The organism is Nitrosomonas sp. Nm166 (genome assembly GCF_900112825.1).
Taxonomy (GTDB): domain Bacteria; phylum Pseudomonadota; class Gammaproteobacteria; order Burkholderiales; family Nitrosomonadaceae; genus Nitrosomonas.
Genome location: NZ_FONE01000025.1, coordinates 1 through 47,499, shown reverse-complemented (window position 1 = coordinate 47,499; position 47,499 = coordinate 1). Strand labels below are relative to the sequence as shown.

Sequence of the window (47,499 nt, the reverse complement as noted above, 5' to 3'; positions counted from 1 at the left end):
CGACGTTTATGTAAAGATCATGAAATCTTGCCTGCATCTTCGGAAGTGTGGATTCAAATTGCCTTCGTTCAATTGCTTCTGCGACGACGTTATTAATTTTGCAAACAGGTTCTTAAAAAAATAATTGATAGATGCTTTTTCAGGGCCGACTAGTTAATATCAGAAACCTCAGGAATACTCAATTCAACCCTTCTTCACGGTTTAGTAAGGGGTTTTACGGATCTTGAACAGAAATAAAATCCATGAAAGGACAAGTTCCATCACGAAGAATACCAATACGACAAAGACAACCTGCTCCATACTGATCCCCAGCAGTGCTTTGCATCCCAGGAGCGGAAACAGGGATTCCGGAATCTGATCCAGACCCAATGCCATGGAACTGGGTGGCAAACCCAAACGTCTTTTGATAAAACTCGAAGTAAGATCACCCGCCATCGATAGGATGCCAAACAATAAGCTGATCAACAAAGGTACTGTAAAAATATTGCCAATGAGAATCGACATTAATAACGCTGAAAATAGGCCTCGGAACGTTTTTGACGAGCCCAGAATAGGTTTTCCATCAAAAAATAATTTATTGAAATCAATAGGATAATTAAACCGTTTGCCAGCAAGTTTTGCCAGCAGAATAGGCGCTCCATTCACCCCCATCAACCAAACCAGCAGAATCATTTCCTGTTGCAGTTGCTCCATTGGATGAACTCAAGGTAGAAATAACTATTAAAGAGTAAGAACAACCTTTGGTTTATTAAATTGAATCCAAATTCATTGTCTTATTCCCACTCAATGGTTGCTGGCGGTTTACCGGAAATATCGTAGACAACGCGGTTGATGCCGCGAATTTCGTTGATGATGCGGTTAGAAACCTTACTTAACAGAGAGTATGGCAGTTCCGCCCAGTTTGCGGTCATAAAATCCTGGGTCTGCACCGCTCTTAGGGCAATCACGTATTCATAGGTGCGCCCATCACCCATCACTCCAACGGATTTGACCGGCAAGAAAACCGCAAAAGCTTGTGATGTTTTTTCATACCAGCCCGAATGTTGCAATTCTTCAATAAAAATTTGATCCGCTTGCCTTAATAACTCGGCATATTCATATTTGACCTCGCCTAGAATACGCACGCCCAATCCGGGTCCGGGGAATGGATGACGGAATACCATTTCGCGCGGCAAATCAAGCACCAGACCTAATTCCCTTACTTCATCTTTAAATAGTTCGCGCAACGGCTCGAGTAATTTAAGGTGGAGTGTTTCAGGCAGCCCTCCTACATTATGATGCGACTTGATGGTATGGGCTTTTTTGGTTTTACCGTGGGCAGATTCAATCACATCAGGGTAAATTGTGCCTTGCGCAAGCCATTTGGCGTCGCTGATTTTTGCTGCCTCGCGCTGAAATACTTCGATAAATTCACGCCCAATAATTCGCCGTTTGGTTTCAGGATCTGTGATGCCTTTAAGATTTCTATAAAAATCACGGCTGGCATCGATATGAATCACTTTCACGGCCAGGTAGTTGGCAAAAATTTCCATGACCTGCTTGGCTTCATTAGCACGTAGCAGACCATTGTCCACAAATACGCAAGTAAGTTGATCTCCAATGGCGCGATGGATCAATGCGGCCGCCACTGAGGAATCAACACCACCGGACAACCCCAGGATGACCTGATCATTTCCCACAGTTGCACGGATCTTGCCAATCGCCTCATCGACATAATCCGGCATATTCCAGTCATATCCAATGCCGCAGATATCGTGCACAAAACGGTCGATAATCGCTTTGCCTTGAAGTGTATGAGTAACTTCAGGATGAAACTGAATACCATAAAACTGACGCTTATCATCTGCCATTGCAGCAATCGGCGTTGCTGCGTTATATGCCATCACCTGGAACCCGGCAGGCAAAGCAACTACTTTATCCCCGTGGCTCATCCAGACATCCAGTACATGGTTTCCGGCTGCATTGGTACGGTCTTTAATTTCCTCAAATAACACGCCATGTTGTGTCGTTAGTATTTCTGCATAGCCAAACTCGCGTACCAGCGCATTTTCAACAACACCCTCCAACTGCGCCGCCATTGTTTGCATACCATAGCAGATACCCAGTACCGGAATATTGAGTTCAAACACGATTTGCGGCGCACGAGGTGTTTCATCTTCAGTAACCGAAGCAGGACCGCCAGATAGTATGATGCCCTTGGGAGAAAATTCTTTGATAAACTCCGCACTGACATCATGCGGATGCAATTCGCAATAAACGTTCGTTTCACGGATACGCCGGGCAATCAACTGCGTATACTGGGATCCAAAGTCCAGGATAAGGATTTTCTGATGCATTGAAATTAATTCTTACTTGACATGATAGTTGGGAGCTTCTTTGGTAATCTGAACATCGTGCACATGCGATTCACGAATACCAGCTGACGTAATTTCAACAAATTCAGCTCTCTCGTGCATATCAGCAATCGTTTCACAGCCCAGATAACCCATACTTGAACGTACACCCCCCATTAACTGATGAATGACGCCTGAAATACTACCTTTGAAGGGAACACGGCCTTCAACACCTTCGGGAACCAGCTTGTCATTACTTTTCTGCTCTTTTTCCTGGAAATAACGGTCGCTGGATCCTTGCTGCATGGCTGAAAGCGAACCCATACCCCGATAACTTTTATAGGACCGGCCTTGATATAATTCAATTTCCCCCGGTGCTTCTGTAGTGCCAGCGAATAATCCGCCCAACATAACCACATCTGCGCCTGCTGCTAAAGCTTTAGCGATATCGCCTGAATAGCGGATACCGCCATCGGCAATGATGGGCACACCACTGCCTTTTAACGCTTCGGATACATTATGAATGGCGGTAATCTGCGGGATACCGACACCAGCCACAACCCGAGTGGTGCAGATGGAGCCCGGGCCAATGCCTATTTTGACTGCGTCTACACCTTGATCCACCATGGCTCTGGCAGCCACAGCCGTTGCAACATTTCCGCCAATCACCTGCACGGATGGCAGATTCTTCTTCACCCATGCGATACGATCCAGAACACTCTGTGAATGACCATGCGCGGTATCGACCACAATCACATCGACGCCCGCTTCAACCAGCGCAATCGCACGTTCTTCACTGCCTTCCCCAACCCCAATGGCTGCGCCAACGCGCAATCGTTCTTGTTCATCCTTGCTGGCCAACGGATATTCAGAGGTTTTGATAATATCCTTAACCGTAATAAGACCGCATAATTCAAACTGATCATTGACGACCAGCACGCGTTCCAGCCGGTGCTTATGTAACAGCGCCAATACTTCCTCGCGTGAAGTGTCTTCTTTGACCGTCACCAGCCTATTCTTGGGGGTCATAATGTGCTTGATGGCCTGATCGAGATTGGTCTCAAAACGCAGATCCCGGTTAGTTACAATGCCGACCACTTTTTTACTATCTACCACCGGCAATCCGGAGATTTTATGCCGGCGTATCAGTTCAAGCACCTCACGCACGGTCATATCCTGATGGATGGTAATAGGATCTTTAACTACCCCACTTTCGAAGCGCTTGACTTGTGCCACATGCGCTGCCTGGGCCTCAATCGACATGTTTTTATGAATAATTCCGATACCGCCTTCCTGCGCCAAGGCAATGGCCAATGGCGCCTCGGTAACTGTATCCATCGCAGCCGACACCAATGGAATATTGAGGGCAATTGTGCGGGTTAATTGTGTCGTCAGGCTGACATCACGTGGCAAAACTGTCGAATGAGCCGGAATTAAAAGAACATCATCAAAAGTGAGTGCTTTTTGAATCAACTGCATAATAACAATCCTTTGCAAAGTGACATTATAGCCAAACCAACCACAAATTTCGCCCCCATTCACTAGAATACAGCAATTTCCGCTCATGCAAGGTAATACAATAAGCCTTCAAGTTACCTAAAGGCGTGTCCGATGTTTATTAAGTTATTCACCTCGAGGAACATTCGATGAAATTTTTTGTATGGACTGGACTTATATGGCTACTCAGTGTAACAGCTAATGCCCAAGTTTATAAATGGGTTGATGAAAATGGCAAAACACAGTATACAGATCAACCGCCTCCACCCGGCGTTTCAAGGGAAAAACAACGCCTAAATCTCAAATCGGTATCTGCACCGACAAATAATGCAATAAATCAATCTAAAACTTTGAGTGAGGAAAGGCTTGAGTTTGACAAGCGCCAGCAGCAGAAAAAGGAGGAAGAAGCCAAGCAGTTAGCCAAAGCGGAAGAAAATAAAAAGAAATGCATTGATGCCCAAAGCCGGCTTAGAATGTATAGTGATTCACCCCGTTTAACCATTCCAGATGGCAGTGGTGGAATTGCTTATGTCGATGATGACATGCGTCAGAAACGAATTAATGAAGCCAACCAAGCAATTGCAACATTCTGTAATAAACAAGCATCTGAAAATTAAACGGCTGGATTCATTAGATTCATACTTGAAATTATATTTTCACGTACAGATACTTCAGACTTAGCTGGAGTATCTGCTTCTATTGAAAGCAGGCTAACAGCGCGAACAAAATTGATATTTCAGGATAGTTGTTGTTATTCGAGCTTCTGTACTCGCTAGATAACAAACCGGGTTTCAAGAAAAATGCCCGTCATTTCAGAAGATTGAGAGAGTTTCCTGATCTCTGGGTACAAATTCCGAATTTGGGACACCGGCTCGAACCCAATGAGCCACTTTATTTTGATGAGAAAAAGCGCCAGGAAAAATTTTCCAGGCTCAATGAGTTCTGATTAATCTGAGGATCCCTCATCCATAACTAGATCACCACGATATCCGCATTGGTCATGCTCAGCCCTGCACCAAGCGTAGCAATTTGTACCGCAGCTCCCGCGCCATTGCCATCGGCATCATATAGCAAAGCACCCGTTGTACTGTTATAGATAATAAAATCATTGGCATCTAATGCTTGTGCGCCGACTCTGAATCGGCTGGCGGCTAAGACACCTGTCCCCATTAATGCGGTAAACACAGCATTCTCAAGCTGGATAGTATCTGCAGCCACATTATAGTCAGTGATTGTGTCAATGTGACCGGCCGTAGTAATCCGGAAAATATCTGCACCGGCACCACCTGTGAATGTATTGGTACCCGTGCTACCATCAAGAATATCGTTACCCCCTCCGCCGTTTAACTGATTATTGGCTGAATTTCCAGTAATGCTATTGGCTAGATTATTGCCCGTGCCATTAATGGCTGTTGCACCTGTCAGCAGGAGATTCTCTACATTCGCGGGCAATGTATACGTTACACTGCTGCTGACCTTGTCAGTGCCCTCACTAGGGTTTTCGGTAATGGTATCATCCACATTATCAACCACATAATTATCAAAACCCAATCCGCCGAGCATAGTATCCGCACCAGCTCTGCCATCAAGCGTATCGTTACCGCCGCCGCCATTTAATCGATTAGCGGCTGCATTACCCACCAAAACATTATTTAAGCCATTACCGGTACCGTTAACAGCCAACGTACCAGTCAAAGTGAGATTCTCCACGTCTACTGGCAGTGTATAAGTCACCGCGCTGTTGGCCTTGTCAATGCCCTCATTGCGGTATTCAATCACGACATCTCCAGTACTGCTCACTACAAAAGTATCGTTACCCAAACCACCGATCATCACATCTGCTCCAGCATTACCATTGAGCGTGTCATCACCATTCATGCCATTCAAGACATTATTCTTGCCATCGCCCGTCAGATTATCGTTAAAGTTGCTACCGGTCAGATTTTCGATATTGGTCAAGGTATCTGATCCGGCACCACCCGTATTTTGCTGCGTAGTAACAATCAGGGAAACGGTGACTGAGCCGGCAGCAGAAGCATAGCTGACAGTATCATGCACAGATGCTGCTGTACCTGTCAGAATATCGTTTCCTGCCGTGCTAGCCAGAAACACAGCCGAGGAATCATTCAAGAAGAACAATGTATTGCCATCTCTATTACCGACAAAAGCATCCAAATCACCATCATTGTCGATATCTACAAAAACAGGACTTGCATTGGAATCCACATCACTTAAACCAAGCGGATTGGTGCTGGCCGCAGCAAACACTGGAGCAGTGGCAGTTCCCGTGTTCCTAAAAAACAACGTATTGCCATCAAGGTTACCAATAAAGGCATCTAAATCACCATCACCATCATTATCGGCAAAGGTGGGATTGGCCAGGAAGCCTACGTCACTTAAACCGAACGGATTCTGAATTCCCGCAGCAAATGTCGGATTGCCGGCTGTACCCGTGTTCCTGAAAAACAATATATTGCCATCAGAATTACCGATAAAGGCATCCAAATCCCCATCATTGTCAATATCCGCAAAGGTTGGACTCACTTGTGTGCCTGCATCGCTCAAACCAAACGGATTAGTAACGGCTGCCGCAAACGCTGGACTGCTGACCGTCCCCGTATTTCTATAAAACAACGTGTTACCATCAGCATTACCTATGAAGGCATCCAAATCCCCATCGTTATCGATATCCGCTAAAGTGGGGTTAGCGTAGAAACTGACATTACTCAAACCAAACGGATTAGCGACAGCTGCCGCAAACGTTGGACTGCTGACTGTTCCTGTATTTCTGAAAAACAAGGTACCGTTAAATACCTCACCCACGAAGGCATCCAAATCCCCATCATTATCGATATCCGCTAAGGCAGGGGCGGCCAAAGTTCCTACGTCCGTCAAACCAAACGGATTGATAGCAGTTAAGCTAAATACTGGCATACTCTCACTCCAAATATATACTTTGAACAACGCAGCGCATCACGAAATTTATTGCTTCTGGTATAGAGATCACTTCTTCTAAAGGCTATGAGATGGGTAGGCAAATATGCATAAGATTGGTTATTTAACCTCTATTGCCCACTTGCTGCGCTATTGCAAAACTAGTCACCTTCAATCAATTCAATCAATACTGATATACCCCTGCATAGGATATATCAGCCTAACATTAATCAATAATCGTAATTTTATAGCTTGTTCAAGAAGTTATTAAAATTAAGAACTTATTTACCATACCTGAAAATTATCTCATCTGCAATTCTCGGTCAACTTCTCTACCTATATCACCACGACATCCTCATGAGTCATATTCAAACCAGCGCTAACGATCGCAATTTGCACCGCAGCTTCCGTTCCATTGCCATCCACATCGTATAGCAAGATCCCTGTTTCACTGTTATATATAATAAAATCATCAGCATCCAATGCTTGTGCACCGATTCGGAAATTTTCAGATGCTAAAATTCCTGTCTCCGTTAATGCGGTAAACACGGCATTTTCAAGATGGATAGTATCACCAATTACGGTAAAGTCAGTGATCGTGTCCAAGCAATCTGCTGAAGTAAATCTAAAGAAATCGTTACCTGATCCACCCGTTAATGTATTAGTACCTATGCCGCCGTCGAGAATATCGCTGCCAGCACCACCATTAAGAATATCGTTACCGGCCTCACCCTTTAATTGATTGGCGGCGTTATTTCCAGTAATAACATTATTCTGACTGTTGCCGGTTCCATTGACCGCCGCTGTGCCGGTTAAGGTAAGCTCTTCTATGTTAGCCGGCAGTGAGTAAGTGACCCTACTGCTAACCTGATCAATATCCTCGCTGAAATTTTCAATCACGACATCACCGGCATTCTCAACAAAATAACTATCATTTCCTGATCCACCGCTCAGAGTATCTGCCCCAGACCATCCTCGCAGGATGTCATTACCCGCACCTCCGTTCAAAATGTTATTGGCCGCATTACCTGTCAAGTCGTCATCAAAGTCGCTACCAATTAAATTCTCAATGTCAGTCAAGGTGTCTAACCCCGCACCGCCCGTATCTTGCTGCGTGGTAATGTTCAGAGAAACCGTTACTGATGCGGTGGCGAAAGCATAAGTTACTGTATCATTGCTGGATGACGTGCCCGTCAAGATATCATTTCCGGAAGTACTCACCAACGCTGGATTAAAACTTTTACTGCCGAGAAGTGGTTCTGCCACGCCATCCGAAATACTGGTATTAATGGTAAAAGCGTCATTAAAACCAGCTGCTGGAATAAAGGCTAAATCCGCAAGCAGCGTATTTACGTCTGCTAATGCACCATTGGCTGTCCATACCCCTGTACCCGGATCATAGGTGGAAGTCACTGTACCGGATGTGGCAGTACTTAAACTACCAGCTGCACTATCAGATAACGTTAAAGTTGCGGTGACAATGGCACTATCGGGATCGCTGATAATAATATCAGTTAGATTTAACGACGTGCCTTTGGTATATGTTTCATCGGTGGTTAAATTTGCAACGTTGGGTGCATTATTGTTAATGAAAAAATTCTCGAACGGATAGCTGCCAGCGTACTCATAAGATCCAGTCACGTAAGCATCTAAATCCCCATCCCCATCGATATCGATAAAAGTCCGGCTGCTAATGAAAGAACGGAAGAAATTTTCCGGCAAGCCAAATGAACTGCTTTCTAGAGTAAACGCCGGACTAGTGGCTGTTCCGGTATTCCTAAAAAGAGCATCCTCCACGAAGGCATCCAAATCGCCGTCTCCATCCACATCGATAAAGGCTGGGTTACCTTTCAAGCCAAATGGATTGGTTTCAGGAGCAGCAAATGCTGGACTGCTGGCTGTTCCCGTATTTTGAAAGAAAAATGCGTCGCCAGCAGCATTTCCCACGAAAGCATCTAAATCACCATCATTGTCGATATCTACAAAGACAGGAGTAGCATACTCACCTGTATCACTCAAGCCAAACGGATTAGTTTCAGGAGCAGCAAATGCTGGGCTGTTGACTGTGCCTGTGTTCTCAAAAAACAGGGCGTTGCCCGCATCATTTCCTATAAAAACATCTAAATCGCCGTCGCTGTCAATGTCCACCAGAGCAGGGCTAGCAAAGCTGCCCACATCACTCAAGCCAAACGGATTAGTTTCAGGAGCAGCAAATGCTGGGCTGTTGACTGTGCCTGTGTTCTCAAAAAACAGCGTATTACCGCCCTCTTCATCATAATAACTGTCGCTTTTTCCGATAAAAGCATCTAGATCACCATCGCCGTCGATATCCGCGAAAGCAGGTTCAGGGTTGAGCCCTACCTCACCGACCCCAAGCGAACTTGCAGAAAAAAAAGGAACGTTACCTTCTCCAATGTTCTGGAAAAAAGATATATCACCTGCGCCACTGCCGATAAAAGCATCTAAATCGCTATCTCCGTCAATATCAGCAAAGACAGGTGGATTGATATATCCTCCTACCCTGCTCAAGCCAAATGGGTTCTCGCTGTCGCGGTAAAATACCGGATTATTAACTGTTCCAATATTTCTAAAAAACCACGTGCCATCAGGGTTGCTATAATTACCTCCCGAACCTATGAAAGCATCTAAGTCGCCATCGCCATCGATATCAATAAAAGTGGGGCTGGCCATATATCGACCAACACCGCTCAAGCCAAACGGATTAGTCTCGGGAACACCAAAGATAGGGTCTTCGGTTGTTCCAGTGTTTCTAAAAAACAGCGTATCGCCGTCATAATTACCGATAAAAGCATCTAAATCGCTATCACCATCAATATCGATAAAAGTGGGATTGGCAAAGGCATTCACGCTACTTAAGCCAAACGGATTGGAAATGGGTTCAGCAAAAATTGGATTGCTTGCTGTCCCGGTATTTTTAAAAAACAGAGCATTGCCTTCGCTGGTGCCGACGAAGGCATCCAGATCGCTATCGTTATCGATATCCACAAAAGAAGAGCTGGCAAGATAGCCCACGTTACTCAAGCCAAACGGATTAGTGATGGCAGCAGCAAAGATGGGGTTGTTGGCTGTTCCTGTGTTCCTGAAAAACAATGTGTTGCCATACAATTCGCCGACGAAGGCATCCAAATCACCATCGCCGTCGATATCCACCAAGGCGGGACTGGCGTCCCGTCCCACGTTACTCAAGCCAAACGGATTAAGGGTGATATTATTAAAGATAGGATCAGCCATATGATTACTCCATAAGTGTTAGGATTTAACACGCTGTGTCACATCATTCAGCGCTTGAGTATTGATGTAATTACTTTTCAATCGGCTGATGACGATCAATGAAAAAATATGCAATGAACAATCATTCAACTTGTGTTGTTCGCCTTTCCTATTCATGCTGCACTATGACAAGTCAATCGTCTGGTCTTTTATCGATACAGTCATACGATTAATTCGTAATAATTGACTTTCACCTGCAACATTCGAGGGAATCGCAAACAATCCGTCTGTTGCAGAGGCTCAACTACTTAACTTCTTGTTTAATAGAATTACATGTTTGATAAGTAAATTGAACAAAATGCTTACTTCTATCTACGGGTTTCCCGGGAATATTATAAAAGCGCTAATCAACATTAAGTATCTGCTTTTATTCATCATAAAACTATAAAACCCATCAACAAAGTAAAATTATGATGATCCAAATCAGCTTGGTCAGCCGGATACCGCACATAGTGATAAATATTTTTGAGACTAGAGAAACAGCCGATAAGCAGTTAATTGTTAAGGAATAATCATTTGAAGAATCAGAATTTATTTTGAAAACTGGGCAAGCCTTTTGTTTCCATATTTAAAATCAATCAAACGAATTAATTGAAAGATGAGACAAAACTAGACGAGCCTGCTGACTGCGTTAATCACTGTGCCTGAGGTGATGAGTGATTCACTAATTGCTGCAAGTGTTGATATAACCGTTTTTCGATCGATTGATGGCGATAAGCGGGTAACACATACGATGATAATAATTCAATATGAGATTGATCGCCTTCCTGCCAGCATTCTGCGACAATCAAGCCAATCATTTCACCTTCAACCGATGCAGAAATGCCGAATAATTCACCACGTTGTGACCGGGCCTGCCAGCGTTCCTGCAAACTGGGTTCTGTCATTGCTTCATAAGGCAAAAGATTCTCTGGCGTCAAATGGCACATCCGCTGATATTTAACAATAGAATCCTGGGAATTCGCCAGCTGCAAAACGCGCGGTACGCCCGATACTTGAACGGGTTGACTCAAACCAGGACGTTTTACGGTGGGTTTAGTAATCATCATCCCTCCAGAATGAGGAAAAGAAATCAGACGATCAATGTCATCATCCTGAAAACCTAAAGCTCTTGGCGTACGAACCTCAGGCAGCACCACGACATCATAAAGTTCCTCGACCACTCCGCCAATATGCAGCACGTGTAGAACATTGCCAGTATGTAAATCAACCACGGCCACACCACATTGGGCAGTCATACTTTGAGCAGTAAGGCGGCTTTCCAGTGATAAACCTGAGAAAGCTTTTGAACGTAATTTTGATAAACCAATCAAGGCACAATTTTTCCAGAATGCCAGTCCACGAACAAAACCTGGACAGAAGGTCACTGGTGCAAATTTATCGCCATCTAAATAGCCAAACTCACCCGTACCCGAATTGAGCAACCATAACTTACCTTGATACCAGCGCGGTGAATGCGGCATCGATAAACCAGCCGCAATGATTTCATTGCTGGGAATATGCATCACCACTCCACCATCTGCGCGGTGGTTGCGCCAGCCTGCCGCTTCATCTGTCACGCTGCATGCAGTCACATAAGCGGGCTTATCGTTTTGCATGGCCAAACCATTTAAATGGCAACGATCTTCAGCCACAAGCTTGGTGATAAAGGGCGGTTTCCAGAGGGGGGCGAAACTAAACCCCGCCTGCAAGGTAGCCAGGCAACTGAAATCGGTATTGATGAACAGGATGTTCTGCTCCTCAGTGACTACCACATCATGCACATTCAGATCACCGGTAGTGTGAGATTGGCTAGGTACATACAATCGATCACAACCTTGGTACAGCTCATTTTTTGCCAAACGATTTTCCAATTGCCAGATTTGGTAACGGGTGACCATATAAAGGCTTTCATTGCTTGCATACAAACCCATCGGCTTATCGAACAAGCGTTCATTCACGGCCAAACGCCCTTTTTCCTTGCAACCAACGAGAAACAAACGATTAGTTTGATAAGTCGTGAAAGCAAAGCTGATCTGTTCCTCATCCAGCCACTGATATAGGTGATCAGAGCCTTGCATGATTACAGGAGGTGGTTTGTTGGAATCGGATGGTTTCGTCATAAATGGATTAACTCAGACCTGGGTTAATTACCAGAAAATTTTTAGCTCCGGCAATACCTTCATTACATTTCCGTAAGATGAGCTTATTTCAACGAAAGACTTTCTAGCGCTTTCTGATGATTCCATTTGCCGTGAAACAGATGGCCTTTCTTTTCGGGCGTACGGTCACTGGTCCAGGTCAGATAATTGCCATCCGGTGTGAATACCGGCAAACCGTCAAATCCCTCTTTATCGGTTACTCGCACAGGATCTTTTTCGCCATTCACATCAACAATGTACAGCTCGAAGTTGCGGTGTCCGTGCAAATTCGTGGTAAAAATAATGTACTTACCGGAAGGATGATAGAAAGGTGCCCATGACATTGTATTGAGACGCGTGATTTGTTTCTGGTCTGATCCATCGATGTTCATCGTGAAGATTTCAGCTTCCCGGCCATTTTCCGAAAAGCGGCGCCAGACGATTCGCTTTCCGTCCGGGCTAAAAAATGGTCCACCATCGTAAGTTTTAGTCTGCGTCAATCTTTTCACGTTGGAACCGTCGGCATCCATGATATAAATATCGATCAAAGCCGATGGATTGGCTTTGAACAGTGCAACCTCCTCATCGGATAATTCCCCCGTGTAGGCTCTGCGATTAGAAGCAAAAGCGATCAGCTTGCCATCCGGCGACCAGGAAGCTTCAGCATCATACCCAAGCGTATGGGTGAGATTGCGGATTTTCCCACCGGAAAAATCCGTCTCGTAAATATCATAAAATTCATCATAATCCCAGGCATAGGATTGCCGCTCACCGGATTTTCTTCTTTCAATCTCGGCAATCATTTTGGCTTTTGCATCAGGGTCTTCATGGGTAGATGAAAACAGTACTTTTTCCTGGGTAGGGTGCACCCACGAGCAGGTAGTTTTGCCATTACCCGGCGATACTTGCTGCACTGCGCCACTGGCGATATTTTTCAGAAAAATCTGATAAAAAGGATTATCATCAGATACTTCCGCCTGATAAACCATCCACTGCATATCTGCACGATAATAAGCCTCGCCGACTCTCTTTTCCTTGTCCGAGAGCTGATACTCGCCGGTAATAAACTCTGTTGCACTGGCATGAGTTACCGCAAGGAAGGTCAGCGGCAACAAAAAGTTACTGATTAATAGAGAGGAATTTGGAATACAGGATGCCTTGGTGAAGTTTCTCATTGGATTTAAAAACCTTTTTGCTAAAAGGAAAACATTTAAACATAGCTGGAAAAGGAAAGTAAACATTCTATGTTATAGAATAAGCCGTTGATGATGTCTGGCATCCGTCGGGGTGAGGCAAATGAGTAATTTATCTGTGAGGTCTAGAGAAGAATGCAAAAATTAGTGAAATTCAATATTGCTTGGGCTGCCATTATCGGTTGCATGTTCTATAGCATGGCAGTATGCGCCAATAACCAGGCGTTTTATCATCAGATGGAAATTGTGCTATCACCAGATACTTCCGAGATTCGCGTCAAAGACGACATTCTTGTGCCTGAGCATTATCGGGATCATCCAACAGCCATCAAGCTTGATTTCAGTCTGCACGCCGATTTAACGATCGCTGAAGTTCAAGGCGCACAAATCACATTACAGCAAAATCAACCCGTTTCGAATTCCCGGCCGGTTCCATTAAAGCATTACACACTGACGCTGCCAGCCCGTCAGAAGGAATTCACCGTACATTTCAGCGGAAAAATCAATCATCCGGTGCAAGGTCCTGACCAAGAGTACGCGCGCAGTTTCAGTTATACGCCCGGGGTTATTTCGCCCGAAGGAATTTTTCTGGCCAACTCCAGCGCCTGGTATCCCCAATTCGGAGACGCATTAGTATCGTTTCACCTGGATATTCAGGTACCCACAGGCTGGGATGTGGTCAGCCAGGGCGCTTTAGTGCATGAACAGCAAACCCCAACCGCCCAGAAAGTGATTTGGGAAGAAAAACAAGCACAGGATGATATTTATATTGTTGCGGGTCGCTATCAACGTTATACCCAATCTGCTGGTGCAGTGAATGCGCTGGTTTATCTACGCAGCGCTGATGAAGCGCTCGCGCAAAAATACCTGGATACTACGGCGCAATACATCGCCATGTATAACAAACTGCTCGGTCCCTACCCCTATACAAAATTTGCCTTGGTCGAGAATTTCTGGGAAACCGGTTACGGCATGCCCTCCTTTACTTTGCTCGGCCCTAAGGTGATTCGCTTCCCCTTTATTCTGCATTCCTCGTATCCGCACGAGATTCTGCATAACTATTGGGGCAATGGCGTGTTTGTCGATTATGCCAAGGGTAATTGGTCAGAAGGCTTGACCGCCTATCTCGCCGATCATTTGGTGAATGAACAAAGAGGCAAAGGCGAGGAATATCGCCGCGATGTGCTGCAGAAATATGCTGATTTTGTGAATAAGGAAAAAGACTTCCCGATTGCACGATTTGTGTCGCGCCACAGCTCCAGCTCAGAAGCGGTAGGGTATGGGAAAACCATGATGTTTTTCCATATGTTGCGCCAGGAATTAGGCGATGGAAATTTCGTGCGCGCCTTACAGCAATTTTATAAGCAGTTCAAATTCAAACAGGCCACTTTTGAAGATTTGCGAACCACTTTCAGCGCCGCAAGCGGCAAGGATTTTTCTCAGTACTTCGAACAATGGGTGGATCGCACCGGTGCTCCCAATCTGCATATGCGTCATGCGGAAGCTGAACGCACAGCACAAGGATTCAAGCTCAAAGCGCACATCGAACAAACCCAACCCGGTGAGCCCTATCATTTAACAGTGCCTGTCTTAATCACGCTGGAAGGAGAAGCGCAGGCTCATTCATCGCAAATTGCTATCAATCACAAGACCCAAATGATTGAAATGGATCTCCATGCACGTCCCGTACGCATTGACATCGACCCTCGATTTGATGTGTTCAGACGCCTGGATCATCGCGAAATTCCTTCTGCATTATCGCAGGGCTTCGGCGCTGAAAAACCATTACTAGTATTACCAGCGAATGCTGACAAGCAAGTATTACAAGCCTATCGCACAATGGCGATGAACTGGCAAAAAACCCAGTCGGCGATGCTGGAGGTAGTCACCGATGATCAGCTGACCACTTTACCCACAGACCGAACGGTCTGGATCATGGGCTGGCAAAATAAATTTAGTCCTGCGGTCGTCACTGCGTTAGCGGAACAAGGTGTGGCTTATCGTCAGGCGGCGCTGCAACTGCATCAGCAAAGTTATCAGCAAACTGAGCACGCCATTGTGCTGACAGCCAGACAACCCTCCAACTCAGACAAAACAATGCTGTGGGTTGCCTCCGACGATCCAAAGGCCATTGCGGAATTAGCCAGCAAGCTGCCGCATTACCGCAAATACAGCTACCTGGTATTTAAAGTTGGTGATGAGCTCACCAATATCAATAAAGGTCAATGGCCTGTGACTCAATCGCCACTAACCCACTGGGTGCAGCAAAAAGACAATGCAACAGTGACCCGCGTAACCGTCAATGCTGCGATGCCCCGCCGGGCATTGGCGGAATTGCCGCCGGTATTTTCCGAGAGCCGCATGCTGAGCGACATTACTCATCTGGCCAGCGAAGCATTCAAAGGACGCGAATTGGGCAGCACGGAACTGGATAGCGCCGCAGCCTATATCGCCAGGCAATTTCAGCAAATCGGCCTGCTGCCGGGTGGTGACGGCAACAGTTATTTTCAAACCTGGCAACAGGACGTCGGTACCCCTAAAGGAACGATCAGCCTGCGCAATGTGATCGGCATCTTACCCGGCACGAATCCGCAACTGGCCGGACAGAGCCTGGTCATCGGCGCGCATTATGACCATCTCGGCATGGGCTGGCCGGACGTACGCGCCGCCCATCAGGGAAAAATCCATTACGGCGCAGACGATAATGCCAGCGGAATCGCCGTCATGCTCGAGCTGGCACGGCAGATCGCCCCCAAATGGCAGCCGGAACGCACCATCATTTTTGTCGCATTCACCGGCGAAGAATCGGGTCTGCTCGGCTCCAAACATTACATCAACAGCGCAAACGACTACCCGGCGGAAAAAATTGCAGCGATGCTGAATCTGGATACTGTGGGACGATTGGGTAACAATCCGGTCACCCTGTTTGGTGCCGGAACTGCCCGTGAACTGGTACACGTTTTCCGCGGTGCGGGCTTTGTCACCGGCATTCCCGTCAATGCCGTGCAGGATGATTTCGGTTCCAGCGACCAGGCCGCTTTCATCAAGGCAGGCATTCCGGCCGTACAGTTCTTCGCCAGCGCGCATGAGGACTACCACGCCCCCGGCGACACCGTGGATAAAATCGATTCAGCCGGATTGGTTAAAGTAGCCGCCATCCTTAAAGAAGCCACCGAATACCTGGCCAACCGCATTGAACCCCTGACCGTTACCTTGCAATCACAAACTGCACAATCAGAATCCGCACCCACAAACAGCAAACGCAAAGTCAGCCTTGGCACAGTACCGGACTTTTCGCATCAAGGAGAAGGTGTGCGCGTGGATAACGTCATCCACGGTTCCCCAGCACATCAGGCGCAGCTACAGGCAGGCGACATCTTGCTTCAACTGGCCGGTCAACCGATCAGCGATCTGGCAGCGTATGCCAACATCCTGCGAACGCTTGAGGCGGGGCAGAAAGCTGAGTTGCAATATCACCGCGCGGGTGAAGTGAAGACGATTGAGGTTGTGTTGGCTGAGCGGTAATTGCATTATAGTTCGCTATCCCGTTTTGCCGAACCGATTTCAAATCGGCATTTGCAAATGAATAACTTTATTCGATGACCCCCGCTAACTTTCAGCAGCTCGCAAACTTTATCTGGTCGGTGGCCGATTTGCTACGTGGGCCTTACCGTCCGCCGCAGTATGAGCGCGTGATGCTGCCGCTCACCGTGCTGCGCCGTTTCGATGCTGTGCTGGCGCCGAGCAAAGACACCGTGCTCAAGCGTTATGCCGAACTGAGCAGTAAAGGCATCCCCAACATCGACGCCATCCTCAACAACCTGGCCAAGAATGAAGACGGCACTCCCCTCGGCTTCCACAATCATAGCCTGCTCGACTTTCAGAAGCTCAAAGGTGACCCGGACAACATCGGCCGCCACCTGGCTGATTACATTGCCGGTTTCTCCGAGAACATCCGCAAGATCTTCGAACGCTTCGAGTTCGACAAGGAGATTGAAAAGCTCGAAGAGTCCAATCGCCTTTATCAGGTGGTCGCCCAGTTCGCCGAAATCGACCTGCATCCTAAGCACGTCGACAACATCACCATGGGGCTGGTGTTCGAGGACTTGATCCGCCGCTTCAACGAAGCCGCCAACGAAACGGCGGGCGATCACTTCACCCCGCGCGAAGTCATCCGGCTCATGGTTAACCTATTGCTGGAGCCCGATACCCACGTACTCACGCAGGAAGGCATTATCGTCACTATTTGCGATCCGGCCTGCGGTACTGGCGGCATGTTGGCCGAGGCGCAAAACTGGATACGTGCACATAACGAACAGGCCACCGTCAAGGTCTATGGGCAGGACTACAATCCACGCTCATACGCCGTGGCGGCCTCCGACCTACTGATCAAAGGGCAGAAGGAGAAGGATAGCCGGGTCGAACTCGGCAATACCTTGACCGATGACCGCTTCGCGGACATGCATTGGTTCGATTACCTGCTGGCCAACCCGCCGTTCGGTGTGGACTGGAAAGCTGAGAAAAAGGAAATCGACCGCTGGCCCAACTTTCGTGGCTATAGCGGTAAGCTGCCACGCATCAATGATGGCGCCTTACTCTTCCTGTTGCATATGATCAGTAAATTCGCTGACTACGAAGCCGGCAACAAGAACTTACCTGGTTCGCGCACAGCCATTATCTTCAATGGTTCGCCGCTTTTCACCGGTGGGGCGGGCAGCGGTGAGAGCGAAATCCGCCGCTGGATCATCGAACGCGACCAGCTCGAAGCCATCGTCGCCCTGCCCGAGCAAATGTTCTACAACACCGGCATCGGCACCTTCATCTGGGTGGTCACCAACCGCAAGGCCGCCACTCGCCGCGGCAAGATCCAGCTCATCGACGGCCGCGAGCGCTACACGCCGATGAAGCGCAGCCTCGGCGACAAACGCCGCTACCTGGATCAAGCCGCCATCGATGCCATCACCCGCGAACACGGCGCACTGGAAGACAGCAAGACCAGCCGCGTGTTCGACAACACCGACTTCGGCTACCGCCGCATCACCGTGCTGCGCCCGCTGCGGCTGCGCTTCGAGATCACCGATGAGGCCCGCGAGCGCTTCTTGAACACCTGCCCCGAGCTGTTCGATGCCCTGCAGGCGGTGCAGGATCAGCTTGGGCCAGAACCGCATCTGGACTGGAATCTCGCCTGGAATGAGGTACAGCAAGTGTTCAAGACCCTGCCCGACGACGTCGAAGGCTGGGGCAAAGGCGCTAAGAGCACGGCGCAGAAGAAGATCTTCCGTGAGTGTTTCACCACCGCAGACCCCGAGGCAGCACCGGTCATCGCCAAGCGCCACAAAAGAGGCGATGTCGCCGTCAGCTCCGAGTTGTTCCCACAGCAGACACTGCCCCCACTTGAAGCCGGCGAGTTGTACGCACTGCTTGGCCTGTACGCCGATGGCAAAAGTCTGGTGGAGTACGAACCCGATCCGGCGCTGAAGGATGCCGAGAACATCCCATTGAAAGAGGACATCGTCAGTTACATGTTGCGCGAAGTGCGGCCTTATGTGGCGGACGCCTGGATCGACCGCGACACCTTGGACGAGCAGGACGGCGGCATCGGCAAGGTCGGCTACGAGATCAACTTCAACCGCGTATTCTTCCAGTACCAGCCGCCGCGCCCGCTGCATGAGATCGATGCGGAGCTGGCGGACGTGGAAAAGCGGATTCTGGCGTTGCTGCGTGAAGTGACGGAATGAAGGAACTGATCCATGAAATCCGCGGCCTGATCCGCACCGCTCGCCAAGCGGTAGTTCATTCAGTTGACCTGATTCAGGTATTGACCAATTTCGAAATCGGCCGCCGCATCGTTGAACACGAGCAAAACAGGGGTCGGAGCGGGCGGAGTATGGCGATGCCGTATTAAAAGAACTGGCTATCGCTTTGACCGATGAGTTTGGCAGGGGCTTCTCACAGACCAATCTCAAAATGATGCGCCGGTTTTATCTGACCTACCAAAAACAGATAGGTCAGACACCGTCTGGCCTTTTACCCGCACTGAGAAAAAGTCAGACAGTTTCTGACTTTTTGCAGAAATCCGTGACCGTGTCGCGGCATTTACCGGGGAATGAACGGACAGCATCCGCACCTTTCAACCTGAGCTGGTCCCATTATATTTTCTTGATGAGCGTCAAGAACGACGCCGAAAGACAGTTTTACGAAATCGAATCCTTCAATCAAAACTGGTCGCTACGAGAACTCAAACGTCAGTTCAACTCCGGCCTGTATGAACGATTGACCCTCAGCCGGGATAAGGATGGTGTGAAGCAACTGGCAACGGAAGGCCAGATCATCAGCCGTCCCGAAGACCTGCTGAAGGAGCCGTATATTCTGGAGTTTCTCGGCCTTGGTGAAAAGGCCAGATACTCCGAATCGGACCTGGAAAGCGCCATCATTGACAAACTCGAACACTTCCTGCTGGAACTGGGCAAGGGATTTCTGTTCGAGGCCCGGCAAAAGCGCTTCACTTTCGATGAAGAGCATTTCTTTGTCGACCTGGTGTTCTACAACCGCCTGCTGCGTTGCTTTGTGCTGATCGATCTCAAGATCGGCAAACTCAGCCATGGCGACCTGGGCCAGATGCAGATGTACGTCAATTACTTCGACCGATGTGTGAAACTGGAGGACGAAGCGCCGACCGTCGGCATCGTTTTGTGCAAGAAGAAACACGATGCCCTGGTCGAAATCACTCTGCCCAAAGGCGCCAACATCCATGCGCGGGAATACCAGCTCTATTTGCCCGACAAGGAGTTGTTGCGCCGGAAGCTGGCGGAATGGGGTGAGGAGGTGGCGGAATGAGCACTATTCCAGATCAGTGTAAATGGCCGACGATTCCGCTTCGTTATGTCTGCGAATTGAGTCCGTCTGTTGCTTTCAAAGGTTTTGAAGAAGATGACGAGCTGACTTTTCTGCCGATGGATAGGATAAAGAGCGGTTACTTCATTCCAAATACCGACAAATTCTCAAAATATGCCTCTTCTTACAATGTATTTGAGGATGGCGATATCGTTCTGGCGAAGGTCACACCCTGTTTTAAAAATGGCAACATTGCAATCGCGGAAAATCTTGAAGGTGCTAAGGGGTTTGGCAGCTCTGAACTGTTTGTTATTCGTCCTACGCGAGTTGAACGAAAATTTCTCTTTTACTACTTACAATCTTCAACATTCAAACAGGAAGGCGAAGCCTCCATGACTGGCGCGGGCGGACTCAAGCGAGTGTCGCCTGATCTACTTCGTCAGCATCATTTACCTTTGCCTGCTCAAGAAAACCAGCGCCTTATCGCCAACTACCTCCCGTGAAACCGCCCGCATCGATGGATTGATTGCCGAAAAGGAACGCATGCTGACGCTGCTGGAAGAAAAGCGCGCCGCCCTCATCAGCCGCGTCGTCACCCGCGGCCTCGACCCCAACGCCCCGCTCAAACCCTCCGGTCAGGAATGGCGGGGGAAATTCCGGCGCATTGGTTGGTAGAGCGTGCGAAAAACCTTTTTACTGTTCGCGATGAACGTTCGGACGATGGCACGGAAGAACTACTGACCGTGTCCCACATTACTGGCGTCACGTCACGCGCCGAGAAGGACGTGTACATGTTTGAAGCCGATGACAAGACAGGTTACAAACGTTGTATGTCAGGTGACCTTGCTATCAATACCCTGTGGGCGTGGATGGGCGCGATGGGCATCAGCCCCTTGGCAGGTATCGTCAGTCCCGATTACCACGTTTACACTTCGAAAGGCGAGTTGCTGCCTGAGTACGTCGACCTACTGTGCCGCTCACGCCCCTTTGTGGCCGAAGTGAGCCGATGGTCCAAGGGTATCTGGTCTTCGCGCTTACGTCTGTATCCAGAGAACTTTTTTGAAATGCGACTCGCGGTGCCACCGCAAGACGAACAGATCGAAATTATCCGCGCGGTCGAGACGGATCAGCGAAAGGCAAATGCCCTGCGCGATAATTTGCAGTTGTCGATCACGCTGGCCAAGGAACGTCGCGCCGCCTTGATCACCGCCGCCGTCACCGGCCAAATTCCACTGGCGGAGATGGGTTAGAAGAGAATAATAATGAGCATGGGGACTGTCGCATGAAACTGACGCACATTTCAATACACAATTTCCGTGGCATCATTGACGCCTCGATGGCGTTTCAACCCTATGCACTCGTTGTTGGCGCGAATAATTCCGGCAAAAGCACTATCATCGATTGCATTCGGGCTTTCTACGAGAAAGATGGCTTTAAGTTCAAAAAAGAAGTGGACGTCCCGCTCAAGGGCGCAGTGAACCAAGAATCATGGGTAGAACTGATCTTCTCCCTTGACGACGAAGAACACGAATCCTTGAAAGATGAATACAAGACCGCCGAGAAGTCGCTGAAGGTCAGGAAATACTTTCAGACTGGCGAAAAATTGCATGATGGCAAAAATGCCACCGGATCAATCCTTGGATACAAGACTGACGGCACATTGTCGAACGAGCCATTTTACGGCGCGAAGAATGTTCAGAGCGGAAAGTTTGGCGATCTGATCTATATCCCGGCCATCAGCAAGGTCGATGAGCATACCAAGCTCAGTGGCCCATCGGCCTTGCGCGACCTGATCACCAACATCATGTCGGATGTCGTAGAAGGGAGCGACGCCTACAAGACCTTGACGGAGAGCGTCACCACTTTTGCTGGCAGTGTTCGGGCAATCGAAACCGAGGATAAGCGCTCTCTGTCGAATTTCGAGAACGACTTGAACGCTCTGCTTGCGCCGTGGCAGACAAACTTCAACCTAAAATTCACAACACCTTCCACGGCGGAAATCATTAAATCAATGCTCGGATGGGACATCCGGGATAACCATCATGAAAAGCCGCAAGGCGTTGAGTACTTCGGCTCTGGCTTCCAGAGACACTTTATCTATTCACTGATTCAGCTTGGCGCAAAGTACATTCCACAGAAGGTTTCGAAGAAGGAGAAGGACTTCGCCCCTTCACTGAACCTGGTTCTCTTTGAAGAGCCGGAGGCATTTCTGCATCCGCCACAGCAGGAGGATCTGGCCCGCAACCTGATCAAGGTAAGCGAGGCGGCCGACTGGCAAATTGTCTGCTCCACCCACTCCGCGCATTTTGTGAGCAGAAATGCCATGCGTATTCCGGCCATCGTCCGGGCGCGAAGGGTGGATGGCATCGTATCGACGTTTCAAATTGATGATGCGCACTGGAGCAACATTGTTGATGCCAATCACGCCATTCAGCAAGTTGCTGCCAAGTATCCCAAGGTGCAGAAAACCATGCAGGCTGATGACCTCAAGCCTGAGATGGAGTCTGTGAAGTACTTCTTGTGGCTTAATCCTGATCGCGCGGGAATGTTGTTTGCGCAGAATGTTTTGCTGGTCGAGGGACCAAGCGAAACCGCGTTAATCAACAGGTTGCTGGATAAAACGGTAAGCTGTCTCTTCCTCAAGGCATCTATGTTCTGGATTGTCTCGGCAAATACAATATTCACCGGTTTATGAATCTTTTAAGTGGTCTCGGTGTTGTCCATGCAGTGCTGCATGACGATGACGACAACAAAGATGAACATCAGGAGCTCAATCAGCTTATTTCCGATTCAAAGAATGCTGAGCTTACTCATTCAGTTGTCACGATACCTAAGGATCTCGAAAACTTGCTCGGCGTCACAGCGCCAGGCTCCCTTCACAGAAAGCCACAGCACCTGCTTCATTGCTATACCACAAATCAAATTGACAATGCAAAGCTGAACAGTTTTTGCGACATGGTGCAATCTTGCTTTGCAGCGGCAGGAGTAAATCCATGAAGCAAACCAGCGAAGCCGCTTTTGAAACCGCCATCGAATCGGTCTTGCTGGGTGACGGTTATACGCGATTCGATGCGAAGGGCTTCGATCGCGAGCGAGCGATCTTCCCCGATGAGGCACTGGCCTTCATCCGTGCCACCCAAGGCCAAGTGTGGGACAAGCTTGAAGCCCTGCATGGTGAACAAACCCGCACCCGCGTGCTGGAATCGTTGTGCAAGTGGCTGGACGCTCATGGAACGCTGGCCACCTTGCGTCACGGCTTCAAGTGCTTCGGCCGGACGCTGCGAGTCGCCTTCTTCCGCCCGGCACACGGATTGAACCCCGAACTGGAGGCACGCTACCAGGCCAATCGTCTCGGGCTGACCCGCCAACTGCACTTCAGCCCAAAGTCGGAGAAGTCTCTGGATGGGGTGCTGTCGGTCAACGGTATTCCGGTGGTGACGCTGGAACTCAAAAACCCGCTCAGCGGCCAGACTGCGGCCAACGCGATCCACCAGTACCGCCACGACCGCGACCCGCGCGAACCGGTCTTCGTGTTCACCAAGCGCACCCTGGTGCATTTCGCGGTGGATACCGAAGAAGCGCACATGACCACGCACCTGGCCGGCACCAGCACCCATTTTCTGCCCTTCAACAAAGGCTGGGGCGGTGGCGCGGGTAATCCACCGGATAAGAATGGCCGCAATTACAAGACCGCCTACCTGTGGGAAGAAGTATTGCAACGCGATACTCTGCTCGACCTGCTCGCCCGCTTTCTGCATGTGGATGTGCAGGAGAAAGTAATGGATGGCGGCAAGAAGGTGCGCAAGGAAAGCCTGATCTTCCCGCGCTATCACCAATTGCAGGCGGTGCGCCAGATAGTGGCGGCCGCCGCCAGCAAAGGTGTGGGACATAACTATCTGGTCGAGCACTCGGCCGGAAGCGGCAAGAGCAACACCATTGCCTGGCTGGCGCACCGCCTCTCCAGCCTGCACAACGAGCACGACGAACGCCTGTTCGACAGCGTGGTGGTCATCACCGACCGCGTGGTGCTGGACCGCCAGTTGCAGAGCACCATCTACCAGTTCGATCACCGCCAGGGCGTAGTACAAAAGATTGACGAGGATTCGCGTCAGCTCGCCGAGGCGCTGGAAGCTGGTGTGCCGATCATCATTACCACGCTGCAAAAGTTCCCTTTCGTCTCCGGACAATTGGCTAAACTGAGCGAGGAGCGCGGTGAAGGTGGCAAGAGTCATCTACCAACACGCAAGTATGCGGTGATCATCGACGAGGCACACAGCTCGCAATCCGGTGAGACAGCGACGGAATTGAAGGCGGTTTTAGGGGGTCTCGGACTGGTTGAGAAAGCGCGAGAATTAGCTGAGGAAGAAAGTCAATTGTTGGGTTACGCTGCGCTAACCCAACCTACGCGCCTGTTCCGTTCCATGGCCAAGCGCGGCCAGCAGCCGAACATGAGTTTTTTTGCCTTCACCGCCACCCCAAAGCACAAGACGCTGGCGATTTTCGGCCGCAGTGGCGAACCCTTCCACCGCTACACCATGCGCCAGGCCATCGAGGAAGGATTTATCGAGGACGTGCTGAAGAGCTACGTCACCTACAAGACCTACTACAAATTGATCAAGAAGGCCGAGGACGACCCCAACGTCGAACGCAAGAAAGCCGCCAAGACGCTGGCCCGCTTCATGCGGCTGCACCCGCACAACATCGGCCAGAAAACGGAAGTCATGATCGAACACTTCCAGCACTTCACCCGCCACAAGATTGGCGGTCATGCCAAGGCAATGGTGGTGACGGGTTCGCGCCTGGAGGCGGTGCGCTACAAGCAGGCGTTTGACCGATATATCACCGAAAAGGGTTATCCCATCAAGAGTCTGGTGGCGTTCTCCGGAACTGTCGAAGATGACAAGCTCCCCGAGAAAACGTACACCGAGACCGGGATGAACGGCGGCCTGAAGGAAAAGGATCTGCCCGACACCTTTGCCAAGCCCGATTTCCGCGTGCTGCTGGTGGCCGAGAAATACCAGACTGGCTTCGATCAGCCGCTGCTGCACACAATGTACGTGGATAAACGGCTAGCGGGCATTCAGGCAGTGCAAACACTGTCGCGCCTAAACCGCACCCATCCGCTGAAAGACGACACTTTCGTGCTGGATTTCGTCAACGATCCTGCCGAGATCCAGGAAGCCTTCCGCCAGTACTACGAAGGCTCGGTGATGGGCGAGCAGGTCGATCCGGACAAGCTCTATGAGGTCAAGGCGGAACTCGATGCCTCGGGCATTTATCTGCTTACCGAAGTCGCCGAGTTCGCGCGAGTGTTCTTTGTCCCCAAGCGCCGGCAGAGTCCCGGCGATCACAAGGCGCTGAATGCGATTCTTGATCAGGCAACCGCTCGCTTTGCGCAATTGCAGAACACGGAAGAGGAAGAGGCCGAGCTGTGGCGCGGCAAGGTGCAGGCGTTTCGTAACCTGTACAGCTTCCTGAGTCAGGTCATTCCCTACCAGGATAGTGATCTTGAAAAGCTTTATACCTACCTGCGCCATCTGACTTTGAAGCTGCCCAAGCGCAAAAATGGCCCGGGTTACCAGTTCGATGAGGAAGTTGAGCTCGACTACTACCGCCTGCAAAAAATCAGCGAAGGCTCGATCAGTCTCACTGAGGGATATGCCAAGCCGCTGGATGGCCCGCGCGAAGTAGGCACGGGCGAAGACCGCGAAGAATACGTTGTACTCTCTCGCCTGATTGACATCATCAATGAGCGTTTTGGTGGCGAGTTAAGTGAAGCTGATCAACTTTTTTTCGATCAGATGGCCGAAGCGGCAAGTCAAAACGAATCACTACGCAGAGCGGCTGAAGTGAACTCTCTGGACAAATTTCAGCTCGTTTTTCGCCAAATTCTGGAATCGCTGTTTATCGAGCGCATGGAACTCAATGAAGAACTGTTTTCCGATTATATGAGTAAGCCAGAAATGCAGGAACTCGTTTCCAAGTGGCTGGGAAATCAGGTTTATGAGCGACTGAACGGATCGAATACCCGTTCAGACGGCCTGTAGACCCTGGTTGCCAAAGATACCAAAGAAATAAATACAATCTTCATCTCCGAGAATTTACAATTACAAACCACATGACTGCCACGCTCATCCAACTCAAACGGACGCAGAAACAACACGGGGAGATTGTGTAATGCCCACCTGCTGGATCATTGCCGGTCCCAACGGCGCAGGAAAAACCACATTTGCATTGGAATATTTGCCCAAAGTGGCAGACTGCGCCAGGTTTGTCAATGCGGATTTAATCGCGGCGGGTCTTTCCCCGCTGGCACCGGAACGGGAACTTATAGCGGCAAGCCGTATCTTTTTGAATGAAATCGAAGAAAATATCAGTCGCCGCGAAAACTTTGCATTCGAAACTACGCTTTCAGGCCGTAGTTATTTACGCCTGATCAATCGAATGCGATGTGATGGCTGGAAAGTGGAGCTGATCTATCTTGCGTTACCTAATGTTGGTATGTCGAAAATGCGCGTAGCCGAACGAGTTGCACACGGCGGGCATAATATTCCGCTACGTGATATTGATCGACGCTTTTCACGTAGCCTGAACAACTTAGTTCGGGTATTCAGTCATCAGGTTGATCGTTGTATTTGTTTCATGAATGATGGTGCAAAACCGGTTCTTGTGTTTGAGCAAACAGGTGATAACTGTATTATTCTCCAGGAAGCTTATTATCAACAGCAATTAAAGGAAATTATGCAATGAAAATTACGCTGAAATCAACTCCCTCTAAAGAAGGCCAAGTAATGCTCGATTCATTACAGCAGGCCGTAACAAAGGCACTCGAAAAAAAGCATCGCTTGGGTCAGTACGCTGTCGTTTGGCAGCACGGCAAGCCGGTGATGATCGGTGAGGATGCGCCGAAATCATCTGAAGAAGGTAGTTGATAAAATGAAAGAGCTGCATCAAATGTAAAACTTCATCTGATGATCAACAAAAATCCACACGAACCGCCCTATACGCTCACCCCAGCCATCGTAAGTCTAGTCGCGGAGATTAGTGAAATCATCGGACGCTATACCGTATTAGCAGAACAAAACCTGACGCCCCGCTTGCGGCGGGAGAATCGAATCCGCACCATTCATGCTTCACTGGCCATTGAGAATAATACGAATTAATCAGCGTTTCCTTAAGAGTAAAAAAATGGTGGCAACCGGTTATGTTTTGTAGGTCAATATTCCCTGATCTTTATTTTTATTTCAGGCGACTGGCGCTGCATCGGTGGCGGTAACCGATTTAGCCCCAATACCGTAATACGATGCGCAGCATTAAAGCTGGGTGTGCCGTCTTGATCGCGCAAAATAGATGATACTTTATATTCCATGCTGCTGGAGTTTGAATCAAAACGGATGTCGTGGATCCAGATACCGGCCCGTTGTACTTTCTGATGTTCACATTCATAGGAGAGATCCCAGCTTGTCAGCATTGGCACGGCGTAATCGTAAGGCAAGTCATTGATGCGGAAGGTCTGGGTGCGGACAATTCCGTCGCTACCTTTGCGGCAGGTGTTGGTTTTTCCTGAACGGGGATTCAGCGCCAGAAAATCTGCACGCAGCTTGACGCTGCTGCCGCGAATCAGCGCGGCGCGGGTTTTAATTCGGTGAGTGTGTGTGCTGTTGTCCTTAAAAATAGTCTGAGCCGCCCAATGTGAACTACCGTCCTGACTGAGTGAAGCACCGGTTTGAGAAAGGCTGTAGGCAACTTGCAGCAGGCGATAATCTGCACGGTCTGTCCATTTACAAGGCAGAAAACTTAATTGGCATTCAAATGCGCCATCGAACTGAAAATCAAATCCGCGCGGAATGATCGCGATCGCATCATTACCTTTTAGTAGGCCTTTGTTTCCTGTATTTTCCAGCGTAGCGACTGCGCCCTGATTTTTGTCCTGCAGCGCTGATGCATCGATACCGTTGTAATCACCTTCTATCTTGGCATCAAACCATGCTGAGTGATAGCCAAATGCGGTATAGAACACACAAAATTCGTAAGCATCGCTGCGGTGCTGATCATTTAATTTGCCTTGTGCCTCAAACACTAGTAAAGCAGAGCCGGCATTCTTCACCAGTTTGCTATGGGTGATGTCAGCACGCAGGGAATTCACTTCAAGCTCGCTATGAAGATAACGCAGGTCCCAACCATTTAACACGACGGTGCCATTATCCACATAGCTCGGCATTTCGAGCCAGGCTAGCACGGTTGCAGTCTCAGCGCCATTATCCCGTTGAGCGCATTGCTTGCCTTCGATCAGGATGAATTTACCCTCATCCTCAAAAACTGTTTTTCCAGCTGCTTTGAAAGAGAGTTGCTCAAAGGGGGTTGCGGTTTTCGCTTTGACCGATGAATCAACTGATTGCTTCTGCTGGGTTTTGCTCGCACATGCAGAAAATAAAAACAGCGTGCCTATCAAAAGTAATATCAGTACATGGCGAATCATTTATTTCTCCAAGGTAGCGTAGTAGCAAAAATACTTACAAAATGATTCTTCCACATCGCAAGGAATCAGATAGTTTTAATTAACCTTTAATCCGACTGATCCTGGCAACATCTTTAATGTGTCTCAAGCTACGCATGATTTGTGCCAGATGTTGCCTGTTGTTCACTTGCAGGATAAAGCGCATTTCCGTGTAATCGTCCTCGCTTTCCATCGCAACGTCGTCAATGTTTGACTCTTCTTTGGCAATCTCAGCAGCAACCCGGGCTAATACACCTTGTTTATTTTCTGCGGCTACCTTGATACCGGCTTCAAAAGTTCTGCTGATGTCTTTACCCCAGGTCACGTCCAGATAATTCTCGGAACTTTTCTGGCTATGGCTGATATTTGGGCAATCGTACGTATGAATGATAAGCCCATAATCTTTTTTAATCATTCCAATGATGGCATCACCTGGAATGGGTCGGCAGCATTTGGCAAACTGTACGGTCACGCCTTCGGTTCCCAAGATGGTAACCGGGCCTGCTATTTGTTCACGAGAAATGGCTTCCGGTGCGGCCAAGCGTTTGGCCACCACAGCAGGAAGTTGTTTACCCAACGCCATTTCAGCCAGCAATTCATTCTTGGATTTTACAGCGCTGTCACGGACTAATTTCTCCCATTGAGCTGCACTAATGGTGTCTGGATTGATATTAAACGTCAGCAATGCCTGATTAAGCATACGCTCGCCCAGTTTAACCGATTCATCAAATTGAATGTTCTTCAGGAAATGGCGAATATGTGAGCGCGCCCTTCCGGTTGCCACATAGCTGAGCCAGGCAGGATTAGGTTTAGCATAGGGAGCAGTGACGATTTCCACACGATCGCCAGTTTTGAGTACCGTGCGCAAGGGTGCATCCTCGCCGTTAATTTTAACCGCCACACAGCAATTGCCGATATCGGAATGAACTGCATAAGCAAAATCGACAGCGGTGGATCCTCTTGGCAACGTTAGAATTTTTCCTTGTGGCGTGAAAACATACACATCCCCCGGAAACAAGTCAATTTTTAGATGTTCAAGAAATTCCGAAGAATCTGTAGAACCACTGAGCGTTTCCAGTAAGCTTTGCAGCCATTGACTGGTCTGCAAGTGCAATTCATTGAAATCGGTATCTGTGCTTTTATAAAGCCAATGTGAAGCCACGCCATTCTCAGCGATCCGGTGCATCTCGGCAGTACGAATTTGTATTTCTATCGGTAGACCGAATGGTCCCAGTAACGTGCTGTGCAACGATTGATAACCATTACTTTTTGGAATTGCAATATAGTCTTTAAACTTACCGGGGATTGGCTTGTATAAGCTGTGCAGCATGCCTAGTGCGACATAACATGAGGGAATGTCTTTGACAATAATGCGAAAACCATAAATATCGAGCACCTCCGAAAACGATAGATGTTTTTCTATCATCTTGGTATAAATACTATAAAGATGTTTCTCGCGCCCCGTTACTTCGGCATCCAAGCCCGCTTCTTTTAATTTGAGATTGATGGCTTCAAGAATTTTTCCAACCACTTCGCGCCGATTACCCCTGGCGGCCTTGGTTGCCTTCACCAGCACCTTATAGCGTGTCGGGTAAGAATACCGAAAGCCCAGTTCCTGTAACTCTTGAAAAATATTATTGAGTCCTAAACGATGAGCAATGGGTGCATAAATTTCGAGCGTTTCACGGGCGATGCTGTGCTGTTTTTCGGGATCCATGGCTTCCAGGGTTCGCATATTATGTAACCGATCAGCCAATTTTATCAGTATGACTCGAGCATCCCGCGCCATAGCCAGCAACATTTTGCGGAAATTCTCAGCTTGCGCTTCTTCTTGTGTCTGGAATTCAATTTTGGCAAGCTTGGAAACGCCATCCACCAGTTCCGCCACTGATTCACCAAATCTTTCACCAATTTCGGCTTTAGAAATATCGGTGTCTTCTACAACGTCATGCAATAACGCGGCTATCAGCGTCGGTACATCCAGATGTAATGTACCGAGAATCCTGGCTACTGCTATGGGATGTGAAATATAAGGTTCGCCCGATTTACGGAACTGCCCGGAATGAGCCCCTTGGCCGAATGAATACGCATTTCTAAGTTGAGCAATATCTTCAGGCTTAAGATATTGGGATACCTCGGAAAATAGAAGTTCTGCTTCAGACATAGATTTTGATGCGCTTAAAGTATTTTTTTCAAAATAACTGTGAATCGCAGATCTGTTTAAGATACGCTATTAATTTCCTCAACAGAGTCCGGCTATGATTATATGCCGGGATTTACCTAGAAAAGTAAGAATTCCTGCTTAATTCAGCAACTGAGTTTTTAATACCGGGGAAACAGTGATGCTATGCATTAATTGATACCTGACTGATGATCAGGATACCGACTAGAGACTTAATGCATAGCGTGTACTTTAGGAATATCAGATTCGCATTACATGTTTTTCGGGTTAAGGATGTCCAGCCCTACTTTTCCTAACGCTACCTCGCGTAGCGCTATAACGGTTGGTTTATCCCGTGCTGACTCCACCATCGGCGCAGAACCAATGGCCAACTGCCTGGCGCGTGCTGTAGCCACCAGGGTCATATCAAATCGATTAGGGATTCTCTTCAAACAATCATCAACAGTAATCCGTGCCATAATAAGTATTTGTCTTGGTTGGTTGGTTATGAATTAGGGTAAATTTTACAATAAAAAGAGAAAATAATACCATTTGTAAATAAACAGAAACTGATTATGTCAATTGAGCGATTAATGCATGATGCTTAATCACTTGATGTTCTTTTTTCAAACGCTCAGCTTTAATAATACAGATCAGATCTCTGAGAGCCTCATCCAGTTCGTTGTTGATAACAATATAATCGAACTCTGCGATATGGCTGACTTCCTCACGTGCTGCAGCAAGTCTTTTCTGAATGATTTCTGGATTATCTTGCGCGCGTGTTTTTAAGCGAATTGCCAGACTGTTAACTGAAGGAGGAAGGATAAAAATCCCCACAGATTGAGGAAAGATTCGTTGTATTTGCCTAGCCCCCTGACAATCGATTTCAAGCAGAATATCTTGTCCGGACGCGATGACCTCATTAACCCATCGCTGCGAAGTACCATACAGATTGCCATAAACTTCCGCACTTTCCAGAAATTCTCCACTGACAAGCATCTGCTGAAAGGTATCTTTACTGACGAAATGATAGTCTCGACCATTCACTTCTTCAGAGCGAGGTGGACGAGTGGTGTGCGAAATCGATAGATTCAGATTGAGATCTGATTGGAGCAGTGCTCTGACCAGACTGGTTTTTCCAGTACCGGAAGGTGCACTGATAACAAACAAGCAACCTGCAGTGTTAGTCATTTAAGTTAATAAAAAGGCTAATGAATCCCGTGCTTCTTAAAATAGTTTTGATGATATTCTTCAGCAACGTAAAATTGGGGGGCAGGTAGAAGCTTTGTTACCACTGGATCTTGCCAGCGCCCACTACGTTGTAGCCGATGCATGGATTCTTTGGCAGCTGTTTCTTGTTCAGGTGTGAAATAAAAGATCACCGAGCGGTATTGCGTTCCAATGTCGGGGCCTTGTCGATCCTGGGTAGTAGGGTTATGGCAGTTCCAAAAATTTTCCAGCAGGGTTTCAACACTTACTTCTGCCGGATCGTATTCCACCATAACCACTTCAATATGACCGGTGGTATTGCTACATACTGATTCATAAGTAGGATTCTCAGTATGCCCGCCAGAATATCCACAGGTAACGTTAGTGACACCTTTGACGCGACGAAAAGCCGCTTCGACTCCCCAAAAACAACCTGCTCCAAAAATAATCTTGTTTGTTGCCATGTTTTATCTGAATATTTCAATCAATAAAGAGCCGTATCACGAATGAAAACTACCCGCACACAACTATTTTCCTTGTTTTTCTTGACGTGCTTTTTCAATAAGCATTTCCAAAATCTTGATCGTGTCATGCGGCGTGCCGCCCATTTTACCGCTAGTGAGGTACTTCCCATTAATTACCAGTGCAGGAACACCCGTTAACTGATACTGCCTGGACATTTGCGTGGATCTCGCCACCTGATTTTGTACAGCAAACGAATTATAAGCGTTCTCAAATTTTTTCCTATCGACGCCTTGCTTCTCAATCCAATCAAACAATATAGCTTCACTATTCAAATCAATTTTGTCGCGATGAATAGCATCATAGACATTATCATGCAGAGAATCTGTCATGCCGATGACACTTAGCGCATAAAATATTTTTGCAGCCGCTACCCAGTTCGGCCGGAAAATCGCTGGCACATAATGGAAATCAACATCACTGGGTTTATTCATCAACCAGGTTTTAAGGTGTGGATGCAAGCTATAACAGTGCGGACAGCCATACCAGAAAAACTCCAGCACTTCAATTTTAGTACTATCCTGGGTCGACTGGGGATTAGTCAGAACTGTATAATCTTTGCCCTTAACGATTTCAGCATGCACACTCCAACTATTGATTAATCCAAAGCTCAGCAATAAAAAGCTAAATGCGAAAAGTTTGAGTCGATTCATTTTAACTCCTTAAACAAGTTAATAGATATGTGATTGCATTCTTTCTATAAGAAACTCTGCAAGATTTCTAATCAATAGTTTGCTGAAATATTAAGGTGCTTTAATAAATTGGGTGGCTATTCCATTTTCTCTAAGAGAAGCGCTGGTTTCATCAACATCTTCTTTTTTTGTAAAAGGGCCGACGCGCACTCTATACCAGATCCCTTTTTCTGCCAAATCAATTGGTTGCACAGATGCCAACACACCAAGTAATGCGAGCCTTGCTTTTAAATTTTCTGCATCATCATTTTTTCTGAATGATCCAGCTTGAAGAAAATATTTCTCAATCGGTTTTGTATTTTTAGTTTGCGGTGCTGCTGATTGCTGCACAGTCTCGGCCGGAAGATTGCGCGATGGAATGGAAACAGTATGCTGCTTAGTTTCAGCCAAAACGACGCTTGGTTGTGTTGGAGTAGGTTGAACTGGCATGGGCTGAATTGGAGCGGCTTGCCGAACAGTCTCAACCGGCTTGCTGCTACTTTCCGGAATTTTGGCAGTTATGGGGGGCTGAGTAGGTCGCTCATCAGTTTGTTTACTTCTGGGATCAATTTCCGGCTCATCAATGCCAGGGAGTATTTTATAAAAATCGAACCGGGGCTTTTCTTCGGCTGTGCTTAATGGTTCTTCTTGAATCGGATTAGGGGGTGTTTTTGCTTGCTCTGGCACCGGACGTGTTTCACTTTTCTCTGATAAACGGGCAGTTTTTTCGTTCGGCAAAAATGGACTGGGCGCATAGTTAAGATATAGCCATATGCCAATTGCACTCATCAGACCCAGTGCGTAACCAACGAATCCCCCCAGAAACGCTGAGCCGCTTTTTTCATGCGATTTTGAAGACTTCCGGGATTTATAATCTCGACTCATGAATACCTTTCTATATTAATTCGATCACATTTTCTCAGGTGCGCTAACGCCCAGTAACCTAAGACCATTATTCAATATCTGACGGATGGATGCAACGAGTGCCAAACGCGCGTGCAACAATGAAATGTCAGGTACCAGGAAGCGCGTGGAATTATAGTAACTGTGAAATTCACTGGCCAGCTCTCTGAGATAAAAAGCAATTAGATGCGGTGAATATTCCTTGGCGGCCGCCTCGATGGCATCAGGAAAATCAATGATTCTTTGCAGCAAAGCCAGTTCTGTAGGACTGGACAATGCGTTCATATCGGCATCTTTCAAATCATCGATATCACCATCCCACTGGGCCAGCACGCTGCAAACGCGCGCATGCGCGTACTGTACATAATAAACCGGGTTATCTGTACTTTGCGATTTGGCCAGATCCAAATCAAAGTCCAAATGCTGATCGCTTTTGCGCATGACATAAAAGAATCGTGCAGCATCTTTGCCGACTTCCTGGCGCAATTCCCGCAATGTGACAAACTCGCCGGAACGGGTCGACATGGAGGCTTTTTTGCCATTACGGTAGAGCACCGCAAACTGCACCAGAGCAATCTCCAGTTTCGTCGGGTCCAGTTCCAGCGCCCGTAAGGCGCCTTTTACCCGGGCAATATAGCCATGATGATCAGCTCCCCAAATATTGATTACCTGGTCAAAGCCGCGCTCAAATTTATTCAGATGGTAAGCGATATCCGATGCAAAATAAGTAAATTGCCCATTTTCCCGTTGCACGACACGATCTTTCTCATCGCCGAAGTCAGTTGAACGAAACCAGGTGGCGCCGTCTTGGTGATATAAGTGATGCTTTTTCTCTAGCAATTCAATGGCGTGTGCCACCAAACCATTATCATACAACGATTGTTCTGAAAACCAGACATCGAATTCCACGCCGAATTCCATCAAATCATTGCGGCAATCACCCAATTGCTCTGTCAGGACAAAATTGTGAATATACGCATAATCCTGCCCGAGTATTTTTTTTGTATTCGCAATCAGTTGATCCAACTGTTCGTCAGTATCTACAGACGTTTCACGGGCAATAGCAGGTAGACCATCCAATAATAAATCCGGCTGATGTACATAACGTTGCGCATGTGCCTGATGGATCAGTTTTGCCATGGCTTTTACATAGTCTCCCTGATAGGCGTTAGCCGGAAAGGCAATATGAATATCATTCAATTCCAGATAACGCAGCCAAGTGGATAGCGTCAATATATCCATTTGCCGCCCTGCATCATTCACGTAGAATTCACGGGATACGTCAAAACCAGCCGCTTTCAATATATTGGCAAGACTCGCACCGATCGCTGCCCCGCGTCCATGGCCAACATGTAATGGCCCGGTTGGGTTGGCTGACACAAATTCCACCTGTATTTTTTTTCCTTGACCAAAATTACTACTACCAAACGCATCCTTACTTTGTAACACGTAATGCAAATGCTGCTGCTTGGTAGAATTTTTCAGGAACAGATTAATAAACCCTGCACCCGCCACTTCAATCTTCTCGACATAAGGCGAAACCGGCATCTTATCGATCAGTAACTGCGCGACTTCACGTGGATTTTTACCTAACTGCTTGGCCAATTGCATGGCAAGATTACACGAATAATCCCCATGACTGGCTTGCTTGGTACGCGACAATTCAATGCGCATAGCGGCATCCAGGGAAGTGATGTTACTGGCTGCCACATGAAAAAGTTCGGCAAAGTGTGTTTTAAAATGGGGAACAGCGGATAAGTTCATGATTGGAATATATATATCTTGATATTTTTATTAAAATAGATTGATGGCATAAGATGTGCCTGTCTGATCAGGTTACTCACTGCTGCTGGCGATGCGTTTCAAAAAGACAGATGCCGACGCTGACAGCCACGTTCAAACTCTCGACACTGCCCAGCATCGGAATACGCACCAACTGATCGCAGGCTTCGCGTGTTAAACGCCGTAGCCCTTTTTCTTCAGAGCCAAATACCCATGCAATAGGTCCTTTAATTTGAAAATGCGTCAGATCATAGTCTGCATTTTCCGCCGTGCCAATAATCCAGATACCGTGTTCTTTTAATTGCTTAAGCGTACGGGATAAATTAGTAACTGCGATAAAAGGCACAGTGTCAGCAGCACCACTGGAAACTTTGTAAACTGTTGCAGTCACCCCTACTGCTCGGTCTTTTGGGGCAATCACCGCATGCACGCCAAAAGCGTCCGCGACACGCAAACAAGCACCCAAGTTGTGCGGATCCTGAATGCCATCCAATACCAATAACCGCGCAGGCTCAGTCAGTGTTTCCAGAACATCGTCGATATCTATATAATTGCGCGCACTGTCGATATTGGCCACGACGCCCTGATGACGATTGGTGCCAGTCATATTCGCCAGCCTCGACCCTTCGCAGGGGGTCAACTGAATTTTCCGGGTTTCGGCAAGATTGATTAAGCTGCGTGCGCGCTGATCATCTCGTGCAGTATCGATGAATATTTCTTTAATGCTATCGGGATTTTGTCGCAAACGACTGGTCACTGCATGAAAACCAAAGATAAGGCGAGTGCTGGACATAGTTCTTTGTTAATAAAACAAAAACTTTTTCAAGCTTAGCTTAGCATGAGAGATCTTTGATGAAAAAAGCAGCACCCCGCTGTTGGACTCGAAGTTTCTCGTGCGCATTTCTCTGTCATCTGCGTATTGTAAAACAATTCAGAAACTAAGGCGATTTCTTACTTCTGGATGAAGTCCTTGACTTGGAACGGCCTAACTTTAGGTCTGACTCTGCCAGCACAAAATCAATTTTGCTGGTCTCCAAATCAACACGAACCAATTGAACATGCAATCGGTCGCCGAGGCGGTATTGCTTACCACTGCGTTCCCCCAGCAACATATGTTTAGTGGCATCAAAATGAAAATAATCACTTGGCAACTCAGAAATATGCACAAGCCCTTCCACATACACATTATCCAAAGCCACGAATAATCCAAAAGCCGTCACACTGCTGACTACACCGTCAAAACATTCGCCGATCTTATCCTGCATATAAAAGCATTTGAGCCAGGATTCGACATCGCGCGTTGCCTCATCAGCACGGCGCTCGGTCATTGAGCAATGGTTGCCCAATTCCTGCCAGTCGTCTGGGTGATAGGTTTTGTCATCCAATACTGCCCTAATCGCGCGATGGACCAATAAATCGGGATAACGGCGAATTGGCGAAGTGAAGTGAGTATAGGCGTCATACGCAAGTCCAAAATGCCCGGTAAGATCCGGACTGTAAACAGCTTGCTGCAAAGATCTTAACATCACCGTTTGCAGTAATTGCGCATCCGGCCTCTTGTATATTTCAAGCAATGTCTGTGCATAATCTTTGGCGCTGGGTTTATTTTTGCCGCCTAATTGAATGCCAAACTCCTTGAGAAAATTGCGCAAGGCTTCAATTTTCTCGGCAGACGGATCTTCATGGATCCGATAAAGCGTGGTTTGGCCATGTTTTTGCAGAAAATCCGCCGCGCATACATTAGCCGCCAGCATGCATTCTTCAATCAAGCGGTGCGCCTCAGTCCGTTGTACCGGTTCAATCTTGTCGATTTTCCCCTGATCATTAAAAAACATCTGCGTCTCAATGGTTTCAAAGTCAATCGCACCGCGTTTCTTGCGTGCTTTAAGTAGGGCTTTGAATAATTTATAGACAGTTTGCAAATGCGGTAGCAGCGCTGCATGTTCCCTGGCTTCCGGGCCTTTCGGATCAGTCAGCATCGCGGTTACTTTGGTATAAGTCAGGCGTGCATGCGAACGCATTACCGCCGGATAAAAAGCATAATCGAGCATACTGCCATTTACCTGGAATTGGATCTCACAGACCATACAGAGCCGTTTCTTATTCGGATTGAGTGAGCATAATTCATTCGATAAAACTTCAGGTAACATCGGAATCACACGGCGTGGAAAATAAACGGAATTGCCCCGATTCAACGCTTCCTGGTCAATCGCATCCTGCGGCTTGACATAGTGACTGACATCTGCGATCGCCACGTATAGCCGGTATCCCTTACCTTCTTTCTCACAAAAAACAGCATCGTCAAAATCACGCGCCGTCTCGCCATCAATCGTTACCAGAGGTAAATGGCAAATATCCTTGCGTCCCGCCAAGTCTTTTTTTAATACAGTTTTGGGAAATTTGATCGAAAGCTTTTCGATTTCCGGAGGAAACACATGCGGAAGGTCGTGTTTACGTAACGCGATTTCAATTTCCATTCCTGGCGCCGTGTAATCCCCAAGGATTTCGATAATTCTACCAATGGGTTGTGCATATTTAGTTGGCTGCTGGATAATTTCCACCATCACAACCTGATTGGCTTTAGCTTTTAACGAGTGCTCTTTGGCAATCAGAATATCCTGACTGATGCGTTTATTTTCAGCCACCACAAACAAAATACCATGATCAATATGCAAGCGACCTACCAACTGAGTATTGGCATATTCCAGTACTTCCACAATGGCCGCTTCTCTGCGTCCTCGGCGGTCTAATCCAATTTCACGCACTAGGACCCGATCACCATGCAAGGCCTTGTGCATTTCTTTAGCACTCAGATACAAATCCACACTGCCGTCATCGGGAATCAGAAAGCCAAACCCATCTGCGTGACCTTGAACCTTGCCTTTGATCAAATCCAGCTTTTCCATCACGCAGATATCGCCTTTCCGGTTGCGGAAAATCTGGCCCTCACGAATCATTGCTGTTAATCGGCGATTAAACAGCTCGATTTCTTTTTTGGTAATCGACAGCAGCTTCTGTAGTACCTGCTCGGCAATCGGAATCCCCTGCTGTTTCAGAATCTGCAAAATATATTCACGGCTTGGCAAGGGGTGTTTATAACGCTCTTTCTCACGCTCGAGATAAGGATCGAGATCGCGCATTTTTTGATTCTTCTTATTTGACAAAACAGTGATTTCCTATAGAATTACGCGTTTCTAGCAGCCTGACCTGGTTGCCTTATTGCCCAGATGGCGGAATTGGTAGACGCGCATGGTTCAGGTCCATGTGCCTTCGGGTGTGGAGGTTCGAGTCCTCTTCTGGGCACCATCCATAATTAACAAGCCTTTGAATAATAAATAATTTTATTATTCATTTACCACCAAAGGCTATATCAAAAAATATTGCTGTGGTTTTTTATCATTCATATTGCTTAAAGTTTATGCAATATACTGAACAATTTTAATCTTATATTACTTTCCTGATGTTGTGTATGTATCAAGCATCATAACAATAAGGAAAATTTCATCATCTCTCCCAGTACTCCCGCTCATAAAAATTTGCCTAACCGGATGGCCTATAGCTCCAGCTGTAGAATTCTAACTCCTCCTCTCTCTACTTCGCGATTTTGCAAGCGAATGTACCTATCTATAGAAACCCTTTCAAGTGTTACCTTGAATTCACTCCAAAACCGAAGAAATCGCTTCCGCCTGGCTGGGCCAGGAATGATTGAGATTTCATTCTATAGAGGGAAGCTCCGTTTCTCAAATTAATAAAAAACAGGCAATACTTTTTCACTTTTTCATTTAGCAAGTTTTACTATTCATATTGCATGAGCTAGCCCTTTGTTGCGTTTTAGTCACCCGGCAATATATTACAGCTATTAATTTCATAATTACATTTGATAACGAATAATTTCATGAGTAAAATCCATATTACGAATATTCCTAATAAGAAATTATGAGAATTAATTTGATTCAATATATTATTAAGCATGTCCCATCCTTTTTCTTTACTCGGACAGTAGAGTTAATGGAAAGTGAATATTTTATGGCGCATCAGATTGCGAAGAGATATGAGGAACCTGAGCGTTCTAGAGTTCGTGGCCAGCTACGTCATTTTGGTTTAAATAGGGCACTTAGAGTCAGTGCATCAGATGCCGGATTGATCCCCCAATCACTTTACATCAATCCCAAGGGCGATGGATATCCTCTCGTAGTTGCTGATGGTATTTATTTTGGGCGCGTGAGTGTGCCATTTCATTGCAACAGACCTCGTCCATCCAAATGCAGATACGCTATTGCAAAGGCTAATCTTAGGTTTGAATCAATTAACTTATCATTTTTTGAGCAACCTGCAGAAATATCCCCTGATGGCATGGGTTGCTTTATTGTTACGGTAAATCCACCGAGCTTCGAACCACAATCAGTGCCTTCAAATATAATGGTAGGCGTTCCCTATACTGATCTGAGCAATTGGCACCTCCTAGTACCTGTAACTGAAATTCTGGCAGCTTATAATCTACCTGCAGAAATTAAGGTACCAGATCTGGCGTGGGCTAAATTGAAAAAGCAACTTAGCGATAATGAAACTAAATCATGAGAACAGGTGTAACTGGATTTCAATCGGGGCGACTGCTACAGGCTCGTTTGTGTCGAGGATTAACGCAAGTTGCTTTATCAACCATGGTCGGCAAATCTTCTGGAACCATATCCAAATGGGAAAAGGGGAGTCAAGCCCCTGAGTCCGATGCACTTGATCGCTTAGCATCGTGCCTGGGTATTCCCGCTTCATGGTTTTTGAAGAAAATACCTGTCTATGGTAATCAGGTTTGTTTCTTTCGTAGTACTGCGACTATTACCAAGGAAGCTCAATCTATCGCCCAAATTCGCCTGGAATGGCTCAACGAGTTGAGCATTGCTATCCAACATTGGATCGATTGGCCTATCGTGAATATCCCAAGTATAGAAAAGACAGATCATCGGAATATTTCTGATACTGAAATTGAGCAAATGGCGTCAAACGTTCGAAAAGAATGGAAACTTGGATTAGGGCCAATTTCAGATGTTGTGCTAGCACTAGAAAATGCCGGAGTAATTTGTGTACGAGAAGAACTTGGCTTTACAAAAATGGATGGTGCTTCGAGATGGTTTAATACTGATCATCGCCCATATGTTTTTCTGGCTGCTGATAAAGCCAATGGCGTGCGGAATCGTTTTGATGCTGCGCACGAACTAGGCCATCTTGTCCTTCATAAGTCAGTTAATAACCTAGAATTCTTTAAACGATATCAGGAATTAGAGCGTCAAGCACATCTGTTTGCCGGAGCATTCTTATTGCCCGGTGAATCATTTGCAGCAGAGGTAATGCAACCTAATCTTGATACCTTTATCACTCTTAAGCCACGATGGAAGATTTCAGTTGCCGCTATGATCGTGCGATGCAGGCAACTTGGCATCATAGATGATGAGTATACAACGAGGCTCTGGAAGAACTATAGCGCAAGAGGCTGGAGGAAGGGAGAGCCACTGGATGATGAGATAGATTTTGAACCTATTCGCTTATTGCCAAGAGCAGTCGATCTACTGATATCAGAAGGTGGTCTCACCAAAGAAACCGTTCTGTCTGCGCTCGAATTAGGCCCCAGTGATTGTGAGAAATTATGCGGATTATCAAGTGGATATTTTAGTCAACCATCTTCTGCTTCACCACTTCATATGCTGCGATTAAAATCTGCTAACAAGCAACGCGAAATATGCGGGTTTGATAATAATAAAAAATCTGCAGATATTGTTCAGTTTCGTACAAAGCCCTAGTAGCCCTCGTTAATGCATTACAGCCAGATACTCATCGGCTCTAAATAAAAATAGCATAACAATAAATAAAAATATTGATATGTGCGTTATCGCACAGATGTATGCTGGCTAGTAAACAGATAATGCCACCCGTCAGTTTCAATTTTCTGGACAATGCCGCACCAGCCAGCACATTAATGTGTAGTCGGATGGCTGGAAGATCACTCCCAGTTCCAGTGCGACATTCCCCTTCCTTAGATGGCGCACTGGACTTTTTAATTGCAAGCTTTACAACTGCCCATGCATTGCGCAAGCTACAAGCTATTTCAGAGCTTATTCACAGCTTTTATTGAAGCAAGGACCTGAGCCCTGAAACGCTTGCCGTCTTCAAAAAATTGTTTGTTCAACGATGTGGATTGTACGACCCGACTCTGATCAATTCTTATCTAGTTGCACACAGCATAATAAGCTTTTGAAATAGAGTACATCGAAAAATCAGATGTTATCTTATCAAACGCATGAGGAATAAAAATGCATGCACGCGATACTAAACCTGATTTACCCACTCTAGCCTATTGTGCAGTTGATATCGCTAACATCGCACTAAAGCAAAAGCAGCGAATATTGCTGCATGGCCCACCTGGCACCGGCAAATCGACGTTAGCAGCGCAGTTGGCGCATGAACTTGAGAAGGCGACTCAAAGCTGTTACTGCCTTTGTGCCGACCCTGGCTCACCCGCCTTTGGTCTTCCTGGCACTGTTTCTCTCGCCAGATGGCAGTTGGATGGCTGGCAGGTTTGCACTTACGAAGCCATCTGTAGTCTCGATGCAGGTCGCTTTCGCCTCCCGCTGGTTTTAGCCGTGCGGCGCCTCATGCAGTCACAAACACTGGATAACAGCGTACTGCTAATCGATACTCCCGGCGTCGTACGGGGTGTTGCCGGCAGCGAATTGCTGCAGGGCTTATTCGAGGTGGTGGCCGCGGATGCGGTGCTCGCCCTGACTGCGGCTGATCGCCCACCGGCACTGCTTGATGAGCTGCGAACCTTGACAACCCAGCTGTATGTCGTCCATGCCAGCCCAGAGGCCAGACGACCGGGCAAACGCAACCGCGCCCGCCAGCGCACTCAGCTTTGGGATAGCTATCTTGAGAACAATATTGAACACACGCTCGATCTCGATCAACTCAATATCATCGGCACACCGCCCCCATTGGGCGAAGCAAGTAGCTGGATAGGCAGGCAGGTTGCGCTGTTGAATCACAATCAGACCCAGCTCATGGCCGAAGTGAGGCGCTTGCAAGGCAATCAATTGACTGTCAGGTTGCCATTCTTACCGCAAGCCTTAGATAGCTTGTTGGTCCGGAATGCGCAGCGTTCAGTCAGTGGCCTAATGGAAACCGCTATCCCGTTCGCAGCCGAGCCGATCGAATATCGGCTTCCCCCTGATACTGCCGAGCCTTCCCAACAAAATGGCGGGCAGCGCATCATGGGGCGTGTCGGTCCAGTTGATTTCTGCCTGGTCAATGGTATTTTGGGCGATCCGCTATTGCACGTGCGCTTGCGACAGCAAAGGCGTAGCCTGCTGTTTGATCTGGGAGAAGGCATGCGCCTGCCAGCACGCATTGCGCATCAGGTAACGGATGTTTTTATCACCCATGCCCATATCGACCATATTGGCGGCTTCATGATGTTGCTGCGTTCACGGATTGGCCAGTTTCCGCCCTGCCGTCTATATGGTCCTCCAGGATTGGCTCAACACATCGCAGGATTCCTGCAAGGTATTCTGTGGGATCGGGTAGCCGAACGCGCGCCTTGCTTTGAGGTAGCGGAATTGCACGCTGACCGTCTGCTGCGCTTTCGTCTGCGGGCAGGCCATAAAACAGCTGTGCAGCTCGACGAGGTCAAATTGCAAGCGGGAATCATTCTGCAAGATACGGGTTTCCGTATTCGCGCCCAACTGCTGGATCATCACACACCGGTGCTGGCCTATGCTTTTGAGCCGACCATGGAGATCAACATCCGCAAGGACATTCTGCAAGCACGCGGCTGGAAGCCAGGGCCTTGGCTGGCAATATTGAAAAATCACCTGCTGGCTGAAAATGACACAGCAATAATCACCCTGCCTGACGGAACGGTGGCTCGGGTCGCCGATATCGCAGCGGATCTGACCCTGATCAAACCCGGCAAGAAGCTGGTTTATGCGACCGATCTTGCCGACACCCCGGACAATCGCCAACGCCTGCAGAGTTTTGCCCAATACGCCCATACCTTTTTCTGCGAAGCGCGTTTTATCGAAGCAGACGCCGAACAGGCAGCGCGGACTGGCCATTTAACCACGCGCGCGTGCGGTGAAATCGCCATGGCTGCCGAAGTTGCCAGGTTGGTGCCATTCCACTTTTCACAGCGCTACCCTGACAAGCTCCAGCAGATTTATGATGAGGTGTACGTTGCCTGTTCACGCGTTGTCATACCGCCATCCTTGCAGCATACCGCGGTTACCAACCATAGCGCACTGGTCCCCGGCAATTGACCAACCATCTCAGCTATTCACGAATATAAATCGGCAATCGTTGCCGCCATTGGTACCAGCCGCTGATTCCTTCAGGCAGGCACTCATGCGCACCCAGTACCAATATACTTCCTTCCGCTAGCTGGGTCTGTAATTTATGCAGAAATTGCACTTGTCTGTCCAGGCTAAAGTAGGTGAACAACAAATTGCGGCACAGCACCAGATGATAAGGTTGCATGGTGACAGCCTGCTCTACATCGCCCAGCAAAAAAGTGACTGGGCGCTGATAAACGGGATGCAGGCAATAGTGATCATTGACTTTCGCAAACGCCATTTGACGCCACTTGGCTGATAAATTCTTTACGCTACTAAACGGATAGCACGCTTTGCGCGCCTGTTGAATCATGATCGGTTCAATATCCGTGGCAGTAATCGAAATCGCAATTTCCGGATATTGCGTCTGCAAGATGAAAGACCAAAGCAAAACCAGACTATAGGCCTCCTCCCCTCTGGCACAGCCTGCGCTCCAGCAGTGTAAGTTTTTCTCACCTTGCAGCTGTAGCTGATCACATAACCGCGGGATCAATTCGTTTTCAAGCTGATTAAAAACCACTTTATCGCGATAAAAGCGCGAGATGGTGACATGACACAAGGTCGCCAGGGTTTGCCATTCAGTGTCATGGCTATGCAAATAATCACGATACGCCAATTCATCCGCAAGACCTAACTGCCTGATACGCTGACCAATACGTTTACATACCTGTTTCCTGACGCGACGAAAACCAAGCCAGCGTAATTGCATCTGTGGCAAGGCCCACTGCAAAAAGTGAATACAGGTTTCATCTTGCATCGGTGTCTGGAGTTGCCCGTTTTGATGAATAGTTCAAGGCGGAGTATTTTGGTGACATCAGAATTATACTTGTCACCGAACAATTTTTGCTTTGAAAGCCGAGCACAAGCTGGTTTCAGGGCTTTCCCGACGACACTTAAAATCCATTCCTTTCCTACACCAATTGGTGTACGCTGCGGCTTTCTTTAGAATGGAAGAGTTGGATTGTATGATTACCGGTAACATTAGAAATCAAGTCGATCAAATCTGGAACACGTTCTGGTCAGGCGGCATTTCCAACCCCCTGTCGGTGATCGAGCAAATCACCTATTTGTTATTCGCCAAACGGTTGGATGAGCTGCATACCGCGAAGGAAAGCCAGGCCAATTTGCTTGGTACACCGATCGATAATCCGATTTTCGAACCCCACCAGACCGATCTGCGCTGGTCTTACTTTAAGAATTTCGATCCCGAGCGCAAGTTCAACGTGTTCCGCGATCAAGTATTTCCATTCATCAAATCGCTTAATGGCCGCGCGGGTAGTGCCTACACGCGCTTCATGAAGGACGCGGTATTCATCATCCCAACCCCGGCGCTGCTGGATAAAGTGATCAACATGATCGATACCATCCCGATGCACGACCGCGACACCAAGGGCGATCTGTACGAATACATGCTGTCGAAAATCGCTACCGCCGGGCAGAACGGCCAGTTCCGCACGCCGCGGCATATCATCAAGCTGATGGTGGAACTCACCGCGCCAACGCCCAAAGACATCATCGGCGACCCGGCCTGTGGGACCTGCGGTTACCTGGTCGCGGCAGCAGAATATCTGGAGCGCAACCACAAAACCATGCTGCACGATGAGCAGCTTAAGGAGCATTTTCATCACCACATGTTCCACGGCGCCGATTTCGATTCGTCGATGCTGCGCATCGGCGCGATGAACATGACACTGCACGGCATCGACAACCCATCGATTGAAAACCGCGACAGTCTCAGCGAAGGCCACGCGCAGCACCGAAATAGATACACGCTGATCCTCGCCAATCCGCCGTTCAAGGGCTCGCTCGATTTCGACGGCACCGCCAAGGATCTGTTGCAAGTCAGCAAAACCAAAAAGACCGAACTGCTGTTCATCAGCCTGTTCCTGAAGCAGCTCAAACCCGGCGGGCGCTGTGCTTGCATCGTGCCGGACGGCGTGCTGTTCGGCTCCAGCAACGCGCACCAGCAACTGCGCCAGAATCTGGTGGAAGAACACCAGCTCAACGCCGTGATCTCGATGCCGTCCGGCGCGTTCAAACCGTACGCCGGCGTCTCCACCGCGATTTTGATCTTCACCCGCACTGACTCCGGCGGCACCGACAAAGTGTGGTTCTACGACATGCAAGCCGATGGTTTTAGCCTGGACGACAAACGCGAACCGGTCGCCGCCAACGACATTCCCGACATCATTGCGCGCTACCGGCAATATCAAGCTGGAGAAGATGATTTTACCGACCGCAAGGCCAGGGCATTCACCGTGCCGAAAACCGACATCGTCGCCAATAAATACGACCTGTCGATCAACCGTTACCGCGAAATCGAATACCAGCAAGTAGAATACGAGCCGCCTCAGGTGATACTGGACAAGCTGGAAGCACTGGAAGCGGAGATTTTGGAGGATTTGAGGGAATTGCGGGGGATGCTGTGAATTGGTCAACAATAACTGCTGGTGAGTTAATGGCTAAACGAGGGGGTTCTATTAATCCTGCCAAATTACCAAATGAAGTATTCGATTTGTTTAGCATTCCAGCATTTGATCGAGGTGAAGTTGAAGTTCTTGCTGGAAGTGAAATTGGTTCTTCAAAATCTTGCATAGAAATAAACGATGTACTTTTATCAAAAATTATTCCACATATACGGCGTTGCTGGGTTGTACCTGAAAAAAGAGGTCGACGGCAAATTGGATCTGGTGAGTGGATAATTTTTAGAAGCGATAAATTTTACCCAAATTACCTAAGGCACTATTTGACTTCTGATAATTTTCATCGTCAGTTTATGAATACAACCGCCGGCATGGGTGGCTCTTTGGTTCGTGCAAGACCAGCTGCCGTTGAGAAAATAAAAATTCCACTTCCGCCTCTGAAAGAACAAAAACGCATCGCAGCGATACTGGACAAGGCCGATGCCATACGCCGCAAACGCCAGCAAGCCATAGCCCTCACCGACCAACTCCTCCGCTCCATTTTTCTGGATATGTTTGGTGATCCGGTGACGAATCCAAAAGGGTGGGAAATTAAACCGGTTGAAGATCTTATTCCATTTCTATTTCATAAGTGAAATAATAGACGTAACTTATGAAAGGAAGTGTTGTGATGGCGCGTATAGCGAGTGGTAAAGAACTGTTAGAGCAGGCAAAGGATTTAGTAGTTAATTCAAGCACAATAGAAGAATTGCGA

Annotated in this window: 37 protein-coding genes and 1 tRNA gene; 20 read left to right on the top strand and 18 right to left on the bottom strand. The window is 47.8% G+C overall.

Going from position 1 to position 47,499, the window contains the following annotated elements; all coding sequences use genetic code 11:
• Positions 1-201: 201 nt before the first annotated feature.
• The 3 genes from BM021_RS08540 to guaB form a co-directional block, all read right to left on the bottom strand.
• Entirely contained in the window at positions 202-693 is a 492-nt protein-coding gene (locus BM021_RS08540; RefSeq protein ID WP_218147843.1) for a CDP-archaeol synthase, read from the bottom strand.
• Positions 694-773: 80 nt separating this feature from the next.
• On the bottom strand, positions 774-2,336 hold the full coding sequence (gene guaA / locus BM021_RS08535; protein WP_090720617.1) for a glutamine-hydrolyzing GMP synthase: 1,563 nt from the start codon (positions 2,334-2,336) through the stop codon (positions 774-776).
• A gap of 12 nt (positions 2,337-2,348) precedes the next feature.
• On the bottom strand, positions 2,349-3,812 hold the full coding sequence (guaB, locus tag BM021_RS08530) for an IMP dehydrogenase (RefSeq protein ID WP_090720616.1): 1,464 nt from the start codon (positions 3,810-3,812) through the stop codon (positions 2,349-2,351).
• A gap of 167 nt (positions 3,813-3,979) precedes the next feature.
• Between guaB and BM021_RS08525 the strand changes: the two genes are divergently transcribed.
• Positions 3,980-4,447, top strand: coding sequence for a DUF4124 domain-containing protein (locus tag BM021_RS08525; protein WP_090720615.1), 468 nt, complete (start codon positions 3,980-3,982; stop codon positions 4,445-4,447).
• 355 nt (positions 4,448-4,802) lie between these two features.
• Here BM021_RS08525 and BM021_RS08515 read toward each other — a convergent pair whose 3' ends face one another.
• From BM021_RS08515 to BM021_RS08500, 4 genes are all read right to left on the bottom strand, one after another.
• Entirely contained in the window at positions 4,803-6,764 is a 1,962-nt protein-coding gene (locus tag BM021_RS08515) for an FG-GAP-like repeat-containing protein (RefSeq protein ID WP_090720613.1), read from the bottom strand.
• 336 nt (positions 6,765-7,100) lie between these two features.
• Positions 7,101-10,016, bottom strand: coding sequence for an FG-GAP-like repeat-containing protein (locus tag BM021_RS08510; RefSeq protein ID WP_090720612.1), 2,916 nt, complete (start codon positions 10,014-10,016; stop codon positions 7,101-7,103).
• A 674-nt stretch (positions 10,017-10,690) separates the two neighbouring features.
• On the bottom strand, positions 10,691-12,157 hold the full coding sequence (locus BM021_RS08505) for a TIGR03032 family protein (RefSeq protein WP_090720611.1): 1,467 nt from the start codon (positions 12,155-12,157) through the stop codon (positions 10,691-10,693).
• Positions 12,158-12,240: 83 nt separating this feature from the next.
• Positions 12,241-13,350, bottom strand: a complete 1,110-nt coding sequence (locus BM021_RS08500) for a TolB family protein (RefSeq protein ID WP_090720610.1) — start codon at positions 13,348-13,350, stop codon at positions 12,241-12,243.
• Between the two features lie 153 nt (positions 13,351-13,503).
• On the opposite strand from BM021_RS08500, the gene BM021_RS08495 reads away from it, so the two are divergent.
• The 13 genes from BM021_RS08495 to BM021_RS08450 all read left to right on the top strand — a co-directional run bounded on the left by BM021_RS08495 (position 13,504) and on the right by BM021_RS08450 (position 27,365).
• Positions 13,504-16,893: a M20/M25/M40 family metallo-hydrolase gene (locus tag BM021_RS08495; RefSeq protein WP_090720609.1), complete on the top strand. Its 3,390-nt coding sequence runs from the start codon at positions 13,504-13,506 to the stop codon at positions 16,891-16,893.
• A 74-nt stretch (positions 16,894-16,967) separates the two neighbouring features.
• Entirely contained in the window at positions 16,968-19,106 is a 2,139-nt protein-coding gene (locus tag BM021_RS08490; RefSeq protein ID WP_090720608.1) for a type I restriction-modification system subunit M, read from the top strand.
• Positions 19,103-19,273, top strand: coding sequence for a DUF1016 N-terminal domain-containing protein (locus tag BM021_RS15750; protein WP_218147842.1), 171 nt, complete (start codon positions 19,103-19,105; stop codon positions 19,271-19,273). The genes BM021_RS08490 and BM021_RS15750 overlap by 4 nt, the downstream gene beginning before the upstream one ends.
• Before the next feature lie 17 nt (positions 19,274-19,290).
• Positions 19,291-20,205, top strand: a complete 915-nt coding sequence (locus BM021_RS08485) for a PDDEXK nuclease domain-containing protein (RefSeq protein WP_218147841.1) — start codon at positions 19,291-19,293, stop codon at positions 20,203-20,205.
• A complete protein-coding gene (locus tag BM021_RS15240; protein WP_143074319.1) occupies positions 20,202-20,705 on the top strand; it encodes a restriction endonuclease subunit S in 504 nt (167 codons plus the stop codon). Before BM021_RS08485 ends, BM021_RS15240 begins: the two co-directional genes overlap by 4 nt.
• Before the next feature lie 19 nt (positions 20,706-20,724).
• Entirely contained in the window at positions 20,725-20,877 is a 153-nt protein-coding gene (locus tag BM021_RS15535; protein WP_177186343.1) for a hypothetical protein, read from the top strand.
• Entirely contained in the window at positions 20,871-21,452 is a 582-nt protein-coding gene (locus BM021_RS15235; protein ID WP_143074318.1) for a restriction endonuclease subunit S domain-containing protein, read from the top strand. The genes BM021_RS15535 and BM021_RS15235 overlap by 7 nt, the downstream gene beginning before the upstream one ends.
• 32 nt (positions 21,453-21,484) lie before the next feature.
• Entirely contained in the window at positions 21,485-22,897 is a 1,413-nt protein-coding gene (locus tag BM021_RS08475; protein ID WP_090720607.1) for an ATP-dependent nuclease, read from the top strand.
• Positions 22,831-23,199, top strand: a complete 369-nt coding sequence (locus BM021_RS08470; protein WP_371116295.1) for a TOPRIM nucleotidyl transferase/hydrolase domain-containing protein — start codon at positions 22,831-22,833, stop codon at positions 23,197-23,199. The genes BM021_RS08475 and BM021_RS08470 overlap by 67 nt, the downstream gene beginning before the upstream one ends.
• Positions 23,196-26,249, top strand: coding sequence for a type I restriction endonuclease subunit R (locus BM021_RS08465; RefSeq protein WP_090720605.1), 3,054 nt, complete (start codon positions 23,196-23,198; stop codon positions 26,247-26,249). Before BM021_RS08470 ends, BM021_RS08465 begins: the two co-directional genes overlap by 4 nt.
• A 130-nt stretch (positions 26,250-26,379) precedes the next feature.
• A complete protein-coding gene (locus tag BM021_RS08460) occupies positions 26,380-26,952 on the top strand; it encodes an ATPase (protein ID WP_090720604.1) in 573 nt (190 codons plus the stop codon).
• Positions 26,949-27,134, top strand: coding sequence for a hypothetical protein (locus BM021_RS08455; RefSeq protein WP_090720603.1), 186 nt, complete (start codon positions 26,949-26,951; stop codon positions 27,132-27,134). The genes BM021_RS08460 and BM021_RS08455 overlap by 4 nt, the downstream gene beginning before the upstream one ends.
• 39 nt (positions 27,135-27,173) lie before the next feature.
• The gene (locus BM021_RS08450) at positions 27,174-27,365 is read left to right on the top strand and encodes a hypothetical protein (protein WP_218147840.1); all 192 of its coding nucleotides are present in this window, start codon (positions 27,174-27,176) and stop codon (positions 27,363-27,365) included.
• 53 nt (positions 27,366-27,418) lie between these two features.
• Here BM021_RS08450 and BM021_RS08445 read toward each other — a convergent pair whose 3' ends face one another.
• The 10 genes from BM021_RS08445 to rnr form a co-directional block, all read right to left on the bottom strand.
• The gene (locus BM021_RS08445) at positions 27,419-28,681 is read right to left on the bottom strand and encodes a hypothetical protein (protein ID WP_090720602.1); all 1,263 of its coding nucleotides are present in this window, start codon (positions 28,679-28,681) and stop codon (positions 27,419-27,421) included.
• A 79-nt stretch (positions 28,682-28,760) separates the two neighbouring features.
• Positions 28,761-30,863 (bottom strand): RelA/SpoT family protein, encoded by a 2,103-nt coding sequence (locus BM021_RS08440; RefSeq protein ID WP_090720601.1) that lies wholly within the window; start codon positions 30,861-30,863, stop codon positions 28,761-28,763.
• A 269-nt stretch (positions 30,864-31,132) separates the two neighbouring features.
• A complete protein-coding gene (gene rpoZ, locus BM021_RS08435) occupies positions 31,133-31,339 on the bottom strand; it encodes a DNA-directed RNA polymerase subunit omega (RefSeq protein WP_090720600.1) in 207 nt (68 codons plus the stop codon).
• 94 nt (positions 31,340-31,433) lie between these two features.
• Entirely contained in the window at positions 31,434-32,051 is a 618-nt protein-coding gene (gene gmk / locus BM021_RS08430) for a guanylate kinase (RefSeq protein ID WP_090720599.1), read from the bottom strand.
• 17 nt (positions 32,052-32,068) lie between these two features.
• Positions 32,069-32,533 (bottom strand): peptide-methionine (S)-S-oxide reductase MsrA, encoded by a 465-nt coding sequence (gene msrA, locus BM021_RS08425; protein ID WP_090720598.1) that lies wholly within the window; start codon positions 32,531-32,533, stop codon positions 32,069-32,071.
• A gap of 63 nt (positions 32,534-32,596) precedes the next feature.
• Positions 32,597-33,244 (bottom strand): thiol:disulfide interchange protein DsbA/DsbL, encoded by a 648-nt coding sequence (locus BM021_RS08420; RefSeq protein ID WP_090720597.1) that lies wholly within the window; start codon positions 33,242-33,244, stop codon positions 32,597-32,599.
• A 90-nt stretch (positions 33,245-33,334) separates the two neighbouring features.
• Positions 33,335-34,147 (bottom strand): SPOR domain-containing protein, encoded by an 813-nt coding sequence (locus BM021_RS08415; RefSeq protein WP_090720596.1) that lies wholly within the window; start codon positions 34,145-34,147, stop codon positions 33,335-33,337.
• Between the two features lie 24 nt (positions 34,148-34,171).
• Positions 34,172-35,929: an arginine--tRNA ligase gene (gene argS / locus BM021_RS08410; RefSeq protein WP_090720595.1), complete on the bottom strand. Its 1,758-nt coding sequence runs from the start codon at positions 35,927-35,929 to the stop codon at positions 34,172-34,174.
• 76 nt (positions 35,930-36,005) lie between these two features.
• A complete protein-coding gene (gene rlmB / locus BM021_RS08405) occupies positions 36,006-36,740 on the bottom strand; it encodes a 23S rRNA (guanosine(2251)-2'-O)-methyltransferase RlmB (protein ID WP_090720594.1) in 735 nt (244 codons plus the stop codon).
• A gap of 145 nt (positions 36,741-36,885) precedes the next feature.
• The gene (gene rnr, locus BM021_RS08400; protein WP_371116293.1) at positions 36,886-39,087 is read right to left on the bottom strand and encodes a ribonuclease R; all 2,202 of its coding nucleotides are present in this window, start codon (positions 39,085-39,087) and stop codon (positions 36,886-36,888) included.
• Between the two features lie 81 nt (positions 39,088-39,168).
• Between rnr and BM021_RS08395 the strand changes: the two genes are divergently transcribed.
• From BM021_RS08395 to BM021_RS08375, 4 genes are all read left to right on the top strand, one after another.
• Positions 39,169-39,253, top strand: a tRNA-Leu gene (locus BM021_RS08395).
• A 642-nt stretch (positions 39,254-39,895) separates the two neighbouring features.
• Positions 39,896-40,525, top strand: coding sequence for a hypothetical protein (locus BM021_RS08390; protein ID WP_177186342.1), 630 nt, complete (start codon positions 39,896-39,898; stop codon positions 40,523-40,525).
• A complete protein-coding gene (locus BM021_RS08385) occupies positions 40,522-41,739 on the top strand; it encodes a helix-turn-helix domain-containing protein (protein ID WP_090720591.1) in 1,218 nt (405 codons plus the stop codon). Before BM021_RS08390 ends, BM021_RS08385 begins: the two co-directional genes overlap by 4 nt.
• 510 nt (positions 41,740-42,249) lie before the next feature.
• On the top strand, positions 42,250-44,250 hold the full coding sequence (locus BM021_RS08375; RefSeq protein ID WP_090720589.1) for a Clp1/GlmU family protein: 2,001 nt from the start codon (positions 42,250-42,252) through the stop codon (positions 44,248-44,250).
• A 13-nt stretch (positions 44,251-44,263) separates the two neighbouring features.
• Here the strand turns inward: BM021_RS08375 and BM021_RS08370 are convergent, their stop codons facing one another.
• The gene (locus BM021_RS08370; RefSeq protein WP_090720588.1) at positions 44,264-45,079 is read right to left on the bottom strand and encodes a CheR family methyltransferase; all 816 of its coding nucleotides are present in this window, start codon (positions 45,077-45,079) and stop codon (positions 44,264-44,266) included.
• A 208-nt stretch (positions 45,080-45,287) separates the two neighbouring features.
• Between BM021_RS08370 and BM021_RS08365 the strand changes: the two genes are divergently transcribed.
• Both BM021_RS08365 and BM021_RS15530 read left to right on the top strand, forming a co-directional pair.
• Positions 45,288-46,751 (top strand): type I restriction-modification system subunit M, encoded by a 1,464-nt coding sequence (locus BM021_RS08365; RefSeq protein ID WP_090720587.1) that lies wholly within the window; start codon positions 45,288-45,290, stop codon positions 46,749-46,751.
• Positions 46,748-47,380: a restriction endonuclease subunit S gene (locus BM021_RS15530; RefSeq protein WP_218147839.1), complete on the top strand. Its 633-nt coding sequence runs from the start codon at positions 46,748-46,750 to the stop codon at positions 47,378-47,380. The genes BM021_RS08365 and BM021_RS15530 overlap by 4 nt, the downstream gene beginning before the upstream one ends.
• Positions 47,381-47,499 lie beyond the last annotated feature (119 nt).

Coding starts and splice junctions, on each gene's coding strand:
- msrA (WP_090720598.1), bottom strand. CDS start 32,533: ATGGCAACAAACAAGATTATTTTTGGAGCAGGTTGTTTTTGGGGAGTC.
- rpoZ (WP_090720600.1), bottom strand. CDS start 31,339: ATGGCACGGATTACTGTTGATGATTGTTTGAAGAGAATCCCTAATCGA.
- BM021_RS08440 (WP_090720601.1), bottom strand. CDS start 30,863: ATGTCTGAAGCAGAACTTCTATTTTCCGAGGTATCCCAATATCTTAAG.
- BM021_RS08455 (WP_090720603.1), top strand. CDS start 26,949: ATGAAAATTACGCTGAAATCAACTCCCTCTAAAGAAGGCCAAGTAATG.
- argS (WP_090720595.1), bottom strand. CDS start 35,929: ATGAACTTATCCGCTGTTCCCCATTTTAAAACACACTTTGCCGAACTT.
- BM021_RS08460 (WP_090720604.1), top strand. CDS start 26,380: ATGCCCACCTGCTGGATCATTGCCGGTCCCAACGGCGCAGGAAAAACC.
- BM021_RS08445 (WP_090720602.1), bottom strand. CDS start 28,681: ATGATTCGCCATGTACTGATATTACTTTTGATAGGCACGCTGTTTTTA.
- BM021_RS08500 (WP_090720610.1), bottom strand. CDS start 13,350: ATGAGAAACTTCACCAAGGCATCCTGTATTCCAAATTCCTCTCTATTA.
- BM021_RS08420 (WP_090720597.1), bottom strand. CDS start 33,244: ATGAATCGACTCAAACTTTTCGCATTTAGCTTTTTATTGCTGAGCTTT.
- BM021_RS15240 (WP_143074319.1), top strand. CDS start 20,202: ATGAGCACTATTCCAGATCAGTGTAAATGGCCGACGATTCCGCTTCGT.
- BM021_RS08450 (WP_218147840.1), top strand. CDS start 27,174: ATGATCAACAAAAATCCACACGAACCGCCCTATACGCTCACCCCAGCC.
- BM021_RS08465 (WP_090720605.1), top strand. CDS start 23,196: ATGAAGCAAACCAGCGAAGCCGCTTTTGAAACCGCCATCGAATCGGTC.
- guaA (WP_090720617.1), bottom strand. CDS start 2,336: ATGCATCAGAAAATCCTTATCCTGGACTTTGGATCCCAGTATACGCAG.
- BM021_RS08510 (WP_090720612.1), bottom strand. CDS start 10,016: ATGGCTGATCCTATCTTTAATAATATCACCCTTAATCCGTTTGGCTTG.
- BM021_RS08385 (WP_090720591.1), top strand. CDS start 40,522: ATGAGAACAGGTGTAACTGGATTTCAATCGGGGCGACTGCTACAGGCT.
- BM021_RS08525 (WP_090720615.1), top strand. CDS start 3,980: ATGAAATTTTTTGTATGGACTGGACTTATATGGCTACTCAGTGTAACA.
- BM021_RS08540 (WP_218147843.1), bottom strand. CDS start 693: ATGGAGCAACTGCAACAGGAAATGATTCTGCTGGTTTGGTTGATGGGG.
- BM021_RS08515 (WP_090720613.1), bottom strand. CDS start 6,764: ATGCCAGTATTTAGCTTAACTGCTATCAATCCGTTTGGTTTGACGGAC.
- BM021_RS08490 (WP_090720608.1), top strand. CDS start 16,968: ATGACCCCCGCTAACTTTCAGCAGCTCGCAAACTTTATCTGGTCGGTG.
- BM021_RS08370 (WP_090720588.1), bottom strand. CDS start 45,079: ATGCAAGATGAAACCTGTATTCACTTTTTGCAGTGGGCCTTGCCACAG.
- rnr (WP_371116293.1), bottom strand. CDS start 39,087: ATGCGCGATCTCGATCCTTATCTCGAGCGTGAGAAAGAGCGTTATAAA.
- BM021_RS08495 (WP_090720609.1), top strand. CDS start 13,504: ATGCAAAAATTAGTGAAATTCAATATTGCTTGGGCTGCCATTATCGGT.
- guaB (WP_090720616.1), bottom strand. CDS start 3,812: ATGCAGTTGATTCAAAAAGCACTCACTTTTGATGATGTTCTTTTAATT.
- BM021_RS08375 (WP_090720589.1), top strand. CDS start 42,250: ATGCATGCACGCGATACTAAACCTGATTTACCCACTCTAGCCTATTGT.
- gmk (WP_090720599.1), bottom strand. CDS start 32,051: ATGACTAACACTGCAGGTTGCTTGTTTGTTATCAGTGCACCTTCCGGT.
- BM021_RS08415 (WP_090720596.1), bottom strand. CDS start 34,147: ATGAGTCGAGATTATAAATCCCGGAAGTCTTCAAAATCGCATGAAAAA.
- BM021_RS08505 (WP_090720611.1), bottom strand. CDS start 12,157: ATGACGAAACCATCCGATTCCAACAAACCACCTCCTGTAATCATGCAA.
- BM021_RS08365 (WP_090720587.1), top strand. CDS start 45,288: ATGATTACCGGTAACATTAGAAATCAAGTCGATCAAATCTGGAACACG.
- BM021_RS15750 (WP_218147842.1), top strand. CDS start 19,103: ATGAAGGAACTGATCCATGAAATCCGCGGCCTGATCCGCACCGCTCGC.
- rlmB (WP_090720594.1), bottom strand. CDS start 36,740: ATGTCCAGCACTCGCCTTATCTTTGGTTTTCATGCAGTGACCAGTCGT.
- BM021_RS08475 (WP_090720607.1), top strand. CDS start 21,485: ATGAAACTGACGCACATTTCAATACACAATTTCCGTGGCATCATTGAC.